Source organism: Thioflexithrix psekupsensis (genome assembly GCF_002149925.1).
Classification (GTDB): domain Bacteria; phylum Pseudomonadota; class Gammaproteobacteria; order Beggiatoales; family Beggiatoaceae; genus Thioflexithrix; species Thioflexithrix psekupsensis.
Window position 1 is genome coordinate 574551 of the sequence record NZ_MSLT01000006.1, and the last position, 57671, is coordinate 632221.

Sequence of the window (57671 nt, forward strand, 5' to 3'; positions counted from 1 at the left end):
AATCTTAGGGCGCACGGGAGACAAAGGATTTAACGTAGCGGATCCGTCTCAGTTTTTTGATGTATTAATTTTCAAAGAAAACGGCCAAACCGACAGCGCAACCATCAGCGGCGCATCCGATTACTAATTACGATTGGCTCACAGCCACTTTTTAGGTACAGAATTATGATTAAATGGTTTTTAAATCGGGGATTTCCCGTATTATTATGTGGGTTAAGCGTGAGTGTTTACGCGCTGCCTCCGACTGCTCCTGCGCTCTTGGTAGAAAGAGAAGGCTTACAAATAAAAATCGCTTGGGACGACTTGCCGACGGCTGAAGGCTATCGTTTGTATTTTGCGCCTTATGGTTCGTTGGCGGAATCGCAGAACATTGATCTGGGTAAACAAAGCGAAGCCAGTGCAGCATTACCGAATGGATCGTCTTATTCTCTGTGGATAACTGCGTACAACGCCAGTGGGGAAAGTCGTTATTCTAATATCGAACATGTGTTAATTGACAATAAAGTCGTGGCGTTTTTACCCGAAAATACCCGTACTGGCACGCAATTACAGGCAGGTTTACAAGAAGCGTTTGCGGATTTTCCCCAGTTGCGTCTGGAGACCGTTTGGGTCGATGTCAACGACAGTAAAAAATTAACTGATCTCTTTTTTGGAACAGAAACGGTGCCGGGTTACGCCGATGATCCCAATGTAGTCGCGGTCGTTACGGCTACCACAGGACAAACGCTCGCTTTAACCAAGTACGAATTAGAAAATCCACCCGTCGTCATTTCCTGTACGGGAACGAGTACGCAATTGGTTAATATCGACAATGTCGTGGTGTTAGCCCCTGACAATTTGCAACAAGGCAAGTTGGTTTTTAACACAGTTAATGCCTATGCAGAAAGCAATCAACAGCAAGTGGGTTATGCGATTTTATTGGATACGCGTACCAGTTCAGCGGCGTATGCGTTTGATGCGTATGATTATGTGTTGTTGCATGACATTGATGACAGTATTCGTTTACAAGAAAACGGCGGTTTAAATGCCGAGAATCAGCCCATTGTTCATGCGCAATTAATGGGAGCTTTTTCTTATGACAGCAGCGTTGCCGACAGCATAGATACCGCGTTAGCGGGACTTGATGCCTTGCAAGCTCCCGTTGTTTTTCATGTTGGTATGGCGGCGAATTTACAAACCGTGATGAATAAACGCCCTAATATGACTTGGGTGGGTGCGGATTCTTTCTATACTCATGAAGATTTTCAAGGTAAAAATGCGGCCGTGATTAGCATGAGTGGCGAATTAAAAGATTACGGTTATGATGCGGGTGGTTTTTTAAAAGAAGTGGTGAACGCATTAAGTGCGGATTTAATTCATCGTCAAGGTATTCTATCAACCATTCGTGATTTATCCGTGATTCATCAAGGACGCACGGGAGCAAAAGGCTATTATGTCGAAGTCCCCGGCAGTTTCGATCTCATGATCCCCACCGCAGACGGCTGGCAAAAACTGCTTAATTCTAAGGATTAAAAGCAGGTTTAAATCGGCTTTAAATTAGGTAAAAACCCTGCTCTGGATTTTTTTCGGAGCGGGGTTTTTTTGGGATCAGCGAGGTGAAAGTAATAAAAAAAGTGGGTATCATAAAACGCAGGAATAAAAATTATTTTTCCCGTTCCCGCACATTCAATTCCACCTGCCAACGCGATTGACCTTGACGGGGAACGGCTTCTAAACGCAGCGTGCCAACTTCGGTCACTGCCGCGTGTAAGCGCACGGGGACAATGTCACCGGGCTGATACTCATCAGCAGGCAACGTGGCTTCAATGGCTTCTAATTCCACCAATTCAGCATCAGCCCACGTTTCCAACAGCGTGCCGACCTGATCCTCCCGCCGCACAGATGAACCGAAAAAACGAAACCGCACCGATTCCCCGACCACTAAACCAAATTCCTGATCAGGCAAACGCGCCTCCGTGCCTTCTTCCATCCCAAAAGGCGCGACACACAAGGCTTCCAAAGGCGGCTCCATGCCCGGTACCGCAGGCATTGCGCCCTCAATCCCGACATAATAAGCACTCGCCAAACCGCCCCGAATGCGCACACCATGCCCTTGTCGCACATAACCGTAATAAGCCGCCCCACGTCCCACTGCCAATTCCAAATCAATTCCCTGCAAAATACGCACAGGCGGCGCATTATCACTGGCTAACCATTGATTAATCACCGTTTCTACCCGCTGTGCCAGTAATTCAGATTGAAATACTCCACCGTTAAACAATACCGCCGTAGGATGTAAAAAACGTGCGCCTTCGGGTAAGTTAAAACCTGATAATTCCGCTGTCGCTTGAATTTGGCGCGTGAGAAAAGCCGCTAAATGACGCGTCACCGCAGGGTCTTGGGCGTAAGGCAAACTAATTTTAGTTAAAGCCGCTCTAGGTCGTTGCTGTGGTTTATCCGTGACTTCAACTTGAGGAAAAAAGCCATTTACCAACACATTAATGACTTCCTCACGGGTTAATTCCGTGCGCAAACTGCCACCAATTAACTTAGAGGTTCGGCTGGGAACAACAATGGGAATGGTGTTTAATTCCGCATCACTTAATAACTGTTCTTTTGCCACGCGACACGCATGAGTTAAGCCTTGAATTTGCCAATTTTCTAATGATTTTCCTTCGGCCGCTAATTTGGCTTTTAACACATAAGCCAATGCCAAATCCATATTGTCACCACCTAATAAAATATGATCGCCCACCGCCACGCGATTTAACACCAAATCGCCGTCTTGTTCCGTCACGGCGATCAGCGACAAATCTGTCGTACCGCCGCCCATATCAACCACTAAAATCACTTCGCCCACGCACACTTGTTTACGCCATTGTCCTTCGCTGGCTTGAATCCAACTGTATAACGCAGCTTGGGGTTCTTCCAACAAAATCGCTTGAGACAAGCCCGCGTCTTTGGCTGCGACGACGGTTAAATCACGCGCAGCAGGATCGAAAGAAGCGGGAATAGTAATAATAACTTCTTGTTTTTCAATGGGATTGTCGGGGTTTTTATGATTCCATGCCTCGCGCAAATACGATAAATAAGCCGTTGTAGCTTCCAAAGGCGACACGGGCGACACTTCGCTAGGCGCGTCCAACGGCAAAAACGCCTGACGACAATCGACTCCACTGTGACACAACCAACTTTTCGCACTAGAAACCAAACGGATCGGCGTTTGAATTCCACGACTGCGGGCAAATTCTCCCGTTACGCGTTGATTTTTCTCATTCCACGGTAGCGTTAAATCATTTGCGGCAAATTCGCTGTCATGAGGCAAATACAAAAACGATCCCAATACCGTCACATCATCCAGCGTGCCGGGCGCGGTCAACTGGGAAATAGGAAAGACTTTTTGTAAAACTTTTTCCCGTTCAGACTGGGTTAAATCCACATAAGAAAGTACACAATGTGTCGTACCTAAATCAATACCGATACTGTAACGCGCACTCACAATTCCACCTCCGCAGGCGCAATGACACGACAATCGTGATCCGCTACCAATTTAGGTAAACGCACCTCCGCCGCATACCAACCACAATGAATAAGCGTCCCTGTAAACGGTGCTTGTCCCAATAATTTGCCCGTTAAACGTAATTTACTGGCATCGAAACCTTCAGGAACAGTAATTCGTGACATTTCATTTTCGCTGCGCACAGGCTGTAAAGACAAATGTTGTTGTATAACTTTTCGACTGCCTTCATGCACCACTCGCGCCGCGGCACCAATGTCCGCATCAGAAAAGGCTTGTATATCTTCATGAATAAAATCAAGAAAACGCGCTTCTTGCTGCAACAAAGCCAGCAGTTGCAACGCCGAACGTGGATCAGTTTCTTCAATGGGGGCAATGGTTGCTTTTTCTTCTGAATATTCCACTTGAGATTCGGGAGCAGATTCAATCTCAGATAAAGACTTTTTCTCTGGGGATAATTGCGAGTAAATTTGTGTGGCTAATTCACGGTTAAATAAAATTGAAAAAGCCAAACGCAATCGTTCTAAAAAAGAAAGGGCGGTTTGTGTCATAACAGGCTCTCTTTATAGGGATAAATAACCGCTTTTAATGACGGGAAAATAAACATTATTCGTGTAAATAACCTAAACGAAAACGCTCTCTGGCTTGACGGCGGCTTAATTCGCTGTTAATTAAACATTGCAATTGATGCAATTGTTCATCGGATAACTCAGCCGCTTGAGATTCTGACAATTCAAACAAAGGTTTTAACGTGTGGGCAGTTTGATCCAATTGTGCCAACGCCGCCGAGTGTTGTGCCAAAACTCGATTTAATTCAGCTAATTGTCTTTCTACTTCAACAAACTTACGTTCATGCTGTACGGCGCGGGTCATCAGCAATTTAACGCGCTGCTCAATAAGATCATTAGACATTTAGGATGCTCCTTAAAATAGCTCACATTTAATACTGTTTTTTCAAAAGGGATTTATCTAATTTGCCCGCACCTGTTTTTGGCAATTCATCGACAAAACGGAAAAATTTAGGCATTTTATAAGCGGCTAAACGCTCGCTACAATATTCACGCAATGCTGATTCGGTTAATAAATAATCTCGCAACACAATAAAAGCACAAACCACTTCACCCCATTTATCATCAGGCACGCCAATGACTGCGGCTTCAGCAATTTTTGGATGACCGTATAAAACACTTTCTATTTCGGCAGGATAAATATTTTCTCCCCCAGAAATAATCATTTCTTTAGAACGTCCCACAATGGTGTAATAACCTTCTTCATCCCGAATCGCCAAATCCCCCGTATGCAGCCAACCATCCGGCATGGCTTTGTGTGTCGCTTCTGGATTACACCAATACCCATTAAACACATGCTCACCCCGAATCAGTAATTCACCAATCTCATCTGTATGGCAAATTTGTCCTTCGCCATTGCGCAACTGAATCTCGATGTGAAACAACGGAAAGCCCACCGCACCGGGTTTACGTCTCACATCAGCAGGGGGAAGAAAAAAAGTGTTGGGGCCTGCCTCGGTCAAACCATAGCCTGTTTTAAAATCAATCCCTTTTTCCCAAAATTTTTCAAAAACGGGTAAAGGACAAGGCGCACCCCCACTAATCACCATTTTTAAACGACTAAAATCCGCTTTTTCCCAACGCGGATGTTGCTGCATTAAAATAAACATGGTCGGCACACCAAAAAATAAAGTCGCACCACCCGATTCAATTAAATCAAAAGTCTGTTCCACATTAAATTGCTGGCATAATAAACTGCTACCGCCCACATAAACTAAAGGAGAAGTAAACACATTTAAACCGCCCGTATGAAATAATGGCGCATTTAAAATAGCCACATCATTTTCGGTAATGTTCCAGCTAATTAATGTGTTAATGGCATTGGTTTGAATGGCGCGATAACTGAGCATTGCGCCCTTAGGTAAACCCGTCGTTCCTCCAGTATAACAAATAACCCAAGTATCATCTGGGCGACAATGCGGCGATTCTAAGGGCGTTGTGGGATAATTTTCACGAGTATGAAATAAAATATCTTGGGGTCGCGCTTTTTCTTCTAACGCTATCCACTGTTTAATATCAGGTAATTCTTTATAAAGGCGTTCAATAGTGGTTTTAAATGCTTTAGAATAAAATAAAATTTTCGGCTCTGCTTCACGAATAATGCTAGATAATTCATAAGCCGTTAATCGCCAATTTAAGGCTTGTAAAATGCTTCCCAATTTATTACAGGCAAACCAAATATCTAAATAAGCCATAGAATTACTGGCTAAAATTGCAATTCGATCTCCCGAACGCACACCCAAATGTTGAATAAAATGAGCGGTACAATTGGCTTGAGCATTCCATTGGGCATAAGTAAAATGACGTTGGGTAATCGTATCGACAATGGCGACTTTTTCTGGAGAAAATTGAGCGCGCCGAGCAAGCCAATCAGGAATATAAGGACTGGGCATGATTTTCTCCCCCACATCTCTGAGAAAACATAAAAAACTTTTTATAAAAGACGTTTATGACGAAAGAAATCCTTTAACCGTGCGCCACAGCTTTCTGCCAAAACTCCACCGAGGCAGTCGATATGATGATTGTGGCGCAAATCACGTAAAACATCGAATCGGCTGCCTGTTGCCCCAGTTTTTGGGTCATAAGCCCCAAAAACAACCCGTTTCACTCGCGCATGAACCAATGCCCCCGCACACATCACACATGGCTCTAAAGTGACGTACAAAGTGGTGTCTAATAAACGGTAATTATTCAATTGTTTAGCGGCTTGACGCACGGCCACGATTTCAGCATGCGCACTGGGATCACACTGGATGACCGTTTGATTCCAGCCCTGTGCCAATTCCTGCCCATTATGCACCAAAATAGCCCCAACAGGAATTTCCCCTTGTTGTGCTGCGTAATCTGCCCATACTAAGGCGCGTTGCATCCACCATTCATCTTGCGTCATTTTTATTGCTCAAGAAGAAATCCCAATATCACGACGCGCCGTAGAAATAGTAATGGTAAAGCCCGCAATCACATCAATCATAGCGATTAAAGTCAACATAAAAAAAGTAGAAGTTCCCGCAGGTGGCCAAATTAAAAACGTCACCAAACTGGCAATAAAAACACCTAAAGATAATATATGATCAACAATCGAAATGGCACTGGTACGAGTTGCCTTAAAAATTTCAATATAAAGCAGGAAAATAGCCAATATCACTAAGAAATCAGCCACATTTAATACCCATTGCGTTTCTGACACCAAAGTTAAAGTAAATAACTCAGTGCTGTCCATCACGCCTAAATAACCAAGACCAATTAGACAATAAAGTAAAATTGGCACGCCAATTAAAGGAAATAAATTAAGAATAAACATATCCTATGTGTCTCCTATTAATGAACGGATTAATGAAATTATTTTAACATCAATCCGCTCAATATTTAATGCACTTCATTAAAATGGAATATCATCATCAAAATCGCTGGGCGGCGGAGAAGATGCCGTTGCTGGACGTGCAGGAGCAGCGGGCGCACCCGAGGGCGGATAATTGTAGTTATTTCCGCCACTGCTGTAACCCGCAGGCGCAGCGGAAACCGCTGGGGCCGCATAACTTTGATTGCCTTGTTGAGCCGCATCAGGCGGCATATTGGGCGCGCCTTCCCCACGTCCGCCCAACATTTGCATCTCATTGGCGACGATTTCTGTCGTATAACGTTCAGTTCCTGATTGATCCTGCCACTTGCGTGTTTGTAAACGACCTTCAATATAAACTTGTGAGCCTTTACGCAAATACTGCCCCGCCACCTCGGCCAAACGCGCAAACATCACCACCCGATGCCATTCTGTGCGGGTTTGCCATTGATTGGTCTGTTTATCCAGCCAATTCTCGTTAGTTGCCACATTCAACGTTGTCATGGCATTCCCCGTCGCCGCATAACGCACTTCAGGATCAGCTCCCAAATGACCAATTAAAATGACCTTATTAACACCTTTGGACATTGTCACTAAAACTCCTTCATTCCAACTTTATTTTAAGAACGATTTACTTCAGCAATTGCTAAATCTAAAGCGTTCACATCTAATAAATTGCGATCAACTTTTAAATAGGCCACTTGTTCTTCAATAATGACCACCGCTTCCGCAACACCTGTAATTTGCAATAAACGCTGATTTAACGCATGGGCTTGACCTTGCGATAACTGACCAATATTTAATAAATAATTGGTTAAATAACGTAATGGTTGCATGGTCACTGCAAAAATAAACCACAATCCAACCAGTAAAGTACACACCATAAATAAAGTAAAATCACTATAATGATGGTGTAAAAATCCACCACCTACGCCTCCCAAAAACGCCCCAAAAAATTGAGAAGTAGAATAAACTCCCATCGCGGTGCCTTTACTGCCAGCGTGCGCCAATTTACTGACTAAAGAAGGCAGCAAAGCCTCTAGTAAATTAAACGCAAAAAAGTACAGCAATAAACCAAATATTAACCCCAATAAACTGCTCATCCATCCCAATAAAAACTGTGCCACACCTAAAATAGCAATCGCAATAATAAAAATTTCTTTTAATTGCTTCTTTTTTTCCCCAATAATAATAAACGGTAATGCCGCACTAATTGAAAGCAAAAGCACCAGCAAATAAACCCACCAATGTTGCTCAGGCACCAGCACATCTCGCAACGATAAAGGCAACACCACAAAAGTCGCTGTCAAAGTGAAATGTAAAATTAAAATGCCCATATCCAAACGCAACAATTGCCAATCCCCTAAAACACGAATAAATTGCGTAGGCACAGATTCCGCATCTCGGTGCAAACGACACACGGGCGGATCAGGAATAAAACCGTATAAAACCGCAATAGCCACCAAAGCCAGCATCGCCGTAAACCAAAAAATCCCCGCCACTCCAATCCAATGGTTCAAAATCGGCCCCACCGCCAAAGCCAATAAAAACGCCATGCCAATCGTCATTCCCAACATCGCCATGGCTTGGGTGCGGTGATCTTCGCGGGTCAAATCAGCCGTTAAAGCCAAAATTGCCGCCGCAATCGCCCCCGAACCTTGTAGCGCACGTCCAATAATCACCCCCGTGATACTATCAGAGGTTGCCGCCACCACGCTGCCTATCGCAAAAATAAATAACCCTATGGTAATCACAGGTTTACGACCAAATCGATCCGACAACATGCCAAAAGGAATTTGGAAACAGGCTTGCGTCAGCCCATAAATGCCAATCGCCATCCCGACCAATATCGGTGTTACACCATCCAAGTTTTCGGCATACAAAGCAAATACCGGCAAAATCATAAATAAGCCCAGCATTCGCAAAGACATAATCCCCGCCAAACCAAAAACAGCACGTTTTTCCAAGGCGGTCATCGCTTGAGTTGAAGACACTGCATTCATAAGTTATCAATTCAAAAATTCAGGCTGTAACAAAATTGTACAGGATCAAAAAGAAAAGGTGATAAAATTGACATTATATCAGCTTGTTTGAATCAGAATTTACAGAATTTTTTAATTTGCAGAATGAATGCTTCTCCTATTAAATTTTTTAATTTTTAGAACAAAAAAATTATCAATTCTAATTCAGATAAAAATCAATCAGTTATATTTAATACGGTAGAATTATAACCACTCAAGCCGTGCTTCCCCAATCATGGATTGATCGGGGGATAAGCGTTGGACGGGATCGGCATTTTCAGTGCGTCGCAAGTGGGCTTCTAATAAATCTGTGGTCATCAATTGTTGTGATTCGGGAACAAGTAAAATTAATGTATTTTCATCATTTTCTTTAAAACCAGCATATTGCCGTCGCAAACGCTCAATTAAATGTTTGTCTGGATGAAAAACCATTAATTTTTTATATTCATCAAGGGGTTCTGGAGGATAAATTGCTGTTGATTCTCCCGTAAATTTCGCCCGTTCCAATCGCGTCATATTTAATGTAATTCTTTTAGGTTCAGCCCGTTGTTGTAATTGTAAATAACCGCTGTCACTGCCGGGAACAATACGCAACACCTTCCCCACCAGCGTCCGCGGAGACCACGGCTTCCCCATTCGACGCAATTGACGATAAGACACGTAAACCTCTCGCTGCTCCACCTCAGCCAACAGTAAACAACGCAATGTCGCTGATAATAAACGCGGTTTCAGCGGAGAATGTAACCAGCCCTCTCCCATCAACCACCGCGTGGCATCATGAGTGGCTTTGGAATCAATACGCAAAATTTTACTGCCATTGTGGTAGCTGATGTCGTCACAAAAATCAGCGTAACGCCTTAAATCTTCATAAAGCGTACGCCGAGACGGCAAAGAAAAATGAGCCTGTTCCAACCATTTGCTGTAATCAGCTAATTTACACTCTCCATACGACTTACGTCGCAAATGCCGCTCTAAAATAATTAAACGCGCCATCCGCGGTTCTTCAAAAGGGGAATAAGGTAAGGTCTTTAATATCATGAAGAAAATGCGTAAAAGAAGTGGATGTTATCACAATAAACCCGTGGCTTATGTCTACTTTATCATTTACGGTTTGTATTTTTAAGAACAATGACGGGGGATTTAACGGTTTTTTGTTGTTGTCCTCTTTTGGGGTGGTTCTTTATAATTGTTTTCGATGACCCTATTTCTGCATTTCCTGTTCAACTTGCAAATGGAGTTTTTTTTATGAAAAACAATGTGGCTTATACCGCATTAGCGGGCGTATTGGCATTGGGCGCGGCGGCATCAACTGCCCATTCTACCCAAGTAGCGGCCGAAGAGGCTACTGTAGAGCGTTGTGCGGGAATTGTGAAGGCAGGAATGAACGACTGCGGCACCAGCAAACACGCCTGCGCCGGACAAGCTAAAGTGGATAACGATCCCGAAGAATGGATTCTTGTCCCCACGGGAACATGTGCCAAAATCACAGGCGGCAAAGTTCTCACCGGAGAAGCCAGCCATTAACAGGGTTATAAAATCGATGGGATTGGCGTGATTAATGAGGGATAATACTGCATAATGTGGTGTTATCCTTCTCTGTTTTGAGAGAAAAATACAGTAAAAATAAGGAAATAATATGTTAAATCAACGCGTTATTATTTATCACAAACAAGCCACCAGCGCACGGACTTTATTTTTATGTCAGAATAAAACCGTTTGTTTACCCTCAGGTTTACCCACCTTATCTGGTTTACTAGAAGACGAAATGACTCCGCCAGAGATAGATCACGCCTTAACCGAACAGTTACAACATCTCGCCGGTCGGTTAAATTTACAAGCCCATCAACTGGTGATTGATGAAGAGTTTTGTGCGCAGGTTGATGCGCCTGATGGGGCGATCACGGTATTTTTAGCGCGTTGTCAGGACATTGATCCGCCTCGGTCTGCGGTGGCCGCGCAGGGGGGACAATCTATTGCGTTGACAGAAGCCCGCCAACTGCCACCCACAGAATTGGCATTGTTACGGCTGGCCTATCAGGTGATTATGGAAGGATAAGCCACAGCCATCATCAGTAAGAATTCCCAAAAAAGTGAAAGAAAATCAACACAGCGAGTTTGTTTACACTGCGCCAAAGCAGCCGCGAAAAGATTTTACTTGCTTGTGCAAATAAAAATTATTATTATTTACACATAAATCGCACATTACTTTTTTCGGAGATTCACAAGATGGCCTTGCACACCTCTGTCGCGGCAAATTCTTTGACCACATCCAATTTGCCGCCGTTGACTTCTATGACTTCCTGTGAAAGTTTCCCCTTAGCGACCGCTAAAGTGGGGGAAAACCTTGTGATTGTCGAAGTCAAAGGCGGTCACAGCACCCGTAAGCGACTGATGGCTATGGGAATGGCTGACGGCACTGTTCTTAAAATCGTAAAACATAATCACACTGAATTGCTCGTCAGCGTTGACCACCGTCGTTTTTCGCTGGATATTGCGCTGGCGTGTCGGCTTATTGTAAGCCCTACTGATTTATCTTGAAATAACACTATTTTCACTGTTTTTTCTTCATAATCAATCTGTTGAACATGTACTAAATAGTCTGTTCGCGGCGGCGGCAACGCCAACACTTCTCCTCCCAGTACGGTATGGGTTTCTGTTGCGCCTGTGCTTGAGATAAAAGTAAGTTGGGCAACCTCCAAACGCCCAATCCATACCATTTCCACCCTTAGTTCCACACCCAATTCATTGAGTGGCAAACGCTGTTCGGCGGCGACAAGCCACTGCGCCAACGGTGGAGTTTGTGCGAATAAGCGTTGCAAGGCCCATTCGTTGACCCAATATTTCGCCACTAACACCCCAAGCACCAACAGCGGTAACAAAATCATCGCCCCCAACAAAGCCATTGGCCACCATGACTGCCGTGGTTCTGCGGGTTGAGTGCGTAGTTTTTCCTCCATAAGCCCATTCATCGCTTGCAAAGCCAACAAACGCGCATACAATTCTTCCCGCTCTTGTGGATCAACGGCTTGCAGCCATTGTCGTCGAGTGGCCGTTAATTGGGTTTGCAACTGTTCCCACTCGGCTAATGGATCGTGAGTCATTTTTTTAAGCCAATCATTCTACGCCAAAGCATCATTTTTCAATCTTATTTAATTTTCTGCCATTTTTTTAAATGGAAAATGGAACATGAATTGCTCAAGGCATTTTTACGATGCCGTTAAAAAGCTGAAATTCAGTAGTAACAATATGGACAGTCTAATGTATCATTCAATGTTGGCTCTAATAAAAAAATGCCTGTTGTCATTTTTTTTATCTCTGTTGATTTTTCAACCGGCTTTCGCTAAAGACACTTCGATGAATGGTATTATGCAAGTGGATTTAGCCTTTCATTTATTTATGGCATTAACGCTTTATCATGAATTATCAGAAATGCCAAAAACGGGCAAATTAGACCAAGATATAAAGCTACATCAAGAATTAATATTAGCGATTCAAGATGTGGTCAAAGAATTGCGTATTGAACAAGAAAAATATCAACAATTGCTTGAGCAAACGCAACATCACCCAAAAATAAAAACGCTACTCGCTCGCATCGCGCAATCTATTCATCATTTTGAAGCGGAATTGATGTTGCAGCAAAAAATTGTCGAGTTTTTACAATTAAAATATCAACAACAGCTTATTTTGGAGTAATTCCCATGTTATCGTGGCAAGCCATGCGTTGGATCAGTATGATTTTCATACTTTTCTTGCTGATAAATAGCACAGGATATTCGTTTTTATCCGCAAAGAAACAAAGTGCTTTGCGCGCTTTAGAAAACAATGCCGATCAGACCTTAGAGAAGATCAAAATTCGCTTAGAAGAAACACCAGAAAGTTCTTTAGAAGAAAGTCTTTCTTTACTTAATCAGATTTTAGATTATGCAGAATCGGTAAAGAAAAATCCACAACAATTTAATGAACAACAATTAGAAGCCTATCATCGTAAAATCAGCATTATCAATGCAAATATGGAACGGTTTAAAGATTTAACCTTACAAACGGATATTTCTTTTGCGCCCGGTGCTTATCGTTTAGAAGAGCTTTCTCAATCGGCTAAAGAGGTATTAATGCAATTGGTAGAAAAAGTGGCGATTACGGTACAAGAGTTACAACACAATTATCCTGATTATCCTTTACGAATCACGGTTAAAACCGTTGGCTACACCGATGCCACCCCTTTTATTTCTGGAACGGTATTAGAACGAGAAATTCAAGCCCAATTAACAAGCCTCGCTCCCACAGGAATAGCCAGACGAATGCAATATAATGAAATCTTATCCCAATTTCGCGCTGAAAGTCTAAATCGTTACTTTATCACTCTGTTAAAACAACAGATTAATCATGGAGATCGTGTTGATATTTTGCCCAAAATTATCGGACGCGGAGAACAATTACCCCATTCAAATCAGCAAGACACTTACAGCGAACAAGATGATCGGCGGCGAATCACGATTGTTTCACCGTTTATTGAGGTGATGTTATGAGTGGCTTTTTTAATGTCGATGAAGGGACTTATGAATAAAAAACTTTTCGTGGTTTTAATACTGTTGTTAAAGCTATTTTTGTTTATTTTTCTTACACCAATGACGCAAGCCAATGATGAAAATAAAACGGAGTTAGATTGGCGACAACAACAGGTTAAAATTATTTATAATTTAAGCAAATTTGTCACGTGGCCTATAGACGTTTTTACGGATGAACATAGCCCTTTTCATTTTTGTTTATTGGGTGTGGATTCGTTTCAATTTGCTTTGGAAGAATTGGTTAATTTGCCTTTGCGCGGCCGACCCATTGAATTTCACCAAATAAAAGAAAGCACATTATCCGAAAATGAGAACTGTCAGGTGTTATTTGTTAGTCAGTCTTTAAGCGAACAATGGCAGGATATTTTAAAACAACTAGAAAATAAACCCATTTTAACCGTCAGTGATATGCCAGAATTCGCCCATCAAGGCGGCATGATTGGCTTAATTCCCACCACAGGACGAGTGCGTTTTAAGATTAACGTAGATGCTGCTCGCGCTCATGGCCTCCTTATTCGCGCTCCCTTGTTAAAAATGGCGCAAGTGATTCACGCTGATGAGTGAGTTTAACTCACACACGAGTCAAAGAAGCCGCTGCCTTACGCTGTTCAACGCATTCAGCCAAACGTTGGCCATTCGGTAGGATCAAATCTGGCACACATTCATATAACGGATACAACACAAAATCTCGCTGATACAAGCCATGATGTGGCAAGGTCAAGCGCGGATCATTTTGTTGTACTTCTCCATAAAGCAGTAAGTCTAAATCTAACGTCCTCGCTGCCCAACGTAACCCCTCTTGACGTTGGCGACCTTGTTGATTTTCAATCTGTTGCAATTGCTGTAACAAGGTTTCGGGCGACAGATGTGTGGTTAAACCGGCGACGGCATTGAGGTAATCAGGTTGATCGTTTCCCGTCAACGGTGGATTTTGATAAAAAGAAGAATGGCACAGTAAACGACTCTGCGGCAATTCGCGTAAAGCCTGTAATGCTTTTTGTAATTGTTCGCGGGGATTGTCTAAGTTACTGCCCAAACCGACAAAGGCAGTCACCGATTTTTCTACTGTTTTCAAGAGATTAATCGTCACGGCCTTCTGAATCGGGTCGAGAGGGCGAAAATGGCCGACGGCGACGGCGTTTATGAAACCGCGTGGGCGGATAGCCGCGATGTTCACGAGGTTCGCGGTGAGGGGAACTGGGAGGGGAAGGGTGATTTTCTGTTGTGGATTCAACGGGTTCGACAACTTCAATAGATTCCGATTCCAACACGTCAGAACTGGACAACTCATCATACTGAGCATCCTTATCTTCGAGTGGAGAAGGCGTATGATGATGTTTATGCAGCAAATCAGTCCATATTTGCACTTCGTAGGCTAGGTCTTCGCCCGCAGCCAACCGAAGTTGGAGAAAATCATAGCCTGCGCGAAAATGAGGACTCCCCAACACACTTAAACGACTCTTGTATCCTCCACGTCGCCGTGTTAAACGAGGTTGCAACAACCAAATGTCTTGCACTTGTGTAATAATACGACGGGGAATCATGAGTTGTTGTCCTTGTTTGCTCATGACTTGTTGCATTGCGCGCAACAGCGCGTCTTGTTCGGGTAAACCTTGGGCGTGCAGGTGCGGCAAACGTTGTGCCACCGGCGGCCACAATAAGGCAGCCAATAAAAACGCCGGATTAACTGATTGATGTTTGGCAAAACGCGCATCCGTATTGGCAAGGGCTAAATGCACCAAATGCTCCGCATACGGATCATCCAAAGTTTTTTCTGTTTCGGCAAATAAAGGCGTTAAAAGTCCGTATTGTTTTAATTTAACTAAGGACTGGGTCGCGTGACCGGTGAGGAATAATTTTTGTACTTCTTCATACAAGCGCGCTTTAGGAATCCCGGCCAATAAACCTTTTAAATGAAAAATAGGCGTAGCCGCCGCCGAATCAATCTCAAAATTCAACTTGGCCGCAAAACGCACCGCACGCAACATACGCACCGGGTCTTCTTGATAACGCAATACAGGATCGCCAATTAAACGCAATACACCAGCTTTTAAATCCGCCATGCCATTGGCGTAATCTAACAGTGAAAAATCACTAATATCATAATAAAGTGCATTAATGGTAAAATCACGGCGATAAGCATCCTCATCAATCGTGCCGTAAACATTATCGGAAATAATGCGGCCGCTGGTGGTGGTTGAGCCACCCTTGCCATCATTATGATGGGCGCGGAAGGTGGCCACTTCGATGATTTCCTTACCAAAATGCACGTGTGCCAAAACAAAACGTTTGCCAATTAAACGACAATTTCTAAATAAAGCCCTGATCTGCTCTGGACGCGCATTGGTCACCACATCGAAATCTTTAGGTGTCGTATTTAATAATAAATCACGCACACACCCCCCCACCAAAAAGGCTTGATAACCCGCATGGTGCAATTGGTATAACACTTTTAACGCATATTTGCTGATATGTTCACGGGACACCGTGTGTTCTGGGCGCGGGATACGGACGGGGGGGGCATGAACTCCCTCGTGACTGGTCAGCACTGTTTCGATTGTTGCGCCATCTAATTCGTTACTTTTAAATGGGTTAACAATACTTTTTAGGCTTTCGATTAGGCGTTTGTAAGGCAACATCACTGTCCTTGTGCAGATTAATGTACTGGCTTATTCTCTTCAATCTCACAACGAATTCCGATCCGACAAGTCTAGCATAAATTGACTGTATCCAATTTGCATTCAATCAAACTCGGTAAAATTTAAGTATTTTTCCCAAGCCAAATGCCCACTAGCGCGCAGGCAATAAACCAATATCCGTATTTTCATCGCTGCCACCGGATTTGCCGTCTGCACCAAATGAATAAAGAACAAAAGGTTGCGTTGATCCACCAGTGGGGCTATATTGGTAAGGGCGATTCCAAGGGTCTAGGGGAATATTCGCTTCTTCCAGATAAGGGCCACGCCAAAAGGGTTTGATCGCTTCATCTGTCGGCGGCTGAATCAGTAAGCTCAAGCCTTCTTCTTCGGTAGGAAAACGCCCTATGTCTAAACTCAACGTTTGCAAGGCACCGCGGAGCATTTTCACTTGGACATTGGCGGTACTGATTTTGGCTTTATCGCCCGCACCGAGAATTCTCGGCCCCACTAAACCCGCCAGTAAACCAATAATCACCAAAACCACTAGCATTTCTAATAAAGTAAAACCTTGTGTTGTTTTCATGGACAATAATCTTCCGTTTCTCAACTGTTAAATCATTAGACCTGAGTATCAAGTTAATTCAGGTTTGGGATCGCGGGAGAGAAGTTCAACCGCGGCTTGTTGTGGCGTGCATTGTCCGGTCAATACCCGTTGTACATGATGCACAATGGGCATATCAATCGCATGTTGCTGTGCGAGGCGATTAATCACACAAGCCGCACTAATGCCTTCAACCACTTGTCCCAATTGTTTGACTACGGTATCAATCGAGTGACCTTGCGCAATCGCATAGCCTAAACGTCGATTTCTGGACTGATTATCCGTACAGGTCAACAGTAAATCCCCCAAACCCGCTAAACCCATAAAAGTTTCTCGCTGCCCGCCCAGATAAGTGCCTAAACGCACCATTTCTAACAAACCGCGAGTGATTAAAGCCGCTCGAGTATTCGCGCCTAAACCCATGCCATCAGCCATGCCCACCGCAATCGCAATGGCATTTTTTACCGCGCCACCCGCTTGTACACCGATAATATCGGTACTGGTATAAGGGCGAAAATGGCGATTGTGAAACCATTGGACTAATTCATTGGCATAATCGCCATCGCTCGAAGCAATCGTGACTGCGGTGGGCAATTCTCTGGCCACTTCTCCCGCAAACGATGGCCCTGATAAAACAGCCATCGGATAATGTGCGCCGATTTCTTGTGCGACGACGTGATGTAATAATTGTCCGCTGTGTTCTTCTAACCCTTTCGTCGCCCAACATAAACGCGCATCTGGCGTTAAATGCGGTGCAAGTTGTTGTAAAATCTGGCGAAACGCATGACTCGGCACAACAATCAACACATCGCGCACAGGAAACGACAAGGTCGTGAAATCGGTAATAGGCTGCAAGGTGTCAGGGAAAACGATTTCAGGCAAATAACGCCGATTACATCGTTCCCGTTGGAGTTCTTGGATATGCTGGGCATCGTGTCCCCACAGGTAAACATGATGCCCATTACGGGACAGCACCAGTGCCAGTGCCGTTCCCCATGATCCTGCTCCCAAGACAAGAAAGTTATTGGGTGTCACGTGAGGAGGAGGAAGTATGAGTTGACTAATTGGGGGCTGCACCGTTGGTTGGGGCTTCTGCGGTGCCGGCGTTTTGCTGGGCTTGCATTTGTCTTACTCGCTGTTCGTAGTAAGCATCAAAATTCACCGGAGCTAATAACAACGGTTGAAATCCACCGCGAGTCACCACGTCAGACACCGCTTCCCGCAAATAAGGGAATAATATACTGGGACAATACGCGTTTAACATATAGTCCAATTTACCCGCTTCAAAACCAACCAGCGCGAAAATTCCCGCCTGATGCACTTCAACTAAAAAGGCTGTTTTATCGTTGATAGTCACTGTGACGGTGACGGTCAAACCGACTTCGTAGTTATTTTGTCCTAACACCATGCCTTTGGTGCCGATTTCTAGGTGCGTTTTTGGCTCCCATTTTTCGGTGAACACTTGGGGAGTATTTGGGGCTTCAAAAGAAATATCTTTGACGTAAATTTTTTGCAACACAAACTGCTCACGGGGCGTTTCTGTGGCAGCGGCTTCTGGAGTGGTGACGGTGTCGTTCAAGTCGGTTTCCTCATGGTCGTGGGTTGGGTGAAGCATGACAGGAAAAATGGCATGATTTTATTCAATTTAATGCGGCATTATCGCAAATTTCAAGACGGCTGGGTATCGGTTGAAGGAGTTTCGCTGTCTTCTTTGGTTTTTTGGCGATTTTTCTTGTTGAGATTGGGTTTATCTTTGCGCCCTTTGGTGAGTGGTAAGCCATTGTTTTGCCACGCCATCAAGCCACCGCGCAGGTTATAAAGTTGTTCAAAGCCGTTTTGTTTCAAAATACCGCAGGCTTGTGCAGAACGTTGGCCGCTGGCACAAACGGCAATAATCGGTCGGCTTTGATGCGCTGTTAATTGGCTGATTTTACTGGCTAATTGTCCTAAAGGAATATGTAGTGAGTCGATAATATGACCACTGCCATATTCTCCCTCTTCGCGCACGTCGAGTACAACGGCATCGTCATGATTAATGAGCAGGGTGGCTTCGTTTGGGTTGACGGGTTTAGCTCCTTTGGCGGAATTACCTAGCAAACTCCAAGTTAAAAAACCACTGATAATCATCAGGGCTAAAAATAAAATGGGATGATTTCCAATAAATTCGATGTATTGTTCCATAAAAATATGTTGGCTCTGCAATCCAGATTCGGTTAGGAATAAAAAAAGGGTCTAGGGGAGGTTAGAAGTGGGATTGTGCCATAAAGTGAGGTGGTTTGTCAGCCGTCTCCACATGTCCAGTAAAGAATTTTCAAAATTGACTCTTGCAAGTCGTTTATTTTCCAAAGACTTTTTATTCTTTAATTCTGAAAATCCTGAAATTCTGTAAATTCTGATTCTGACGGAAAATTTTTATGAATGGTTTAATTTTACTATGGAATTGCGCTAAAATTTAAATGGAAGAATGTCAAACAGGAGTGTAGAGCTTATGAACAAGGAAAATATTTATGTATGCACATCGCATTAAAACCACAATTACGGCATCAAATCATATTGATTTGACTGGTTTACCATTTATAGCAGGTGAGCAAGTTGAAGTTATTATTTTGAAATTACAAGATGCTGATGTTTCACAGCCGTCTGCTGTTTCTTTTGCTGAGGCGACTAAAGCATTTCGTGGCAAGATGAACAACCTATTACCCCCCTCCTGCAAATAACAAAACCACCTTGCGGTGGTTTGTTGCCCAGAGTGCGAACATCTCTGGGTGAGTTCGTATTTAAAAATGTACTGAAATAATTTGTCTTAGTCAAGCGTTTTGCAGACATATTGTTACCGTATAGCATGTGGAGACGAGGAAAATTATAGTTAGGAGTCAATATACTTTAACTTACATTCAACTACTTCTCTTAAATTAAGAGACACAGTCTGTATAAGTACCATTTTCCATAAAAGAAAGGGCAGGACAACCAACGCACAAGTTTGCATACTTACATGTATGGCAACTTCCCTTGGAATAATAATTTTCTATCTCTTTTCTAGTATTTCTTAGTGAAGAAATTGCTGTATTAAATGTATCTTGGCTGTCAAACTTAAATTTAAACCCACGAAGCATCCCACACATAGACAGGCTACTATCAGGGTTTATTACTATAGAATTTAGTCCGGCTGAACAACGTAAATATGCCTCTTTTGAAAAACCTCTTTCTGCTACTCTCTCTTTCCAGTCATTAAGAGTGTGGAAGTCAGAAAATTCTTTTTCAACAACAGCACCCACCGGAGGGCGTTGATCTAAGTTCTTTTTATCTCCATCTAACATTGGGAAAATTAGTTCTGCAAACTGATAACGAACATTTAGTTCATCACATATCTGGATAAATTTGTCTACATAAGATATATTCTCAGTCATTATCGGTGCTTTAAGCAAAACACGACTTATTTTTGTAAGTCTTTCCAACTTTCTTAACAACTTATCGAACACATTTTTTTTACTGGTCAGACTAAAAAATGTTTTCTCATCAACCCCATATAAAGAAACTTCAATACCAACAGGAGGTAATCGCTCAAAAAGCTTGAATGTTTCTTCACTTAAAGCAACAGCGTTTGTAAAAACAGTTACTCTCATCCCTACATCTTTTAATGATGTATAAATTTTTGAAAACCCCGGATGAAGTAATGGTTCACCTCCGCTTAATGTTACATTAAAAACTCCTGCTGAATAGAGATACTTAACAATATTTAAGGCTTCTTCCGTGCTTGGATAAACATTGTCTGTTTTATCTACAAAACAATGCTTACACTTTAAGTTGCACTTAGAAATAATTTCCCAATGCGCAAAAAATGGTAATTCATGTTTTTTTGTGTAATCAATAATTTTGGAAAAAGTATTATCACTCGACATATTTTAGTAACTCTAGCTTACAAAGGTTATCTAGTAAATTTATAACTGTTTCTTCATTATTAAGAAGGCTATTTTCTCTTAGCCAAGCACGGTATGCAATACTAAAATCGTTTTTATTCAACTCAGCAAATAAAATTGCTAAGGTCTCTGAAATTTCAAAAGACTTATTAGTCTTTAAGTTAATTAGAATATGAAATCCATGTATATTCCTATAACGAACATCAGGGTGCCATTTAAACACGAAATTACCTCCATCAGAGATAAAAAGAGCCGAGAAGTGGCTCTTTTTTATTTTTAACAATCGCAGCCAGAATCACCAGCAGAAGTAGGTCCCCAACACCCCGCTCTGACAACCTCAGTATCTTTTGCTGACTCAGTAACAATTTCTGTAAACCAGAGCTTATTACGTAAGTTTTCTTGAGATTGAGTAGTCTGCTCTTCGGGAATATAGGTTTGTACACTTTCCATAAATCACCTCGTTAATCAATCATGAATGTAGCACTAAAAATCTAGTTCATTATTCCAATTGCAAAACTTTAATAACTGTATTGCAGTTTAAGTCTATAAGTTTCTCAAAACTCTGCACCTGTATAAACTCCATCAAATACAAGCTACTCCCGATTATAGCAAAATTTTCTACGTTTGCAACAGATCGACAGTGTAGTCACAGCAGTTTATCTCGTTTCCCTCGTTCCCACATGGCATGTGGGAATGCAGTCCAGACGCGTTGCGTCAGGAATCAAACACCATTCTGTATCAATTTGTCCTTGTTTATACTCGACGTGGCACGTCGTGACTGCGTTCCCACATGGCATGTAGGAACGAGATAACCAATCGCCTTTTTTCGCTTGGTCTCGAATGGGAAAAGTGACATAAAAAACGGAGCGGTCTTTAAAAAACTGTAATTTGGCTTTTTGCATTTCAACAATAAAATGTTGTCCTGTGGTGCTAATACAGCTAATATCAAAAATGGCTTTGCGCTCTAAAGGAATATCAGGGAGTTGTTCGGTGTTTTTAAAGTTCAATTCCGCAATTTGATGTTCTGTGGGCAAAAGTTGATTGAGAAAATCGATTAATAAATCTTTATTGGCTTCTTCACCAATCGGTGTAAGGGTTTAGGTATTTGTTCATGGTTGTGTTCACTCTTGTCTCGGCTACGCGCTTATAATTCATCAATTTGTGCAGGAGATAAGCCTGTCATTTGCGTAATAATTTGGGTCTCCATACCTGCGACTTTCATGTTTTTCGCTATGTTTAATGCTTCTTCGACTTTCCCCTCCGCTCTCCCCTCTTCTTTAGCTGTCACCATTGCGGCGCGAACACCTAGATAATCCAATAGGTTTTTTTCATACGCAGAATATTGTTCTTGACTGAGATTAGCCAGTTCTGCGGTTTTAAAGGCTTTTTGGAAAATCGGCTCATTGAGAATAGCGGGAATATGTTCAAAAGTTTCTAGGTTTTTTAAAAAGTAAATCCATTTGTCAAAATGAGTTTCTAATTCATCGGCTTGCTTGTTGAATAACGGCATTTGTAAGAATTTAAAATGGAGTTTGTCAAAAAATAATTGTCCTTCTTCATCGCGTAACGCAACATCACGACGAAATTTGGCCATTTCTTTGGTTTCATCATAGACAAAATCAAGAATAGCCACAAAATAAACAGGGTCGAGTTTAAATAACCAATCGCCTTTTTTCGCTTGGTCTCGAATGGGAAAAGTGACATAAAAAACGGAGCGGTCTTTAAAAAACTGTAATTTGGCTTTTTGCATTTCAACAATAAAATGTTGTCCTGTGGTGCTAATGCAGCTAATATCAAAGATGGCTTTGCGCTCTAAAGGAATATCAGGGAGTTGCTCCGTATTTTTAAAGTTCAATTCCGCAATTTGATGTTCTGCGGGCAAAAGTTGATTGAGAAAATCGATTAATAAATCTTTATTGGCTTCCTCACCAAATAGTTTTTTAAAACCAAAATCGGTGTAGGGGTTTAGGTATTTGTTCATGATTGTGTAGTTAAATAAAAATATTCAGGTATTAAAAGCGTTCAGAGTTTTTACATTTCTAGTGCTAGGAGGGGGGAGTTAGAATAAAAATAAAAACAAGCACTTAACAAATTTCCTCTTTCTCCCCCTCCTAGTCGCTTACGCGATCTACGAGATGATTCAGAGATTAGAGACGTTTAATAGCCTCTTTTAATCTAACATCATCTGGAAATTGCTTTACTGCGTTACCCCAAATTTGTTTAGCTTCTTCTCTTCTATCCATCGCCCACAATACCTCCCCTAAATGTAAAGCATTTTCTGCGGCAGCATACGGGTCTTGTTCAGCAAGATTGGTTTTTTCGACCAATTCCATAGCACGCTGTAGGTATTCTAAAGCCTCTGGATATTTGCCCATGCGGTAAAAAAGCCAACCCATGCTGTCAACAATATACGGACTATCAGGCTCTAATTCTAAAGCTCGTTTTAACAAACCATGAGCTTCTGTGTAATGATCTTTCATTTCTCTGTCAATTATCGTGAAACCAAGGCTGTTTAGTGTATTAGACAAATCACTTTGTGCTTGGGCATCCGTGGGGTCGGACGCGGCGAGTCGTTCACAAATCTCAAGACTCTGTTGGTAAGCGCGCAACGCGTCGTTGGCATTGCCTAAGCGTAACTGCACGTCGCCTATCTTGTTATAACTAATCGACAAATCGCGTTGTGCTTGGGCATCCGTGGGGTCGGACGCGGCGAGTCGTTCAGAAATTTCAAAATCCTGTTGGTAAGTGCGCAGCGCGTCGTTGGCATTGCCTAAGCGTAACTGCACATCGCCTATTTTGGTATAACCCCATGCTAAATCACTTTGTGCTTGGGCATCCGTGGGGTCGGACGCGGCGAGTCGTTGACGAATCTCAAGACTCTGTTGGTAAGCGCGCAGCGCGTCGTTGGCATTGCCTAAGCGTAACTGCACGTCGCCTATTCTCTCGTGACTAATAGACAAATCGCGTTGAGCTTGGGCATCCGTGGGGTCGGACGCGGCGAGTCGTTGACGAATCTCAAGACTCTGTTGGTAGGCTTGCAGCGCGTCCTGTGCCTGTCCTAAGCGTAACTGCACGTCGCCTATCTTGTTATAACTAATCGACAAATCGCGTTGTGCTTGGGCATCCGTGGGGTCGGACGCGGCGAGTCGTTTTAAAATATCATGCGTCTGTTGGTAAGCGCGCAGCGCGTCGTTGGCATTGCCTAAGCGTAACTGCACGTTGCCTATTTTCTCATAGCTGACCGACAAATCGCGTTGTGCTTGGGCATCCGTGGGGTCGGACGCGGCGAGTCGTTCAGCAATTTCCAAATACTGTTGGAAAGCGACAACTGCCTCGTCAATTTTTCCAAATCTTAGCCACATGTCTCCTGTACGACTAAGGTTAGATGCTTTCTCCCGCAAGGCTTCGGGCTTTTCCGAATCAAGGGCGTAAATGCGCTCTAATAACGCCACATTGCCCTGTAGGGTTTTTTCCACAATCGGCTGGGTGCGGGGGATGTTTTTTAGACCATCCACTAATTGATAAGTGAGCGTATGAATAGCTTCTAAAGCAATTTCCTTTTGTTGCGAAGCAATATCACGTTGCTTCACCGCCTCCTGCTCTGCCGTCCAGCCCCAAATCGCCAAACCGCCTGTTATTGTCACCACTACCGACGAAGCAGCAAAGGCCTGCCAAAACCCACGCCGCCGCGCCGCTTCCTGCCGCCGTTTCTCTGCCCCTGGCAAGTTCAACCATATCCACCGCGAATTAAAGGCCCGCGCATAAATCCGATTACGCACCTGCAACACCCCATTTTGATTCAACTTCACCAAACCCATCAAACGTAAACGCGGAATATGCGGATTAAATTCATCATGTTTTATTGTCTTACCACGCAACACTCGACCATACAAATCCAACATCCCTGATTTAATTTCCTCATCGGCTTGACTCACGCCTTCCAAAAACATAATTAAACCCGATAAATTATGATTTGTTTCCCGACAATCTGCACAGAAAAACAAACGCTGACAAATCGCATCGATCTCTTTAATCGAATATTCGCCATTTTCCACTATTTCTTTACATAATAACTGTGTTAAAAAAGGCTGACCGTTAGTCCAATAAAAAACCCGTTTTAACGCTTCATCTTTTTCTTTATCCTCACCAGAGAAAACTGTTTTAAATAACTCCATCTCTTTTAAGTTAAAATCTTCTAAAATAATTATTTTTCCTACATTAAAGGGAGAAATTTCTTTATTCTTAATTAAATCAATAGACAAAGTTGCGCCCAAAAAACAAAAGCGCAATTGTTGAAAAATCGGCTTTTCATCTCTGGCGTTATAAATACTGCGAATGCCTAAGAAAAAATCATCGGTAGAAAAAGGAAAACTTTTTACCAAATCAATTTCATCAATAAAAATAACCAATTCTCCTAAACGTGGCAACAACAGCAACTCAAATAAAGCGTGTAAGCGTGGGATAAAAAGCAAGGTTTCATCTTGATACCAAAAATCCTCCACCTCACGCTGCAAGCCCGTCTCACGCCCGATTTGCACCATCAAAAAGTCGTACCATTCCTCTGCTTTAAGCTGTCCTGCATTCGTGCCGATACGGTTCAAATCCATAAAAACCACGGTCAAACCGTCATGACGCAACAAATCAACGACCCGTTTCGCCACTGATGTCTTACCCATTTGGCGACTGGTGAGAACATGGCAATATTCCCCCGCCCGCAAATTGTCGTATAAAATCTGATCACTTTTACGCACAACGTAGCTCTTGGCATCTGCCATCACTGCGCCACCTATGGCAAAAAAAGAAGGGGTTGTCATGTCATTAACTCCTGTGGTGAAAAAAACAAAAAATTTAAGCAAAATGAGCCGTTAAATAATCCTTATATAACCGACATCGAAAACGCGGATATTCTACAGAACCCGCAATAATTCCCGCACTGCGCAAACGTGAAAATAAACGTTGTGATTCTACTTTTCCCGTCTTAATAAATTCTTTAATGGCTGCTTGCAATTCATGACCTGTTTCTTGAGAAAGAAGATACACAATACGCTTTAAATGATCCGATAATGCCGTATCATGATTCTTGATGTACAGCAAAAAATCATAATAAGATAGCTTTCTAATTACCATATCATTTAAAATGCAACGCGACAAATAAGGTTGGCCGCCTGTAAATTCTAAAAACTCCTCTAATTCTCCCCGATATAAAATTGAACCATAATGCTGATTTAACACGCTCAATTGTGCCAAATCAAAATCCTCAACAGGAATTTTTGAACCGATATTAAAAGGCGATTGCGTAATGTCTTTAATAAACAAATAAGGTTCAGTCGAATAAGCCAGCGCAATGGTTAAGCGATGACAAGGGCTATCAGGGCGTAAACTGCGGTCATTATGCCACGAACGAAACAGCGAAAACACATCATCACTAAACGAATGCGCCAAAATTCTATCGGCTTCATCAATCGCCAATAACACCCGCTGCTGTAAAGGCTGCAACACATAATCCCGAATGTACAGATCAAAATTAACACTGGCTGATCGCCCTTCTCGCCATACTTCTCTGGGGTAAATATCCAATCTTAATTGATCCGCCAGCAATTCCGCAAAAGCAATAAAAAAATCTTTTAAAGAATGCAAATCATGCTGCGAAAAACGTTGAAAATCGACCAATAACACGTGATAACCCATTCTCCGCGCCATATCAATTCCCCGCGCCAATAAAGACGTTTTCCCGACCTGTCTTGCGCCTTTAATGAGCAAAGCCGAATCACCGCGTTCAAAACAGCTTTTAAACGACTCATCACACAAGCGTTCAACATAAAAAGCAGAGTCTAATGGAATGGCACCTGTCACCATTTCCAATTCATAAGGACGGTGATATTTTTCACTAAGTTGCTGCAATAAAGAACCGAAAGCCTCTTCTAATTCTTTACGTACATTTTCAATATCAAGAACCTGAATATTAGACAATAAATTGCTCACCTCTTGCGGAACATCTTCCAATTTTTTGGCACTCACGCCCACCAATAAACTGCAATTTTTCTGTGCAATCTGATAAGCCGAATCCAACAAATCCAACAACTGCGCGCTATATACCGAATAAGGCGACAAACAAAATACAATCCAATCCGCTCGTGTTAAAGAGGGGATTTTATCCAATTGATGCAACAATTCAACTTGATAATTCGCTTGTGTTTTCAACAAATTAGCCAAAGCGGTCGCATATTGTTTATCCCGAACCTCCAATGCGCTGTACAACACCACCACCCGACATTGACGTACAGCCAATGAAGTACTGGGCGATTCCAGTATTGCATCGGGATAACCCATATCCACTAAAAATTCTCGTTTTTCCTCTCCCTGTAAGCGAAATACTCGCTCTGCCAAAACCAAAACATGTTCTTGTTTCAACGGGTTAGCCAACATCCCTTTCAACCAATCACTCACTGCTTTGCGGCTCACGCCCGTAGCGGCGGCGAGATCAACTTGTCTGATATTGCCGCGTTCCATGTGTCGTTTTAAGACCCGTGCGGTCTGTTCTCCGATGGGGCTTGTCATTAAGGTTTACCTCTTCTTTACAAAAACTTCACTGGGGGAATTCGTGCTTCACAAAAAGTATCCCACAGCCATGATTACAAGTCAAATACTTCACTCATTAACGCCGTTCATTCACAAACAATAAACCATTTCATTACAAAATTGCTTTATTTCTAATTAACAAAAAGACAATTAAAAACAATGAGTTAAAAATTAATCTTTTCCTCAACACACGGCGTTAATTCAAAGCAGTGTGTTTATCCCATTAACACTCAAGTTGAGGAATTGATCATGAGCTTAAATGAAATGGTGGTGGATGCCTTTAACGGCTTAACCCCGAATTTAACCCAAATTTATCGTGACGCATCTCCCAGAACACTAGACGGCTGGCGGCGTGAACAGATTACATTGGTGAGTGGCAGTGGTGCATTGGCGTGCATCGTTCCGGGCGCGCACTTAGCGGCTTTGGGTGCGGATGTGATGTTTTTGATGAATCGTATGTCAACATGTAGTTTTGGTATTGGTGCGATTCGTGGTTTTGACACAGGCTGCGGCAATTTTTTAGAAAGCGAAGACTTCGCCAACGTATTAGCGGTGTGGTCTAAAGACAGTCAAGTGATGGCTGCCATCACCAGCAAAGGTGCAGCAGATTTAGCGATAAAAGTGGGCGGTAAAGTCGGCAGCAAGCTGATCGCCAAACACCTTGCGGTGGGGCTTGGCTTGATGGTGGGTAAGAAATTGGGCGGTAAATTAGGGGCGAAAGTGGGCGCGAAATTAGGCTCTAAATTCGCGGCGAAAGCAGGCGCAGGCATTATTCCCTTATTAGGGCCTATCGTGGGGGGTGGCATTAATGCTTATTTTGTCAGCAGCATTGCCGATGCCGCAGACGAATATTATCGCTTTAAATGCGACGTTTCACGCCGCTTACACTAAGGAGAAATATCATGATTCATTTTGCCTTAGTTCCAGTTGGATTATTGGTCGCCATTAAAGCCTATTTAATTGCTCATGGCACGGCTATCGCCACCAAAATTATTATTGCCGCTATCATTGCATGGATGGCAGGAAATTCTCCTAAAAAAGCCGCGTTAAAAGCAGGCGCAACTGAATCCGCGGCCGATTTATTACAAGATTTTTTTAATGGTCGTTAAGCCATTTTAACAAAAAAACGTTACCTCATTTGGGGTAACGTTTTTATTTTTTCTATACGCAATGCTTTAAAAATCTTAATTCAAACCATCCTTAGTGGGTTTTAAGTCAAAAAAATCCGCGCGAGATGTTTTGAGCTTGTTTGGTAATAAATACCAGATTATTTTTATTCCCGAACAGGCGACTGTAAATCCATGTGTTCTAAACGAAAGCCCATTAAAAATAAGCTCGCGCCATAAATCGCCATGCCTAAGAAAATCCATAAAAATAATCCAGTCACACGCTCAAAAATAGACGCATTAAACCAAAATTGCGCATCCCCCGCTCCCCACCATAAAACCACCCCCATCATCACACAAGACCCACCCACTTGTAACAATAAACGCGGCCAATGAGAAAGTGGCATAAAAACATGATTTTTTCTTAAACTAAAATACAATAAAGCCGCATTTAATAAAGCCGCTAATGAAGTGGCTAATGCCAATCCTGTGTGTTGCAGAGGAATAATAAATAATAAGTTTAAAGTCATATTCGCCACCATCGCCATAATGGCAATGCGCACCGGCGTGCGAGTGTCCTGACGCGAATAAAAACCCGAAGCCAACACCTTAATCAACACAAAAGCCGGTAAACCCACCGCATAAGCCATTAAACTATAACTGGTCATCGTGACATCGTGTTGCGAAAATTGACCGTAATTAAACAAGGTCGCCAACATAGGAATAGCCAAAAGCATTAAACCTAACATGGCCGGTAAAGTCACCACAAAAACCCAGCGTAAAGCCCAATCTAATGTCGCATTAAACAAAGTCATTTCTTTTAAAGCGACTGTTTTCGATAAATTAGGTAAAATAACAGTGGCTAATGCCAAACCAAAAACGCCCACAGGAAATTCCATCAACCGATCCGAATAATAAAGCCAAGATACACTGCCCGTCACCAGAAAAGAAGCCATTAAAGTATCGACTAATAAATTAATTTGCGTCACCGAAACACCCAATAATGCAGGTAACATTAACGTATAAATTCGCTTCACTCCCGCATCCTGCCAATCGATTCGCGGCCGCGGCAACATCCCCAAACGACGCAAAAAAGGCAATTGAAACAACAACTGCACGATTCCCGCCACAAAAACCCCCCACGCCAATGCCGTAATAGGCTCATCAAAATAAGGCGCAAACACCGTGGCCGCCACAATTAAACAAATATTTAATAAAACAGGCGTAAAAGCAGGAATAGAAAAATAGCCAAAAGTATTTAAAATACTTCCTGCAAAAGCCGTTAATGCCACGAATAATAAATAAGGGAAAGTAATGCGTAATAGATCAATCGTTAATTGATATTTATCGCCGTGTTGAGTAAAGCCAGGGGCGAAAATTAACACCAGAATTGGAGCCAGTATTAAACCCGATAATGTCACTAAAAATAACACACTGGCCATTGTCCCAGCGACACGGTCAACCAAATGCTTGACTTCTTGTGGATCGCGTTGGGCTTTATACTCACTTAATACGGGAACAAAAGCCTGAGAAAATGCCCCCTCCGCAAACAATCGCCGCATAAAATTAGGAATTTTAAAAGCCACTAAAAACGCATCTGTACTCGCCCCCGCCCCAAAACTGTGAGCAATCACCACGTCGCGCATAAAACCCATAATACGCGAAATTAAGGTCACTCCACCGACAGTGGCAGCCGATTTCATTAATTTTTTACTCAGAATAAAAACCTCATCGTGGTGTCATTGAATTTAAAAAAATTTATTGCATTGTTGCATTATCGCAATAGTAAGCCATTAAGTCCGCACCGCTCACAATAACCCAGAAAAAGGCTGCACCGTCACCCAATCTCCAGCCGCTACAGTGCCTTGTGTTTCGGGGAGCAGAATAAAACAATTCCCCTCACTCATCGAACGTAAAATGCCTGATCCTTGTTGATGACTGATTTCAACACACCATTGACCCGTTTCATCTTGACTTAAAAAACCCCGCGGGAATTCTGAACGGCCGGGCTTTTTCTTAAAAGTAAATAAACTTTTCGCTTGAATAGTCGGCGTAATTAACGGATTTATTTCGCCTTGTAAATAGCGCAACAACGGCAACACAAATTGATAAAACGTCACCATCACCGCCACAGGATTACCGGGCAACCCTAAAAAAGCCATATTTTTAACCTGTCCAAACGCCAAAGGACGGCCGGGCTTCATGGCAATTTTCCAAAAAGCAATATTACCCAATTCGGACAATACCGCTTTGGTAAAATCTGCTTCTCCCACTGAAACGCCCCCCGACGTAATGAGTACATCGGCATGACTGGCCGCTTGTTGTACTGCATCGGTGAGAATGGCGCGATCATCGCGTACCACACCCATGTCGATCACTTCCACGCCGGCACGCATTAACATCCCGTATATCGTATAACGATTGCTGTCGTAAATCTGCCCTTCTTGTAAAAATTCACCTAAACTACGCAATTCATCACCGGTAGAAAAAAAAGCCACCCGCAATCTACGTATCACTTTTACTTCTACAATACCCAAAGAAGCCAATAAACCCAACTCCGGCGGTAAAATCAAGCGTCCAGCCGACAACACCGGCTCTCCGCAGGCTAAATCTTCGCCGGCATGGCGTACATTTTGGCCGGGGCGTTCTTGCGCACTGATCTGTATCCAATCGCCATCAACGCGCACATTTTCTTGCATGACTACAGTGTCTGTGCCATCGGGTAAACACGCACCCGTCATAATACGCACACACTGCCCTGCCGGGACTGTATCCGCAAACGGTCGCCCCGCCCACGCCACTCCGATTTGTCGTAAGGTAACGCTCCCCTCCGCGGGCAAATCCGCGCCACGCAAGGCGTAACCATCCATTGCTGCATTCGTATGCGATGGAACATTGATAGGACAAACAATCACTTGTGCCAAAACTCGCCCCAAAGCCTGACGTAATGGCACATATTCCGTTTCGGTCAAAGGGCGCAATGCCGCATACATTTGCGCCAAAGCCTGTTCAACACGCAACACGCCAATATCCTGATCATCGGCACAACTGGGTTGTTTTGTGAAATTCATAGCGATACCAAAATAAAATCATTCATAAAAATTTTTGCCTAAAGCCGATTTAACGCGGATTAATATCGCGCAAATGTCGCCCCACGGCCAACCACGCGCCCGCTAAACCTAAAAAAATCCCAGCCGCTAATAATAATAAACTGCTACGCCAATCAAAACGCATTAACGTAAATTCACTATAATAAAGCGCAGTTAATTGCTGCACCGGATGTTCTAATAAAGCAAAAGCCAAATAAACCAATAACCACGCGATAATCGCCCCCAATAAACCATACCAAAAACCGCTGTATAAAAATGGGCGACGAATAAAGCCATCGGTTGCGCCAAAGAGTTTATTAATTTCAATTTCTTCGCGGCGATTTTCAATGGACAAACGAATGGTATTGCCCACCACTAATAATACTGTTAATGCCAATAATCCCGCTAACACCAATACGCCCCGTTTGGCAATTTCTAACATAGCCGATAAACGCTGCAACCAACGCATATCGTGTTGAGCAATATCGACGGCAGGCAATTGGGCTAAATCGTCTAACAAACTTTGGGGAGGCGCATGGCCTTCAGTCGTTTGTTTTGGTTGAATGACTAATACCGCAGGCAGGGGGTTTTGATTTAAAGCGGTTAATGCGTCGGAAAATCCCGATAAATTTCGGTATTCTTGCAAGGCTTGTTCTGGCAAAATCACTTGTACACTTTGAATATCAGCACGTTGTGACAACTGATCAGACAGAGTTTGGATGGCTTCAGGCGTGGCATCGGCTTGTAAAAACAAGGAAATTTGCAGCGTTCCGCCCCAATTTCGACTGATATTCTGCACATTTTCCAACAACAAATAAAATCCCGCCGGCAACGCTAAGGCCACCCCAATCACGGCCGCAGCCATGATATTTTGCAAGGGCGCACGGGCAAATTGTCCCAAACTGGAAAAAAAAACGTAAAAGTGATGGGTCAGCCACGCATGACTGCCGGTGCTGTTGTTATTCGCGGCAGTACGCGGCTTGGCGGCGGGAGCTTTGGGAGGCGCGGGCGGCCGATACGGTGTAGTGCTACGCGAAGCAGAGGGACGTGCAACTTTCATTTATGGTTGTGGTACTGTATCACCAATCAGGTTGCCTTCTTGTAAAATTAATGTGCGACAACCCATCGTCTTAATAAGATTGAGTGCGTGCGACGCAATCAGTACCGTCACACCCACTCGATTAAATTCACGGAATAACTCCATGATTTCTAAAGCCATTGCAGGGTCTAAATTGCCTGTCGGTTCATCCGCCAATAACACAGGGGGTTTATGCACCACCGCTCGCGCAATGCCTACGCGCTGTTGTTGACCGCTGGAAAGGGTAATGGGGTAACTTTTTTCTTTATTCAACAAGCCCACTTTGTCCAACGCCGCTCGCACCCGTCGCCGAATTTCTGGCAAACGAAAACCCGCAATCACCAAAGGTAAGGCCACATTGTCAAACACGGTGTAATCCGCAAGCAGACGATGTTCTTGAAAAGTCATCCCAATACTACGGCGTAAATCAGGAATTCGACTCCGCGGCAAGCGGGTTAAATATTGTCCATTGACCAAAACTTGCCCAATTGTACAACGCTCAATCAGAGGAATTAAACGCAATAAGGTACTTTTCCCCGCACCCGAATGTCCCGTTAAAAATACCATTTCGCCTCGATCCACGTGAAAATTCACCTGTTTTAAGGCATCGTAACCATTGGGATAACGTTTGGTCACATCGGTAAAAGTGATCATAATGCTCGTTTAAGCCGCAGATTCTCGATTAAATAACGCATCAACAAATTCTTCTGCAACAAAAGGCCGTAAATCGTCGATGCCCTCGCCCACGCCAATAAAACGAATGGGCAATTTTAATTGTTGTGCCACCGCAAAGACAATGCCACCTTTTGCCGTGCCATCTAATTTGGTCAACGCAATCCCCGAAACCGCAACCGCTTGGTGAAATAAACGCGCTTGGCTTAACGCATTTTGTCCCGTCCCCGCGTCTAACACCAGTAACACTTCATGGGGAGCTTGGGGATCGATTTTGTTGAGTACTCGTTTTACTTTTTTCAATTCTTCCATTAAATTATCTTTGGTCTGCAAACGGCCAGCGGTGTCTGCAATGAGTACATCGACACCGCGAGAGGTGGCCGCTTGTAATCCATCAAAAATCACCGAAGCCGAATCAGCGCGGCCACTTTGGGCAATGACGGGGACTTGATTACGTTCTCCCCAGACTTGCAATTGTTCTACAGCAGCGGCTCTGAAGGTATCTCCAGCCGCTAAGAGGACAGATAAACCTTGATGTTGATAATAATGAGCGAGTTTACCAATCGTTGTGGTTTTGCCCGCGCCATTGACTCCCACCATAAGTATCACATAAGGTTTACCTGATTCGGCGCGCGGCGGAATCACTAACGGTTGTGTCACTGGTGCGATGATCGCGGTCATGTCCGCTTTTAATGTGTTAAATAAGGATTGCGGATCAGTGAGTTCTTTACGGGATAAACGTTGTGTTAATCCATTGATCAAGGTTTGTGTTGCGTCAACGCCCACATCCGCGCTTAACAATAGCGTTTCAATTTCGTCTAACAAATCATCATCAATGGTTTTACGTCCTAAAATCAAGTTTTGTAGTCCTTGACTCAAGGAATGGCGCGTGCGACTCAAGCCTTGTTTTAAACGTTGTAACCAACTGCGACGCGGTGTTTCTTCGGTCGAAACGTTGGGTGTGCTGACGACTTCAGTTTCTGCTACCGTTTCAGGGGTTTTATTTTTGCCAAATCCAAACATAATGATCCAAGGGGCTATGTATTTTTTGTTGGGTAGAACGAGAGAATAACACGTTGATTAAACAAACAATTCCGCTAACACCCGCTCCGGCGATAAATCCCGCAAACAACGCAAATGTTGCAACGGACATTGTCTTTTAAAACAAGGACTACACGGCAAGGATAAACTGATCACCGTCGCCTGCGGATGCAAAGGGGGAGTCATTTTTGGATCAGAAGAACCAAATAAGGCAATTAATCGCCGATCCAATGCGGCTGCGAGGTGCATTAACCCCGAATCATTACTGATCACCACCTGTGCTAAGGCTAATAAATCCACAGCCTCGGTTAAATGGGTGCGACCGCATAAATTAATCACGTGGGGATGGTTAGCTTGTTTTACAATTATTTGCGCGCTGGCCGCATCTTTTTGTGAACCGAATAACCACACTTGCCCATTTTTTTGTTGTGCGTAGGTTTTAGCCACAATGGCGAAATACTCAGCAGGCCAGCGTTTTGCTTCTCCGTACTCCGCTCCCGCTGCCAACGCCAATAAGGGACGCGTGGGATCATACGCTAATTGTAAGCGCGACAAAGCCGCATCCGCCGCGTGAGGGTGTAAGCGAGGATACGGTAAAGTGGCCGTTTCCACTCCCGCCAAAGCAACAAACTGCTCAACGGTACGCGGAGTGCGGGTTTTGTCTAAATGGTAAACGTCATTGAGCAGCCCATAACGCCATTCCCCTAAGTAACCTGTGCGCTGTGGAATTTTCGCCCAAAAGGGAATTAAGGCCGATTTCCACGAATTCGGTAAAACAATCGCCTGTTGATAAACGACTGATTGTAATTTTTTTCCCCACATTCGCCGCTCCGACCAGCCGAAACGACCGTGTGCCAGATCATGTGTCCACGTTTGGCGTACTTCTGGCATTCGTTGCAACAAGCCTTCGCTCCACTGCGGAGCCAATACGTCAATCTGGCACATCGGCTGTTGTTGGCGCAAGACCATCAACAGGCTTTGCGCCATCACCATATCGCCTACCCATGAGGGGCCAACCAGTAAGATTTGTCTCACGTGAGAATATTTACGCGGCTTGGGAAGCGTGATCGGTTAAAACATATTCCGTACCACAATAAGGGCAGCGAATTCGTCCGTTTTTAGTTTCATTGATGGGTAAAAAAACCCGCGGGTGCGAATTCCACAAACTGGTTCCGGGCAGCGGACAATGCAAGGGTAAATCGGCTTGTTTGACTTCACACAGTTTTTTATCATTGGGCGTGAGATTAGTTTTGGGATGGCTCATTTTATGTTCCTTTTAGACAAATTAAACAACGGTCAACCAATCCGCATGATCAGGATGGCGGCCTTGAACAGCATCAAAATAAAGGGTTTGCAATTGTTCCGTGATCGGCCCCCGCGTACCTGAACCAATGGCACGGCGATCTAATTCTCGAATCGGAGTCACTTCAGCCGCTGTTCCAGTAAAAAAGGCTTCGTCAGCGATATACACTTCATCGCGTGTGATGCGTTTTTCAATCACCGTTAAATCTAAAGATTTTGCCAACGTTAAAATAGTCGCACGGGTAATGCCATTTAATGCTGAGGTTAAATCGGGCGTATAAAGCACGCCATCTCGAATAATAAAAATATTTTCTCCGCTGCCCTCTGCCACGTAGCCTTCCGCATCTAACAATAAGGCTTCGTCGTAACCACAGGCTAAGGCTTCTTGTAAGGCTAACATAGAATTCATGTAATTGCCGTTGGCTTTGGCTTTGCACATGGTAATATTGACATGATGGCGCGTGTAAGAAGACGTGCGCACACGAATACCTTGTTCTAAAGCCTGATTGCCTAAATACGTTCCCCATGTCCACGCGGCCACCATGACGTGTACTTTTAAATTATCGGCACGTAATCCCATGCCTTCTGATCCGTAAAAACACATGGGACGGATATAAGCGGTGTCTAAACCATTTTCCCGTACCACTTGCACAATGGCTTGATTTAACGTGTCTTTATCGCAAGGCATAGGCATATTTAAAATATGTGCCGAATCGAATAAACGGCGCGTGTGTTCGGGCAGGCGAAAAATCGCCGTACCGCGGGGCGTTTGGTAAGCGCGCACGCCTTCAAAAACGCCCATACCGTAATGCAATGTATGGGTTAAAACATGGACTTTTGCCTCGCGCCACGGCACCATTTCCCCATCCAACCAGATGACCCCGTCTCGATCTGCCATTGTCATGGCCATTGTGACTCTCCTTTCATCAAAACTAAATTCCTAACTTACGCAATAATAACAGAGATAACCCCCCTGTTTTTAATCACGTGATGTTATCCCTTGTTTCTCTTTAAAGCAACGATGTCAGTGAAAAGAAAAAGTACTCACCGACACACAGCCACTATACGGGCTATTTCGTAGTTCAAGCGCACACCCCGATTTCATAGCCAAAAGGAGTTTAGGCGACTGCTAAAAATCCTCCTGCAAATTCACCCGCATCCAAGCCCACATCAATAGCATCAATAGGGCAAAACCAAGCGGAATCGCATAAAGCGGCGTTTGTTGAAGATAAATTCGGCTATCGGCCTCTGTTTTTAACAAATTATCGCTAATATGTTGATAAACGCCGGCTAATGCTTGTAAATCGGTGGCGGGAAAATATTGTCCGCCAGTTAATTCGGCGATTTCTCGCAACGCATTTTCATTTAATCCTTGCGCTAATAAATCCACACTGCCCACGCCAATCGCATAAATGCGAATCTCATATTGTTTGGCTAATTCTGCGGCTTTACGCGGATGCAAACGCCCTGCATTATTATCCCCATCCGTCAAGAGAATTAAAGCCCGTGATTCACTTGGCCGCTCGCGCAATTTTTTCACCGCTAAACCAATCGCATCACCAATCGCTGTTTCTCGCCCAACCATTCCTAAAGTGGCTCGGCTTAATAACGTGCGAATGGCTTGAATATCTAACGTTAAAGGAGCTTGCAAATGCGCGTGATCCGCAAATAAAACCAATCCCACCCGATCCCCTTGGCGATATTGAATAAAACGATCCAGCACGATTTTAGCCGCTTGCAAACGGTCTAATTGCGTGCCATCAGGCGCAACAAAATCACGATAACGCATAGACCCCGATAAATCTAAAGCCAACATTAAATCATAACCGTCTTTTTTCACTTCCACCGTTTTATCCAACCATTGCGGATACATTAAGGCCAAAGTTAAACCCAACCACGCAAAAGCCAATAACCAAAAAGATCGCTTTATTCCTGTTTTTTTCTCAACAGGCTTGGTGTGTTGAAACGCCAAAGCAATCGCCTGAATATAAGGCAAACGAATTTCAGGAATCACTTGTCTATGATGTAAAGACATCGGCCAAAATCGGTAAATTAACCACGGTAAAGGCAATAAAATAATTAACCAAGGCCATTGAAAACTAAACATAAGCAAATCCAATATTATTTTTTAATACATAGCCGCAGATTTTAAACGATTCGCTTTTAAGCGTTCCACATGTTGTCGCAAGATTTCCCACGCAAACAAGCATAAAAATAAACACCCCCAAAATTTCGCCAAATCTTCCATTGATAAACGCAACAGCATTTGCGCAGGAAAAAAACCATCAACAATAATCATCACGCCAAACATCAATGCGCCCAAAAATAAAAAAGTCAATGCCGAAGGCGTGCGCTGCTTTAACGCCCCTAAACGAAACAACAACAATAATTCCACCAAACCCACCGCTAATAATAAATAAGCATCTTCCATATTGAGCCAACGCCCTACCCGTTCATGTACCATAAATCGCTCGTCAAAACCTAAGCTAAAAAACATTACAATTTGTGACCAAAAAAACCAATATTCTCGTCGCTCTCGCTGTTGATCAATACACAATAAAGAAATCGCAAATAATAACGCCGAAGCCCATAATAAAAAAGTAGTAAATACCGTGTTAATTCCAAAAAATAAAACTTGTCCTTGTTGAATATCTCCCAAAAAATTCCGCACAAAATCCTGCGAAGTCTTCCATTCAATCACCATTAAAGTGACCGTGTAAATTGTGGTCAAAGAAAAAATAACATAGTGCAAAGGACGCATTCCATTACCTCGTCTTGAATAAAGTTAAAACCCTTCTGATCGCCCACTCATCTGACAAAAATTTTGGCGCAATGTTCAACAATAAATATCACAGAACTCTTTGTTATTCCTAATTTTTTATCCTTGTTAATGCAAAGGTCATGCGTTTTCATCAGATAAAGGGCTTTATTTTTTCAACAAATTAAGCCAATATTATCAACACGCAAGATAGCTTTATTTAAGCATTAACACAAGTTTTAAGCGTAATTTATTGTAAAATAACATATTTTAAGAGCTGGATGAATATAAATATGACCAATCGCAGCCGCAGTAGAAAACCTGTTTATTCTTCACGTCGCCCATTGCGTGGTACGGGGCGCACCCGTCCATCGCCTTCACGGTGGTTTATTTTCCGCTTACGTTGGGTGATTTTGGTATTGCTGATGGTGCCTGTGTTCAGCTATGTTAGCGTATTAGATGCCGAAGTGCGCGAAGTTTTTGAAGGCAAACGCTGGGCTTTACCCGCACGAGTCTACGCACGCCCCTTAGAGATATACGCGGGCATGAAGTTACCTCCCGCCTTGTTGGCCGAAGAATTAGAAGCCATCGGCTATAAAAAAAATCAAGCCCTCTCCGAACCCGGCCATTATATACGAAAAGGAAATACATTGGTGGTTCGCACCCGCGAATTTCAATTTTGGGATGGCGTGGAGCAGTCAACAGAATTACAAATTTGTTTTAATGACGATACGGTCAGCGAATTGGTGAATTTGCGAGAAAAACGACGGCTGTCTTTAGCCAGAATTGAACCTAAATTAATCGGTAAAATTTATCCTACTCATAATGAAGATCGCGTATTGGTAAAATTGGACGAAGTGCCACCTTTATTAATCCAATCTTTAATTGCCAGTGAAGACCGACAATTTTTTGAACATAACGGCATTAGTATGCGTGGCATTGCGCGTGCCTTTTTGCAAAATATTAAACAAGGTGCTGTCGTGCAAGGCGGCAGTACCATTACTCAGCAGTTGGTAAAAAACTTTTATCTTTCTCCCGAAAGAACCTTGAATCGAAAAATGAATGAAGCCATGATGTCATTATTATTAGAATGGCATTATTCTAAAGAACAAATTTTAGAAGCCTATTTAAATGAAGTGTTCTTAGGCCAAGACGGCAGCCGTGCCATTCATGGCGTTGGTTTGGCTTCATGGTTTTATTTTAATAAACCCGTCGGCCAATTAAAACTGCATGAAGTGGCTTTAATCACCAGTTTAATTCGCGGAGCTTCTCAATACAATCCGCGTCGTAACCCCGACCGCGCTATTCAACGTCGTAATCTTATTTTAGATTTAATGGCACAACTCAACATGATCGGTTCACCCGACGCAGAGCTGGCCAAAGCAGAACCGTTGGGCGTAATAGAAAAACCCATTGATCGCAATCAATCCCCTTATCCTGCTTTTCTGCAATTGGTCAGACAACAAGTACAACAAGATTATCGAGACGAAGATTTGCGTTCTGAAGGTTTACAAATTTTCACCACCTTAGACCCTGTTGTACAAGGGATGGCGGAAAAAGCCATGTCGCAAGGAATTGCCCGTTTGGAGCGGGAAAATCGTGGCTCGCGCAATCTACAAGGGGCAATGCTGGTCACAGGAAGCGAAAGTGGAGAAATTTTGGCCATGGTCAATGGCAAAGATTCGCAGTTTGCTGGTTTTAACCGACCTATGGAAGCCCAACGACAAATTGGTTCTCTCATCAAAGTGGCTGTTTACTTGGCGGCATTGGAAGATTTTCGCACCTATTCTTTGGTTTCAACCCTCAAAGATATGGCTTATGAATGGCACAATAAAAACAGTCGTGAAGTCTGGCGACCCAAAAACTACGATAACCGCGAACACGGCCGAGTGCCTTTGCATTACGCTTTAGCCAATTCTTTCAACTTAGCGACTGTGCATTTAGGCATGGAATTGGGTTTGGACAGTATTAAGAAAACGCTGCAACGCATGGGTGTAGAACGAGACTTTCAAATGTATCCTTCAACGTTGTTAGGAAGTTTGGAATTATCTCCGTTGGAAGTGACCCAAATGTACCAAACTTTGGCCAGTGGTGGCTTTCGCGTGCCATTGCGGGCGATTCGTAATGTGTTGACTCACGATGGTAAACCATTACAACGTTATGCGTTATCGGTGGAACAACGGTTTGATTCTACAGTAGTTTTCTTGTTAAATCATGCTTTACAATTGGCCGTGCGCGAAGGGACAGGCCGTCAAGTCGCAAGAAACTTACCAGAAGATATGGTGGTGTCAGGTAAAACAGGGACTAGTAACAGTCTGCGTGACAGTTGGTTTGCGGGATTTGACAGCCAAATGTTGGCCGTGACATGGATTGGGCGTGACGACAACAAACCTACAGGACTCAGTGGTTCTAGTGGTGCGATGCGCGTTTGGCGTGAGTTTATCGATAACTTGGCTCCACGTCCTTATCCCCCCGTAGAACCAAGTCCTTTGCAATGGCGTTGGGTCGATTATAAAACAGGTCGTTGGAGTACGCGAGGAGCGCGGGGCGCAGTAAAACTGCCGTTTATCACGGATCGCCTTGCAGGCGCAGATAATCTCATGCAAAACTCAGCGCAATCCGCTTTTATGGAATAAATCACGTCTTTTCCATAGACTAAATTTTGCCTCAATCAGAATCGTCAGAATTTTAGAAATTCTGACGATTCTGAAGGTTGGCAAAAAATTTTTATGAATGGCTTGATTTTGATATAGTAGGCGACAGGGGTGGAATGGAAGTCTTGTGTGGTGTTTCTCGACAATGCCCTCACTCATACCCGCTCTGCTTTTTCAAAGCAACTTGACAAATGGGGTTCATGCGGCATTCTTTCTGTTTTAGATAAAAATACTTTCTATTTTCATGATCCAATTTTTGAATATACCAAAAAGATAGGGTTCGTAGAATCCTTATTTTGTCAGAATCAGAATTTACAGACACAAGAATTTTCAAAATTTATTCTTGCCAGTCGTTTATTTTAAATAGATTTTTTATTCTTCAATTCTGATGTTTGTGGGAAGTTATTGTTTTTTTTATTATTTTTTCTGGGATAAGGAAATTTTTTTTAATGATGAGTGTCGAAGAAAAATATCAAATTGTTTTAGATAAAAATACCTTCTATTTTCATGATCCAATTTTTGAAGAAAAATATGAAAGCTATATCAACGCTTTAAATGAAACTTTGTTGGTTTTAAAAAATAAGATTGAAACGTATGGATTAAAAAGAGAATTTTTTGAAGATTTATTGATTGAAAAAGAAAATGGTTTGAAAGTTTTACTGGCTTTAACGGGTTTTTCTAATGAAAGTTTGAAAAGACTTATTACAGTTGTTAGGGTGTCTCAAAATCAAGAATTAGCCAGATTATTATTTACAGCTAAATGGGGTAAAAATGAAAATTCAGAAGATATAAAAGAATGGACTGACGCATTAATAGAAAAAATGATAAAAGACAATGAATTTTTTAGAAAAGGCTTAATTAATCTTTTTTTTGAAGGCTCTACAGTTCCGTATTTAGCGCAAACCTTACCCTTGTTTGAGCTAAAAAAATTGTCTATTTCTAAACTTAAATTTGAAGCTTCAGCTATGATTGATACGTTGATACGCTATAAAGAAAAAGGCAGTTATTCAGCACAACCTGCAAATAATCCAGAATTTCTAATAAAAGCTATTTTACAAGATTTAAAAATACCCTTTGAAAAAGGGGATTTAGAGAAATTTTCTGACAAAGAATCTAATAAAAAGCGTGAGATGGATTTTGTTTTACCGAATAGAAAAAATCCACAAATTATCATAGAAAGCTCCTTTCTAGTAACGACTTCATCAGGACAAGGTGATAAATCTAAAACCGAACAACAAATCAGTACATTGATCAAAAAATACTACCCAAAAGCAAAATTTATAGGATTTGTTGACGGTATTGGCTGGTATGTTAGACAAGAAGATTTAAAACGCATGGTTTCGTCTTTTGATGAGGTTTTTACTTTTCATAAGGATGAATTAAACCGATTCAAAGAATTTTTAAAGCGCAATCTAATATGGTAGAATCATTTATAAATAAAATACATCAAGGAGATTGTTTAGATTTATTTAAACAACTTCCTGATAATTCAGTGGATATGACCTTTGCTGATCCGCCTTTTAATCTTAAAAAAGGTTATAAATCTTATAAAGACAGTTTGGATTTAAAAAAATATTTAGATTGGTGTGAACGTTGGATTTTAGAAATGGTGCGCGTCACCAAACCCACCGGCTCAATTTATTTGCATAATATTCCTAAATGGTTGACTTATTATGCAGGTTTTTTAAATGAAATTGCTGATTTTAAACATTGGATTTCTTGGGATGCGCCCACAATGCCAATGGGCAAAACGTTACAGCCTAATCATTACGGAATTTTGTTTTATGCTAAAAATGCGAAAACATTAAAGTTTTATGAAGTTCGTTATCCCCACAAAAGAGATAGAAAAACAAGTTATTTGTCTAAAGATTATGGTGGAAAAAAAGCAGGATTGCATCCTTTTGGTTCTCTGCTTTCTGATGTGTGGACGGATATTCACCGCATAAAACACAATAAATATCGGGATGAACATCCTTGTCAATTACCTGTTCATTTATTAGAACGTCTTATTTTAATGAGTACAGATGCCAATGATATTGTTCTTGACCCTTTTAATGGCACAGGAACCACCGCATTGGCCGCAAAACGTTTAGGCAGACAATTTATTGGTTTTGAATTAGATCAGGAATATGTAGAAATAACTAAGAATAAATTAACACAAGAACAGGCTAATTCAAAATTAGGAAATTGTTGGGTTAGTTTCTATTTAGGTAAAGTGATTACTTTGCGGGATTGTGATTGGGATGAATTGAAAGAATATTTTATTATTCCAAGCCATCCTGAAGAGATAGATTATACCCCGATTGTCTTAAAAACAGAAACCAATATCATTTCTCCTCCAAAAATTCAAAAAGAAAATCAATCGCTCCAGTTATTCGATGTTCAGAGCTGACAAACAAATTAATTTATTGATAATAACCACTTGGTTTTTTCATTAGTCGTACACTTGTCTTTAAAAAACATCCTAGCCCACATCTCCTCAAAAAGGATAAATGTGTTACCATTTCACCGACGAGTCGGTATTTTTCAAAAATTTCAGTCGTCAGATCAAAAAAATAACACGCTTTGTGCTAAAAATTATAAAATAGTCGCTTTAGTCCCTGATGAGATGGGAAAAATGGACTTGATTAAGGCACAATACAATTGCAGATTGCCAAAAGAGACAGTTTTTTAACGATAAATAAAAACAATAAATCTGTCCTTAAAAATACCGTTAATGATTATTTTAGCAGGCTTATCATTGACGATTATTGAAACAATAGAACCACGGTTTTTCTTATGAAAATAACAGCAATAGGCGTAAATGCCGCTTTTTCAACAGGAACTTATGAAGATGCCATCACAGTCGATGATGCACGTTCAATGATTCGTGAATTATTGGCTGCGGGAACAGAATTGAATGAGGAGCAGTTAGAGCGGCTTTTAGCACAGCATAAACGCCGACTTTATGCCCCCCGTTGGCAGTCTAATTTTTTAATTGAATTTGATATGCCCAGTAAACGAGGTCGCGGTCCTTATCGTTTATTGGTGGATATTGGTGGCGATGCGCGTCATGCCTTAAAGGCCTTGGGTTTATCTTCTAGCGATATTGATGGTATTTATATTTCGCATCCGCATAATGATCATATTGGTGGAATGGAATATATGGGATTAACGACTTTATTTAATCCTTATTATACCACTGAAAAGAAGTTATGGTTAGGCGATCAATTCATTGCAGATAAGTTATTTTTAGAGCAATCATTATGGCCAGACCCGCCTTCTAATACTAAACCTGATTTGTTTATTCATAAGAAAGTATTAGAGCCATTACGCCGAGCGGTGGGTCCAGGTTTAGACACGGTGCAAGGTGTGCCTGATGTGCGTTTAGAAACTTATTTCGACATTCATTTAGTGGGAAAACAAGAAGATGGCACAACCATTACGCATATTTTCCAAGATGGCGAAGAAAGTTGGACAATGAAACCCGTGTTTGCGATGCACGTGTTTTCTAGCTCCGAAGAAATGCCGAGTTATGGCATTAGTTTGCAATATTCTCGCGGCTATAATGTGTTAATGCCGACGGATATTCAATTTATGATTCCGCCACAATTAGAAATGCACTATCGCAAAGCGGATCGCATTTATATGGATTGTGAAACCTCACCTTTTCCCTCTGGCGTTCATCCCCACATTTCCGATTTAATTAATAATCTCGATCCAGAAATTCAAAAGAAATGTTTGCTTTATCATTATGATGGTGTGCCGAATTTGCCTGAGAATTCTCAATTTTTTGGCATTTTACGTTCAGCCGATCATCATGTTTATCCGCCGCTCGATTGGGAGCCGCCCGTCGGTAATAAAGAATAGGCTTTACATTCGGTTATTGTTGTGAAATCAAACCTGTCAGATGTGCTGTCAGGTTTATTTTTATTGGATTGATAAAAAATATGTTTTCATGGTTTACGATATTGGCAGATTGGCTGACTTATCGCGTGTTAGGATTATCTGCTGAAACGAATTTAAGTAAAGCGATTCATTTTTTTATTGAAGATACCACTAAAATTTTAGTGTTATTGGTGGTGATGATTTACATTATCGCTTTAATACGCGCTTCATTAGATGTCACAAGGGTGCGTTATTATTTGGCGGGGAAATCGAAAATTTTAGGCACTATTTTAGGTTCAATATTTGGTGCTATTACGCCTTTTTGTTCATGCTCTAGCATTCCTGTTTTTTTAGGTTTTACTTCAGCGGGAATTCCTGTTGGCGTAACGATGTCTTTTCTTTTGACTTCGCCGCTAATTAACGAAGTGGCTGTGTTATTATTACTGAGTTTATTAGGCTGGCAATTCACACTGACTTATGTGATTGTGGGCATGTTGGTGGGGATTTTAGGGGGCTTACTGCTTGAATTTATTCATGCTGAACGGTGGTTGCAGCCTTTTGTGCGCAAAGCCTACGACAATGCCCAATTCACCGCTAATTATACCGCGCCTCATTTATCTTTTGCCCAACGCCATGACTTTGCTAAAACGGAATTAATTGATATTTTCTCACGGGTTTGGAAATGGGTGATTATTGGTGTGGGATTAGGGGCGGCATTGCATGGTTTTGTCCCAGAGAATTGGTTAGAACAGCATTTAGGTGAGGAACAATGGTGGTCTGTGCCATTAGCGGTTTTATTAGGCATTCCATTATATGCCAATGCAACGGGAATTATTCCGATTATGGAAGGTTTAATTACCAAAGGATTACCCGTAGGCACAACGTTGGCTTTTTGCATGAGTACTGTCGCAGCTAGTTTTCCTGAATTTATTATGTTAAAACAAGTGATGCAATGGCGATTATTATTGACTTTATTTATCATATTATTGGTTGCTTTTACGCTCATTGGTTGGTTGTTTAATTTTCTTCATTTTATTCCATTAGGAGTTCGATCATAATGAAAACGATTAAAGTCTTAGGCAGTGGTTGCACCAAATGCACTAAAACGGCTGAATTTATCGCCAAAGTGGCCGCTGATAAAGGCGTGGCAATTGAAGTGATTAAAGAAACCAATCCCGAAGCGATTATGGGCTATGGCGTGATGGTGACTCCTGCGGTGGTGATTAATGAGCAAGTGGTGCATTCAGGCTCTATTCCCAATCAAGCGACAGTGGAAAATTGGTTGTCTTAATTTTTAGATAAACTCAGATGCCATTGCGACGTTTATTATTGCAATGGCATTTTTTTATTATTTTTTGAGAAACTGTTTTATGTCCAATCCTATTGTGATTTCTGTTTTTTTATTAATATGTAGCAATGTGTTTATGACATTTGCATGGTATGCGCATTTAAAAGAATTAAATCATAAACCGTGGATTATTGCCGCATTGGTGAGTTGGGGAATTGCGTTATTTGAGTATTTATTGCAAGTGCCTGCCAATCGAATTGGTTACACGGTGTTAAATGTAGGGCAGCTTAAAATTTTGCAAGAAATAATCACCTTAACCGTATTTGTACCTTTTTCATTATGGTATTTAAAAGAGCCGTTAAAATTAGATTATTTATGGGCTGCATTTTGTTTAGTGGGAGCGGTATTTTTTGTTTTTCGTAGCAAATTTAGTTAGTTTTAATTTTACAATAATGGATTGCTTTTTAGAATGGTCATGAGCTATTTAAATGATTTGGAAAAAACACAGCAATTTGTGGCTTGGTTTCGGGAGGCTTCGCCGTATATTCACGCGCATCGTGGCCGCACATTTGTGATTTCTATTGCGGGAGAAGCCTTAGAAACGCCGCAATTTCCTTATTTAATTCATGATATTGCCTTATTAAGCAGTTTAGGCATTCGGGTGGTCTTGATTTGTGGCATTCGAGTGCAAATTGAACATGAATTAGAACGGCGTGGAATTGAATCGCGTTATGTCGATGGTATTCGCATCACTGATGAAACCGCATTAAGTTGTGTTAAAGCGGCCTGTGGTGAGGTGATTTCTACGGTAGAAAGTTTATTGTCAATGGGATTAACAAATTCACCCACCATTGAGATGTTTATTAATACCGCAACAGGCAATTTTATTGTGGCGCGGCCGATGGGAATTAGAGATGGAATTGATTATTGTTATAGTGGCGAAGTGAGACGGGTTAATGTCGCGGCAATGACGAAGCGATTAGATGAGGGATGTATTGTGTTAATTGCGCCTGTGGGTTATTCGCCGACAGGAGAGGTTTTTAATTTATTAGCCGAAGATGTGGCCGCCGAAGTGGCGATTGCTTTAAAAGCGCATAAATGGGTGTGTGTTAGCGAGACAAAAGGATTATATGATCAGCAAAATCGTTTTATTCAACAATTGACCTTATTAGAAGCGCAACAAGTCATGAATCGGGAAGCTGATGTTTCTTTAAGGCAGCAATTAACAAATGCCATTCGGGCTTGTCAAAGAGGCGTGCAGCGAGTGCATTTAATTCCGCGTCAAGTGGAAGGCTCACTTTTATTAGAATTATTTAGTCGAGATGGTATTGGAACGTTAATTAGTACAGACCCATTTGAACATATTCGACGGGCTAAAATTGAAGATATTGGCGGTTTATTGGCCTTGTTAGAACCCTTAGAAGAATCAGGGATTTTGGTGCGCCGTTCACGAGAAAAATTAGAAATGGAAATTGATCAATTTCTGGTGCAAGAACGGGATGGAATGATTGTGGCATGTGCCGCATTATATCCTTTTGTCAATGAGGATATGGCAGAATTAGCTTGTTTGGCCGTACATGAGGAATATCGCGGCAATAATCGCGGTGATATTATGCTAAATTATATTGAACGAGAAGCCCGCCGTTTGCAAATTGGGCGCGTTTTTGTTTTAACCACTTATACGGCAGATTGGTTTCGAGAACGCGGCTTTCAACCCGCTAATTTAGACGTTTTACCGATGCAACGTCGCGCCTTATATAATTATAAGAGAAATTCTAAGGTTTTTATTAAATCACTGTAGCAAATAAAGTGATTAAAAAAATATTTATTGGTCTAAATAGGATGTGATTGTAATGAATAAGCCACTGAGTTTAATTCCCGATGTACAAAGTAGTATTGATACTCGTCGTTTGACGATTAATAAAGTGGGAATTAAAGCCCTTAAACATCCCCTTCAAGTATTAAATCGAGAAGGAAAAGCACAATCCACGGTGGCTATTTGCAATATGTCGGTGGAATTGGCGCATCATCAAAAAGGCACGCACATGTCGCGCTTTATTGAGTTGCTTAATGCCGATGAGCAAATGTTGAGCATGGAGGCTTTTAAACAGTTATTAAGCGCAATGGTGCAGCGTTTAGAAGCCCAACGCGGTTATATTGAATTTACTTTTCCTTATTTTATTCGCAAACAAGCTCCTGTTTCGGGTGTGGCGAGTTATTTGGATTATGAAATTACTTTATTGGGCGAGATTAATGAAGGCATTCCTGCGGTGGTTTTAAAAACGGTTATTCCTGTGACCAGTTTGTGTCCTTGTTCTAAGAAAATTTCGGCTTATGGCGCGCATAATCAGCGTTCACATGTCACCGTATCGGTGCGGCCATCTGGCCCGATTTGGATTGAGGATTTAATTGAATTGGTGGAACAACAGGCTTCTAGTGAATTATTTGGTTTGTTAAAGCGGTCGGATGAGAAACTGGTCACAGAACGGGCTTATGAAAATCCTAAATTTGTTGAAGATATGGTGAGAGATGTCGCCGCACAATTAAATCATCATCCTCATATTGCCGCTTATTGTGTGGAAGCTGAAAATTTTGAATCGATTCATAATCATTCGGCTTATGCGATTATTGAAAAAGATAAATTATCTCCATGTGGTTCTGTGATAAGTAGCTAGTAATTATTGTTACATTATTTTATTAATGAGGCGTGTAAAATTTTGTTATGGTGCAGTCTAATAAAACGGATTTGGCATATATAAAATCTTGGTATGCAGACAGTGTAGGAGAATTACCTGAACGGGCAAAATGTACCGAATCAATGACGGTCGATGTGGCGGTGATTGGCGGGGGAATGACGGGCTGTAGTGCCGCGTATCATTTGGCACAAGCAGGGCATTCAATCGCCTTGTTAGAAGCGGAGAAAATAGGCTGGGGCGCGTCGGGACGTAATGGCGGACAATTTATTTTTGGTTATGCCTGCGATCCATTTCATTTAATGGAATTAATGGGCGCGGAAATGACACGGCAATTGTGGGATTTATCGTTGGCCGCGGTGCAATTAACCCGCAATTTAATTACCCAGCATCACATTGATTGCGATTTGACGAATGGCATGGCACATGTCGCCATTAAACCTAGACATGAATTAACGTTGAAAAAATGGCATGATTTGTTTGTTAAAAATTATGCTTATTCCAGTATGCAATGGTTGGATCAATCTAACTTGCGCGATTTATTAGCCAGCACGCGTTATTTAAGTGCTTTATACGACGCGAATAGTGGGCATTTGCATCCATTAAAATATACTTTGGGTTTAGCTCGCGCCGCAGAGCAAAAAGGCGTGTTAATTTTTGAGCATTCTCCCGTCGCAAATATTAAACGCGGGCAGTTAATAACCTTACAATTAGCCAACGGCGCACAAGTGCATTGTCGCCAATTGGTTTTAGCGGGAAATGCTTATTTATCGCAGGTATTAATGCCTGAAATAAATGCGAAAATAATGCCTGTTGGAACTTATATTATTGCCACTAAACCCTTACCGAATGCCACTGCATTAATTCGCAATAATATGGCCATTGCGGATATGAATTTTGTGTTAGATTATTTTCGTTTAACGCCAGATCATCGTTTATTATTCGGTGGATTGGCGAGTTATTCGACTGCGCCGCCGTCTAATGTGGCTACTGTATTATTGAAACAAATGAAAGCGGTTTTTCCCAGTTTACACAATTTGTCACTCAATGATATTACGCATTGTTGGGGCGGCAATGTCGCCGTGACCTTAAACCGTATGCCGCACGTAGGACGAATTGACGACAATATTTATTTTGCGCAAGGTTTTTCGGGGCATGGCGTGGCCTTGACGGGATTAACAGGGCAAGTGATGGCTGAGGCGATTTCGGGGACGCTGGGGCGATTTGATTTGTTTTCGCAGGTGCCACATCAACCGTTTCCCGGCGGGAGACGTTTACGTTTACCTGCGATTATGTTGGGCAATTTGTTTTACCGTTTACGCGATTACTTTTAACCCCACCAATCGCGTGGACAATTTCCACCCGATCCCCCGCGTGTAATTCTCGTAATTCGTATTCGCTGCGGGGGACGATGTTGAGGTTGATTTCTACGGCAAGTCGCTTATTTTGCAGCGAAAGTTGTTGTAAAAGTAAGGATAGCGTACAAGAGCTTGGGATTTATTTGTGTTTTTCATTAGCAAACGAATCGTTAGATTTGGGATAATTTTATTCATATCACTACTTGGCTAGGACTAGCAAGTTTTAATCGTAAAAACAGTCTTTTATTTCCCCTATTCCCGCAAAAAACCCAATTCAAAAACCAAGGGTTGCAATTTCAGCGTTAATTCTTTATAAACCCGTTCAAATTCGCTGAAATCAATAGGGAAATAATCACCGCTTTCATTGCGTTTTTTTAAGGCGTTACGAATTTGATACCAGCCGACATCAGGGCGATTTAATTTTAATTCTTCGCGCACGCGATAATTGTCTCTAGCAGAAAAATAAGCCTGCCATAATAATCGACCTGCATTTAAAACGGCTTTGGCTTCTTTAGACAGTTTCTTTTTCTTGAGATACTGCACCATAAAATCAGATTCAAAACGATCTGGCGCGCCGATTTCTTCTTCAGAATAAGGAATAAAATGATTAACAATACTCCATTTTTTCCCGTTCCATTCTAAATCATTGGCACTGGCGGTTAAATTGCTGCCATTAAATAGCATCCAAATTAAACAATCATGCTTAAATTCGTCGGTTAATTCGCCAGTGGGTTGTAAGAATTGATCGCGGTCATTTATCCAAGTGGGTTTAATTAAACGACGCACGGAGAAAATGATCGCGGCTTGCCAAAGGTTTTCGGGAGTGATGTAAAAACCATCACCTTGACCATAGGGAGATGAAAACAAAACTGTTTGTTGATTAGCGTGTTGCAAATCATTTTTGCCGCAGTACATGTAGGCAATAGCATTATCAGACCATGAATCTACACGCGGTGCAGAGGTTGCGGGTGTGATAGCATTTTTTAATGGTAAAACAGATTGATTATTTCTTTTTGGACGCTTTAACCAAACATTTAAATAGCTTTCATTGGGTAAATTATAAAATTTTTTCTCACCAATTGGCTGCGTTTTTTTATCAAAAATCTCCACTGTAATTTCTGTGATGGGTGTTTTTTCTTGGCATTTTGATTAGTTTTCCAAACTAAAAACCCAATGGGAAAATCTCCTTTTAAACCATCAAAAACTTTACTATGAACAATAAAGCCACCTAAATATTCTGCATTCCAGATTTGTCTAAATTTCTCAAAATTTGGCGCATTAATATATTTTAACTTGCTAAATATATACCAAAATTAAGTCATTCATAAAATTTTTCTGTCAGAATCAGAATTTACAGAATTTTAGGATTTTCAGAATTAAAGAATAAAAAATCTATTGAAAATAAACGACTTGCAAGAGTCAATTTTGAAAATTCTTGTGTCTGTAAATTCTGATTCTGACAAAATAAGGATTCTACGAACCCTATCTTTTTGGTATAGCAATTGTTGCTGTGGGCATTTCCTGAGCAATACGCACTATGAATTGCATAAATAATTCACTACTAGCTTTACCATAACTATCCATTGCAGTTGTCGAAAATTTATTTTTTGTAACGCCTGCTTTATTGCCGCTGTCTGATCCCGTACCAACTTCTGCATAAGGCGGATTCATTAACACTAAAATCTTTTTCCCTTCTCGAATCGCTTGGCGCAAACTTTCGGGGATTTTATTGGTCAGAGAATAATCAATTTTACCGTCATCAGTAATGTCATCATTCAAATAATCATATTGAAAACGATAAGCCGCCGCACAGGTTTTTGTGGCGCGCATCACATCTATATCCGCTTGATCTAAAGTACTCATGTATAAATTACGCGGATTAGAATGTTTCACTTCCAAATTTCCCACGCCACAACACATATCCCAGACAATATAATTCTTTTGCCAATTTTTACCCAACACTTCCGTTAATTTATTATAAGCCGCATCAACCACTGCTAATGGCGTATAAAACGCACCTTTAAAGCTGCGTTCATCCAAAGGAATTAAACTATCACGGCGTTCTAATAAATAATTGCGATATTCGCTGTGAGGGGGTTTGTGATAAATCGCCCAGAATCGACGATAACCTTCTTTATTCGCCAATTCATAAAGTTTTCCATTTAAAGAAAACACAGGCGCATTATTTTTATGCAATAATTCAGCGGGCAAATGTTCATGTGTAGATAGTGTGCCATCGTGCATAATATCGGCAAAAAATAACAAGGCATAATCTTCTTCATTAACCCCAATAATTTCCCGCCCAATCATTGCCACCCATTTATCAAAAACCTGTTTTAAATTATCGGGCGTAATTTGAGCGCGAATAATTTCGCCCGTTTGAATCGCTTGCTTAACGGCTTGAATAAATTCTTGTTCATGACTAGAAATTTTAAACGAGACAAAATAAGCCCCAATATAAGCCGATACTTCGTCTAAAGCTTCTTTAGGGTATTGACTGGCCGATTTTCCCCATTTAATGCTTTTATTTTTTAACAAAGGCAAGACATCAGCGGTTTTCATTAAGGCCGCTTTTTCCGTATCAATTACCGCTAAAAAAGGCGGAATAATTTCCCCTTTATTTAACGCATCTTGTACATAATGCAATAATTGCGTGAACATCGCATAACTGGAAATTTTCCCGCCTTCTTTGGCTTCAAACCAAATCTCATCCGTGCGAATATCAATTAAACCTTTGGTATAGCTTTTTAAGCCCAGAGCTTTAATGTAAATATCTTTGACATCTTCTTCACTGCGGGCGTGTTGTAATTTTTCGTAGAGGGTTGACATAGTAGTGATTTAGGTAGAAGGTATGATTTCAACTTAATGATAACGCAATATTCCGCAGAAAACCTCTTCAGCATTTGCTAAATTGTTTCGGAGGTGGGATTTTAAAGATATATTTTTGTTAGATGAATATTATGATCCAACGAATTTAATTTAGAAATATCAGAAGCTCTACGACAATTACGGATTAATCTTGAAAACATTGAATGTTTGTTACAAAACCAGTGCATTATTCATTTCCACCCCAATTGGTTGCGCGCCCATTACCATTTCTCATCCCAAAATAAGAAATCGGGATGTCTCTCTTTTGGTTCATGGTCACGCCGAATATAAGAAAGCACTGGCGAGTCTGTTGTAGTCATTTTCAATCACGGATAGGGATGCTTACGCGATTACTTTTAACCCCCACCAATTGCGTGGACAATTTCCACCCGATCCCCCGCGTGTAATTCTCGTAATTCGTATTCACTGCGGGGGACGATGTTGAGGTTGATTTCTACGGCAAGTCGTTTATTTTGCAGCGAAAGTTGTTGCAAAAGTAAGGACAGCGTACAAGGGCTTGGGATTTGATGTGGTTGGCCGTTTAAAAGTATTTCCATAAGTATTCCTAGTTGACAAAAGAGGTTAGTATTAGTATAATTCTGGGTCTTATTGTTCAGTTCTCCTCCTTATGCGGGTGTAGTTCAATGGTAGAACTTCAGCTTCCCAAGCTGATAGCGTGGGTTCGATTCCCATCACCCGCTCCAAGACTTAGCTTACCCTCATTATATCTTGTTGCAAATTTGTTGCAATTTCTCAGTTTTCCCTCAGTTTTCCTTTTTTCTTGATAAAGAAATCTATTTAAGTAAATGCGTCGCCAAAAAAACGCAATGAGTATCAAATAACACATTAACGGCATCGCCTTGTTTTAAATTAAATTGTTTAATGGTATCGTGTGATATAGGTAAACTAATTTTACCCCAATTATTCTGATCCACACTTACCATAACCTGCGCAGATGCCTGACAATAAGAAATTTCAATTATCTCACCACTAAAACAATTATGTGGGTAAATGCCAAAAGAAACATTTTTAGGCAATAAAACCAGTGACGTTATTGGAATAAGAGCAACAATAGGTTTTTCTTTTTCCAAAATTAACGGATTCAAAGCCGTTTTATTAAGTGTCACTGTTAATAAATTTTGCGCACTGACATCAAGATAAATCACCCACTCAGATTCATTTTCTGACCAATTCTGAATAATTCCTTCAAATCGACAATATTCGTTTCTATTCTCAACAGAGAATGTTGCCAAAAATCGATTTTCCAATGCCATCAAACGCGATTCTAATGTGGTTAAATAATGTCGATGTTCTTGTTCTAATTGCGCCCATTCTTCTAGTAATGCCATAGCAAATGGCGTAAGTTCTGTGCCACCTTTTTCTTTACCGCCGCGAGCGCGACAGACTAAAGGAGTAGGAGATAATTGATTCATTTTCTCTATCATATCCCAAGCAGATTTATAGGGAAATCCTAAGGCTTGGGCAGCTTTGGATAATGAACCATATTCATGTATCTTTTTTAGCAATTCAAATCGTTTTGGGCCTAAAAAATTTTTTCCCTCACGATGTAACCACATCATACTCAATATTTTCATGACTCAATGCTCCACTCATTCCAGAATAATAAACCATTTTAGCTCAATTTAGCGATTGAAATTTTATCATTATCCTTACAGAATAACCTATCATTTTTACAAGCGATTAATAACGGTATTCATCATGCGATTGAAACGAAATTATTTAATTTTTTTGACTTTATTTGGTATTTTAGCTTTGGCTTCAAGTGCCTGTGGCAAACGAGACAGTTTACATCCCACCCAGATTCGCGTGGCAAAATCGGTGGATGAGAACGTCTGCGCACAAGTAGGACATGTCAGTGGGGCAGCTCCCGCAGATGTCAAACAACGCGAAGGAATGCGACGAGCATTGGACGAAGCCTTGTATCAAGCCGAAATTTTAAACGCCTCCCATATTGTAGTCGAAACACACCGCTATTCGAGTACAGAAGGCACTTATGTCACGGCTTGGGCGTATCGCTGTTGACACATAAGGAAAATACAAATATTGGTCGGAATGAATCAGTGTTTCATGCAAATAATACAGGGCGCAATCCTCTCCCTGCGCCCCTTTTTACCCTCCTCACCCCAACATCCGCAACCCCGGCGGCAAACTTTCCCCAATGACTTGTTGTTGATCTGAATCGGCTAGATGGGTCATTTCTTGTACCATATTGCGCCAGGATTCGGGCGCATTTACCTGATCTAAATGGGTGATGATTTGCGTGCGTAAAGACTCGTGAATATCTCGTGCGCGATCTCCTGTTAAACGGGATAATAAAACGGCTGTAAAAGCAATATTGGGCTGTTTTTTCCAATTCAATTTTAATAAACGTATTAACCAATTTTCCACCACTTCCACCGCAATAATACTATGCGCACTGCCATGCACAGGAGATCGGCTGCCTAATCGACCTAAACACCAAAATAAATAATCCTGCGATAATCCCGTTTCAATCATAGACAATAATAACTCTCCAATAACTTTTTTATCTTCCGTATTAATCGATTCTAATACCGCAAATAAACGCATCATCGATTCATAACCACGGCGTTTTAATAAATCGACTTGCTTTTTACTGGCCGATTTAGGCAAGGGCAACAACCACGGTAATAATTCATGGGCAATTTGCTGTTGTGCTTCAGCAGGGAGTCCGCCGGCCACCCGTCGCCACAGCGTCCACCATTCCATCCACACCGCGGCTTGCGTGGCATATTGCACCCCTTGCGCATACAACGGCCACAACTGCTCCATACGCCAATCGTCTAAAGGATAACCCAACCCCGGCCGCAAACAATAACCCACTAAATTAAACCAAATTCGCTCATGTTCTTCCGAGCGGCGACGACGATTCATTACCGACAACAATACCCCAGCTAATTCCCGTAATAAAGGCACTTCCCAATCAGTTCTTTTACCCAAACATTTTTCTAATTCAATGCGTAAATTTTTAATATTAAATTTAGCCGCATTCACATTGGCAGAACCGTAAAATAATTCAATATGATGAATCGCCTCATTCAAACGCGGATGACTGGCACGGTTAAAATCACGACTTGTCCATTCATTCATGCCTGATCGCAATTGAAATTCTAATTGCCATTGTTGCGCATTTAAACCTTGAGAAACACAAGACAATGACAGCGTTCCCACTTCAGTCAATACTGCTTGCAATTGCACAGGAATTTCTACGGTTTTTATACCGCGTTTATCTTGCGCCGAAAAAACCGACACCAACGGCGGCAAAGTGTGAAAATCCACCGCATCCACCGACACCACTTCACCCGCTTGATACGCCTGATCATCGTTAGCAGATACCAGATGAAAACGCACCGGCCGCCCTACAGATAAAGCAAATTGCCGATCTGCCAAATGTAATATTTTACCTGCTTCCGTGCCTTTGGGTAAGACACAAACTGCTTGCGGCGTTAAAGCCGTATCCACGGCATTGGCGACTAACAGAAAATAACTCCGTGCCGAACCACCTTGAATAGATGTATTCAACCCTTCTCGTGCCAGCGCATACGCCACCGCACCCCGTGCCACAGCAAGATCAGGCAAGGCATTGTCTAACACCCGCACCGTCGCACCGCGCCAATTTTGTAAAACATCAACAAGCCGTTGCCGCGTCAACTCACTACGAAACACGCCACCATTTAACAATATCGCATCGGGTAAACTCGGATTATCCGCTTCTTGTTCTACACCTAATGCCTCACTCGCCGCTCGCTGATGCGCCCGCAAAAATGCCGACACATGCCGACTGATCGCCGCATCCGCCGCATAAGGCAAACCAAATTCGACTAAACCCGTGCGCCGTCGCAACGGCAATTCATCCCAAGCGGCCAAAGGAAAAAACCCATTTAATACCGCATCTTGCACTTCAGAACGAGTAAATGTCACCCGCTGCGCATTCGCCACCAAACGACTGCCCCCACCCAAAATCGTCACTGTGGCCGAATCGGGCGCATTTTCGGCTAATAATCGTTCTTTAGCGATTCTACATTGTTGAATTAACTGCGATAATTGCGCGGGGGACAAGGCACGCGCTTGATCGGGACGCAATCGCTGTTCAGCCCAATGTGCCAGCAGCAAATCCATATTGTCCCCACCTAACATTAAATGCTCACCCACGGCAATTCGCGTTAAAATAGGCGTATTTTCCTGCCAATCGATGCGAATTAACGTTAAATCCGTCGTTCCCCCCCCCACATCGCATACTAAAAGCAGGCGACAACCTTGTAATTGCGTGGCCAATTGCGTTTGATAGCGTGCCAACCAGTCATAACAGGCCGCTTGTGGCTCTTCTAACAAGAAAATCGACGGTAAACCCGCCAATTTTGCCGCCATCACCGTCAATTCGCGGGCGATTTCGTCAAAAGACGCAGGCACAGTTAAAACCACCGTCTGCTGTTCCAACGGCGCATCAGGAAAACGTCGCGCCCACGCCGCACGTATATACGCTAGATAACTGGCACTGGCGTGTAAGGGAGAAATACCAGAAATTTCAGTGACATGCCCCCACGGTAAAATGGCGGCGGTACGATCCACGCCCGCGTGTGACAGCCAACTTTTGGCACTGCTCACCAATCGCCCCGACACCTGCGATCCCAAATA

The 57671-nt window shown here is 42.1% G+C and carries 60 protein-coding genes and 1 tRNA gene (2 of these 61 cut by a window edge); 23 read left to right on the forward strand and 38 right to left on the reverse strand.

Annotation, left to right across the window (positions count from 1 at the left end; translation table 11 throughout):
* Together TPSD3_RS03685 and TPSD3_RS03690 are read left to right on the forward strand one after the other, a co-directional pair.
* Positions 1-127, forward strand: partial view of an ABC transporter substrate-binding protein gene (locus TPSD3_RS03685; RefSeq protein WP_086487231.1) — the end only. The gene continues 1007 nt to the left of window position 1, outside the view; the window shows 127 of its 1134 coding nt (coding positions 1008-1134); the start codon falls outside the window, past its left edge; its stop codon occupies positions 125-127.
* 38 nt (positions 128-165) lie between these two features.
* Entirely contained in the window at positions 166-1512 is a 1347-nt protein-coding gene (locus TPSD3_RS03690; RefSeq protein WP_086487232.1) for a fibronectin type III domain-containing protein, read from the forward strand.
* Between the two features lie 130 nt (positions 1513-1642).
* Here the strand turns inward: TPSD3_RS03690 and TPSD3_RS03695 are convergent, their stop codons facing one another.
* The 9 genes from TPSD3_RS03695 to TPSD3_RS03735 all read right to left on the reverse strand — a co-directional run bounded on the left by TPSD3_RS03695 (position 1643) and on the right by TPSD3_RS03735 (position 9960).
* Positions 1643-3478: an Hsp70 family protein gene (locus tag TPSD3_RS03695; protein ID WP_217884359.1), complete on the reverse strand. Its 1836-nt coding sequence runs from the start codon at positions 3476-3478 to the stop codon at positions 1643-1645.
* Positions 3475-4047, reverse strand: a complete 573-nt coding sequence (locus tag TPSD3_RS03700; protein ID WP_086487233.1) for a DUF2760 domain-containing protein — start codon at positions 4045-4047, stop codon at positions 3475-3477. Before TPSD3_RS03700 ends, TPSD3_RS03695 begins: the two co-directional genes overlap by 4 nt.
* 55 nt (positions 4048-4102) lie before the next feature.
* Positions 4103-4408, reverse strand: a complete 306-nt coding sequence (locus TPSD3_RS03705) for a hypothetical protein (protein ID WP_086487234.1) — start codon at positions 4406-4408, stop codon at positions 4103-4105.
* A gap of 28 nt (positions 4409-4436) precedes the next feature.
* Positions 4437-5957, reverse strand: a complete 1521-nt coding sequence (locus tag TPSD3_RS03710) for an acyl-CoA synthetase (protein WP_086487235.1) — start codon at positions 5955-5957, stop codon at positions 4437-4439.
* A gap of 41 nt (positions 5958-5998) precedes the next feature.
* Positions 5999-6454, reverse strand: coding sequence for a tRNA adenosine(34) deaminase TadA (gene tadA, locus TPSD3_RS03715; RefSeq protein WP_086487236.1), 456 nt, complete (start codon positions 6452-6454; stop codon positions 5999-6001).
* A 9-nt stretch (positions 6455-6463) separates the two neighbouring features.
* Positions 6464-6865 (reverse strand): hypothetical protein, encoded by a 402-nt coding sequence (locus TPSD3_RS03720; protein WP_086487237.1) that lies wholly within the window; start codon positions 6863-6865, stop codon positions 6464-6466.
* A 78-nt stretch (positions 6866-6943) separates the two neighbouring features.
* Positions 6944-7489: a single-stranded DNA-binding protein gene (gene ssb / locus TPSD3_RS03725; protein ID WP_086487238.1), complete on the reverse strand. Its 546-nt coding sequence runs from the start codon at positions 7487-7489 to the stop codon at positions 6944-6946.
* Between the two features lie 32 nt (positions 7490-7521).
* A complete protein-coding gene (locus TPSD3_RS03730; RefSeq protein WP_245391513.1) occupies positions 7522-8904 on the reverse strand; it encodes an MFS transporter in 1383 nt (460 codons plus the stop codon).
* Positions 8905-9126: 222 nt separating this feature from the next.
* A complete protein-coding gene (locus TPSD3_RS03735) occupies positions 9127-9960 on the reverse strand; it encodes a hypothetical protein (RefSeq protein WP_086487239.1) in 834 nt (277 codons plus the stop codon).
* 207 nt (positions 9961-10167) lie between these two features.
* Between TPSD3_RS03735 and TPSD3_RS03740 the strand changes: the two genes are divergently transcribed.
* The 3 genes from TPSD3_RS03740 to TPSD3_RS18290 all read left to right on the forward strand — a co-directional run bounded on the left by TPSD3_RS03740 (position 10168) and on the right by TPSD3_RS18290 (position 11460).
* Positions 10168-10446 (forward strand): BufA1 family periplasmic bufferin-type metallophore, encoded by a 279-nt coding sequence (locus TPSD3_RS03740; protein ID WP_086487240.1) that lies wholly within the window; start codon positions 10168-10170, stop codon positions 10444-10446.
* A gap of 112 nt (positions 10447-10558) precedes the next feature.
* Positions 10559-10978, forward strand: a complete 420-nt coding sequence (locus tag TPSD3_RS03745) for a hypothetical protein (RefSeq protein ID WP_086487241.1) — start codon at positions 10559-10561, stop codon at positions 10976-10978.
* Between the two features lie 236 nt (positions 10979-11214).
* Positions 11215-11460: a FeoA family protein gene (locus TPSD3_RS18290; RefSeq protein ID WP_425353084.1), complete on the forward strand. Its 246-nt coding sequence runs from the start codon at positions 11215-11217 to the stop codon at positions 11458-11460.
* On the opposite strand, the gene TPSD3_RS17220 is transcribed toward TPSD3_RS18290, so the two are convergent.
* The gene (locus TPSD3_RS17220) at positions 11364-12023 is read right to left on the reverse strand and encodes a hypothetical protein (RefSeq protein WP_140048470.1); all 660 of its coding nucleotides are present in this window, start codon (positions 12021-12023) and stop codon (positions 11364-11366) included. The genes TPSD3_RS18290 and TPSD3_RS17220 overlap by 97 nt on opposite strands.
* A gap of 253 nt (positions 12024-12276) precedes the next feature.
* Here TPSD3_RS17220 and TPSD3_RS03755 point away from each other — a divergent pair, with 253 nt between their 5' ends.
* The 3 genes from TPSD3_RS03755 to TPSD3_RS03765 are packed head-to-tail and all read left to right on the forward strand — an operon-like array spanning position 12277 to position 14051.
* Positions 12277-12615 carry a hypothetical protein gene (locus TPSD3_RS03755; RefSeq protein ID WP_140048471.1) on the forward strand — a complete coding sequence of 113 codons (339 nt, stop codon included), beginning with the start codon at positions 12277-12279 and terminating at the stop codon, positions 12613-12615.
* A gap of 5 nt (positions 12616-12620) precedes the next feature.
* Positions 12621-13448 (forward strand): hypothetical protein, encoded by an 828-nt coding sequence (locus tag TPSD3_RS03760; protein WP_086487244.1) that lies wholly within the window; start codon positions 12621-12623, stop codon positions 13446-13448.
* Positions 13449-13478: 30 nt separating this feature from the next.
* On the forward strand, positions 13479-14051 hold the full coding sequence (locus TPSD3_RS03765; protein ID WP_176329711.1) for a YfiR family protein: 573 nt from the start codon (positions 13479-13481) through the stop codon (positions 14049-14051).
* Positions 14052-14058: 7 nt separating this feature from the next.
* On the opposite strand, the gene folK is transcribed toward TPSD3_RS03765, so the two are convergent.
* The 6 genes from folK to TPSD3_RS03795 all read right to left on the reverse strand — a co-directional run bounded on the left by folK (position 14059) and on the right by TPSD3_RS03795 (position 18908).
* Positions 14059-14562: a 2-amino-4-hydroxy-6-hydroxymethyldihydropteridine diphosphokinase gene (gene folK, locus TPSD3_RS03770; protein WP_176329680.1), complete on the reverse strand. Its 504-nt coding sequence runs from the start codon at positions 14560-14562 to the stop codon at positions 14059-14061.
* A gap of 4 nt (positions 14563-14566) precedes the next feature.
* Complete coding sequence (gene pcnB / locus TPSD3_RS03775; protein WP_086487247.1) at positions 14567-16126, reverse strand: polynucleotide adenylyltransferase PcnB; 1560 nt, start codon at positions 16124-16126, stop codon at positions 14567-14569.
* Positions 16127-16277: 151 nt separating this feature from the next.
* Positions 16278-16709, reverse strand: a complete 432-nt coding sequence (gene gspG / locus TPSD3_RS03780; RefSeq protein WP_086487248.1) for a type II secretion system major pseudopilin GspG — start codon at positions 16707-16709, stop codon at positions 16278-16280.
* 48 nt (positions 16710-16757) lie between these two features.
* Positions 16758-17762: an NAD(P)H-dependent glycerol-3-phosphate dehydrogenase gene (locus tag TPSD3_RS03785; RefSeq protein ID WP_086487249.1), complete on the reverse strand. Its 1005-nt coding sequence runs from the start codon at positions 17760-17762 to the stop codon at positions 16758-16760.
* A 25-nt stretch (positions 17763-17787) separates the two neighbouring features.
* Positions 17788-18342, reverse strand: a complete 555-nt coding sequence (gene secB, locus TPSD3_RS03790) for a protein-export chaperone SecB (RefSeq protein WP_086487250.1) — start codon at positions 18340-18342, stop codon at positions 17788-17790.
* Positions 18343-18395: 53 nt separating this feature from the next.
* Complete coding sequence (locus tag TPSD3_RS03795; RefSeq protein WP_086487251.1) at positions 18396-18908, reverse strand: rhodanese-like domain-containing protein; 513 nt, start codon at positions 18906-18908, stop codon at positions 18396-18398.
* A gap of 326 nt (positions 18909-19234) precedes the next feature.
* Here TPSD3_RS03795 and TPSD3_RS03800 point away from each other — a divergent pair, with 326 nt between their 5' ends.
* Entirely contained in the window at positions 19235-19444 is a 210-nt protein-coding gene (locus TPSD3_RS03800) for a hypothetical protein (protein WP_086487252.1), read from the forward strand.
* Between the two features lie 195 nt (positions 19445-19639).
* On the opposite strand, the gene TPSD3_RS03805 is transcribed toward TPSD3_RS03800, so the two are convergent.
* The 6 genes from TPSD3_RS03805 to TPSD3_RS03830 form a co-directional block, all read right to left on the reverse strand.
* Positions 19640-20626 carry a radical SAM/SPASM domain-containing protein gene (locus tag TPSD3_RS03805; RefSeq protein WP_086487253.1) on the reverse strand — a complete coding sequence of 329 codons (987 nt, stop codon included), beginning with the start codon at positions 20624-20626 and terminating at the stop codon, positions 19640-19642.
* A gap of 294 nt (positions 20627-20920) precedes the next feature.
* Complete coding sequence (locus tag TPSD3_RS17430; RefSeq protein WP_176329712.1) at positions 20921-21094, reverse strand: hypothetical protein; 174 nt, start codon at positions 21092-21094, stop codon at positions 20921-20923.
* Positions 21095-21300: 206 nt separating this feature from the next.
* Positions 21301-21729, reverse strand: a complete 429-nt coding sequence (locus TPSD3_RS03815; protein ID WP_086487255.1) for a PD-(D/E)XK nuclease family transposase — start codon at positions 21727-21729, stop codon at positions 21301-21303.
* A 59-nt stretch (positions 21730-21788) separates the two neighbouring features.
* The gene (locus TPSD3_RS03820; RefSeq protein WP_217884360.1) at positions 21789-22625 is read right to left on the reverse strand and encodes an Rpn family recombination-promoting nuclease/putative transposase; all 837 of its coding nucleotides are present in this window, start codon (positions 22623-22625) and stop codon (positions 21789-21791) included.
* Positions 22626-22791: 166 nt separating this feature from the next.
* Complete coding sequence (locus TPSD3_RS03825; RefSeq protein WP_086487257.1) at positions 22792-25458, reverse strand: AAA-like domain-containing protein; 2667 nt, start codon at positions 25456-25458, stop codon at positions 22792-22794.
* Positions 25459-25492: 34 nt separating this feature from the next.
* Positions 25493-27202, reverse strand: coding sequence for an AAA-like domain-containing protein (locus tag TPSD3_RS03830; protein ID WP_086487258.1), 1710 nt, complete (start codon positions 27200-27202; stop codon positions 25493-25495).
* Between the two features lie 270 nt (positions 27203-27472).
* Here TPSD3_RS03830 and TPSD3_RS03835 point away from each other — a divergent pair, with 270 nt between their 5' ends.
* Entirely contained in the window at positions 27473-28114 is a 642-nt protein-coding gene (locus TPSD3_RS03835) for a hypothetical protein (protein ID WP_086487259.1), read from the forward strand.
* A gap of 11 nt (positions 28115-28125) precedes the next feature.
* Positions 28126-28332 carry a hypothetical protein gene (locus TPSD3_RS03840; protein WP_086487260.1) on the forward strand — a complete coding sequence of 69 codons (207 nt, stop codon included), beginning with the start codon at positions 28126-28128 and terminating at the stop codon, positions 28330-28332.
* A 164-nt stretch (positions 28333-28496) separates the two neighbouring features.
* Here the strand turns inward: TPSD3_RS03840 and murJ are convergent, their stop codons facing one another.
* The 10 genes from murJ to TPSD3_RS03890 form a co-directional block, all read right to left on the reverse strand.
* Positions 28497-30032: a murein biosynthesis integral membrane protein MurJ gene (murJ, locus tag TPSD3_RS03845; protein ID WP_176329713.1), complete on the reverse strand. Its 1536-nt coding sequence runs from the start codon at positions 30030-30032 to the stop codon at positions 28497-28499.
* Between the two features lie 105 nt (positions 30033-30137).
* Positions 30138-31400, reverse strand: coding sequence for a molybdopterin molybdotransferase MoeA (gene moeA, locus TPSD3_RS03850; protein ID WP_086487262.1), 1263 nt, complete (start codon positions 31398-31400; stop codon positions 30138-30140).
* 49 nt (positions 31401-31449) lie between these two features.
* Positions 31450-32478, reverse strand: coding sequence for a permease-like cell division protein FtsX (gene ftsX / locus TPSD3_RS03855; RefSeq protein ID WP_086487263.1), 1029 nt, complete (start codon positions 32476-32478; stop codon positions 31450-31452).
* Positions 32479-33150 carry a cell division ATP-binding protein FtsE gene (ftsE, locus tag TPSD3_RS03860; RefSeq protein ID WP_086487264.1) on the reverse strand — a complete coding sequence of 224 codons (672 nt, stop codon included), beginning with the start codon at positions 33148-33150 and terminating at the stop codon, positions 32479-32481.
* Between the two features lie 9 nt (positions 33151-33159).
* On the reverse strand, positions 33160-34191 hold the full coding sequence (gene ftsY, locus TPSD3_RS03865; RefSeq protein ID WP_086487265.1) for a signal recognition particle-docking protein FtsY: 1032 nt from the start codon (positions 34189-34191) through the stop codon (positions 33160-33162).
* 57 nt (positions 34192-34248) lie between these two features.
* Positions 34249-35244: a lipopolysaccharide heptosyltransferase II gene (gene waaF / locus TPSD3_RS03870; RefSeq protein ID WP_217884363.1), complete on the reverse strand. Its 996-nt coding sequence runs from the start codon at positions 35242-35244 to the stop codon at positions 34249-34251.
* A 10-nt stretch (positions 35245-35254) separates the two neighbouring features.
* A complete protein-coding gene (locus TPSD3_RS03875) occupies positions 35255-35473 on the reverse strand; it encodes a zinc-finger domain-containing protein (RefSeq protein ID WP_086487267.1) in 219 nt (72 codons plus the stop codon).
* Positions 35474-35494: 21 nt separating this feature from the next.
* Positions 35495-36415, reverse strand: coding sequence for a branched-chain amino acid transaminase (locus TPSD3_RS03880; RefSeq protein WP_086487372.1), 921 nt, complete (start codon positions 36413-36415; stop codon positions 35495-35497).
* A gap of 225 nt (positions 36416-36640) precedes the next feature.
* Positions 36641-37618 (reverse strand): VWA domain-containing protein, encoded by a 978-nt coding sequence (locus TPSD3_RS03885; RefSeq protein ID WP_086487268.1) that lies wholly within the window; start codon positions 37616-37618, stop codon positions 36641-36643.
* Positions 37619-37639: 21 nt separating this feature from the next.
* A complete protein-coding gene (locus tag TPSD3_RS03890; protein WP_086487269.1) occupies positions 37640-38272 on the reverse strand; it encodes a hypothetical protein in 633 nt (210 codons plus the stop codon).
* 290 nt (positions 38273-38562) lie between these two features.
* Between TPSD3_RS03890 and mrcB the strand changes: the two genes are divergently transcribed.
* The 10 genes from mrcB to TPSD3_RS03945 all read left to right on the forward strand — a co-directional run bounded on the left by mrcB (position 38563) and on the right by TPSD3_RS03945 (position 50105).
* A complete protein-coding gene (gene mrcB, locus TPSD3_RS03895) occupies positions 38563-40905 on the forward strand; it encodes a penicillin-binding protein 1B (protein ID WP_086487270.1) in 2343 nt (780 codons plus the stop codon).
* A gap of 467 nt (positions 40906-41372) precedes the next feature.
* Positions 41373-42347 (forward strand): DpnII family type II restriction endonuclease, encoded by a 975-nt coding sequence (locus tag TPSD3_RS17225; RefSeq protein ID WP_140048472.1) that lies wholly within the window; start codon positions 41373-41375, stop codon positions 42345-42347.
* A complete protein-coding gene (locus TPSD3_RS03910; protein WP_086487272.1) occupies positions 42341-43315 on the forward strand; it encodes a DNA-methyltransferase in 975 nt (324 codons plus the stop codon). Before TPSD3_RS17225 ends, TPSD3_RS03910 begins: the two co-directional genes overlap by 7 nt.
* 386 nt (positions 43316-43701) lie before the next feature.
* Positions 43702-44772 carry an MBL fold metallo-hydrolase gene (locus TPSD3_RS03915; RefSeq protein ID WP_086487273.1) on the forward strand — a complete coding sequence of 357 codons (1071 nt, stop codon included), beginning with the start codon at positions 43702-43704 and terminating at the stop codon, positions 44770-44772.
* Between the two features lie 80 nt (positions 44773-44852).
* Positions 44853-45848: a permease gene (locus TPSD3_RS03920; protein ID WP_086487274.1), complete on the forward strand. Its 996-nt coding sequence runs from the start codon at positions 44853-44855 to the stop codon at positions 45846-45848.
* Entirely contained in the window at positions 45848-46081 is a 234-nt protein-coding gene (locus TPSD3_RS03925) for a thioredoxin family protein (RefSeq protein ID WP_086487275.1), read from the forward strand. The genes TPSD3_RS03920 and TPSD3_RS03925 overlap by 1 nt, the downstream gene beginning before the upstream one ends.
* 79 nt (positions 46082-46160) lie before the next feature.
* Positions 46161-46514, forward strand: coding sequence for a DMT family protein (locus TPSD3_RS03930; protein WP_086487276.1), 354 nt, complete (start codon positions 46161-46163; stop codon positions 46512-46514).
* A 33-nt stretch (positions 46515-46547) separates the two neighbouring features.
* The gene (gene argA / locus TPSD3_RS03935) at positions 46548-47879 is read left to right on the forward strand and encodes an amino-acid N-acetyltransferase (RefSeq protein ID WP_245391515.1); all 1332 of its coding nucleotides are present in this window, start codon (positions 46548-46550) and stop codon (positions 47877-47879) included.
* 52 nt (positions 47880-47931) lie between these two features.
* The gene (gene folE2, locus TPSD3_RS03940; RefSeq protein WP_086487277.1) at positions 47932-48753 is read left to right on the forward strand and encodes a GTP cyclohydrolase FolE2; all 822 of its coding nucleotides are present in this window, start codon (positions 47932-47934) and stop codon (positions 48751-48753) included.
* 71 nt (positions 48754-48824) lie between these two features.
* On the forward strand, positions 48825-50105 hold the full coding sequence (locus tag TPSD3_RS03945; RefSeq protein ID WP_217884364.1) for an NAD(P)/FAD-dependent oxidoreductase: 1281 nt from the start codon (positions 48825-48827) through the stop codon (positions 50103-50105).
* On the opposite strand, the gene thiS (TPSD3_RS03950) is transcribed toward TPSD3_RS03945, so the two are convergent.
* The 4 genes from thiS (TPSD3_RS03950) to thiS (TPSD3_RS03965) form a co-directional block, all read right to left on the reverse strand.
* Positions 50062-50268, reverse strand: coding sequence for a sulfur carrier protein ThiS (thiS, locus tag TPSD3_RS03950; protein ID WP_086487375.1), 207 nt, complete (start codon positions 50266-50268; stop codon positions 50062-50064). The two genes, TPSD3_RS03945 and thiS (TPSD3_RS03950), sit on opposite strands and share 44 nt — an antisense overlap.
* 113 nt (positions 50269-50381) lie before the next feature.
* Complete coding sequence (locus tag TPSD3_RS03955) at positions 50382-51239, reverse strand: hypothetical protein (RefSeq protein ID WP_217884366.1); 858 nt, start codon at positions 51237-51239, stop codon at positions 50382-50384.
* Between the two features lie 372 nt (positions 51240-51611).
* Positions 51612-52958, reverse strand: a complete 1347-nt coding sequence (locus TPSD3_RS03960; RefSeq protein ID WP_217884367.1) for a hypothetical protein — start codon at positions 52956-52958, stop codon at positions 51612-51614.
* 395 nt (positions 52959-53353) lie between these two features.
* Complete coding sequence (gene thiS / locus TPSD3_RS03965) at positions 53354-53554, reverse strand: sulfur carrier protein ThiS (RefSeq protein ID WP_086487279.1); 201 nt, start codon at positions 53552-53554, stop codon at positions 53354-53356.
* A gap of 73 nt (positions 53555-53627) precedes the next feature.
* Between thiS (TPSD3_RS03965) and TPSD3_RS03970 the strand changes: the two genes are divergently transcribed.
* Positions 53628-53701, forward strand: a tRNA-Gly gene (locus TPSD3_RS03970).
* A 90-nt stretch (positions 53702-53791) separates the two neighbouring features.
* On the opposite strand, the gene TPSD3_RS03975 is transcribed toward TPSD3_RS03970, so the two are convergent.
* Positions 53792-54592: a LysR family transcriptional regulator gene (locus TPSD3_RS03975; RefSeq protein ID WP_086487280.1), complete on the reverse strand. Its 801-nt coding sequence runs from the start codon at positions 54590-54592 to the stop codon at positions 53792-53794.
* Positions 54593-54716: 124 nt separating this feature from the next.
* On the opposite strand from TPSD3_RS03975, the gene TPSD3_RS03980 reads away from it, so the two are divergent.
* Entirely contained in the window at positions 54717-55040 is a 324-nt protein-coding gene (locus tag TPSD3_RS03980) for a hypothetical protein (protein ID WP_086487281.1), read from the forward strand.
* Positions 55041-55136: 96 nt separating this feature from the next.
* On the opposite strand, the gene TPSD3_RS03985 is transcribed toward TPSD3_RS03980, so the two are convergent.
* Positions 55137-57671, reverse strand: partial view of an Hsp70 family protein gene (locus TPSD3_RS03985; RefSeq protein WP_086487282.1) — the 3' portion only. 261 nt of this gene lie beyond the right edge of the window; the window shows 2535 of its 2796 coding nt (coding positions 262-2796); the start codon falls outside the window, past its right edge — the gene reads right to left on this strand; it ends in the stop codon at positions 55137-55139.

Bases quoted from the DNA above. Each gene is read 5' to 3' on its own strand.
- TPSD3_RS03720 (WP_086487237.1), bottom strand. From the start codon at position 6,865: ATGTTTATTCTTAATTTATTTCCTTTAATTGGCGTGCCAATTTTACTT.
- mrcB (WP_086487270.1), top strand. From the start codon at position 38,563: ATGACCAATCGCAGCCGCAGTAGAAAACCTGTTTATTCTTCACGTCGC.
- secB (WP_086487250.1), bottom strand. From the start codon at position 18,342: ATGCTTCACCCAACCCACGACCATGAGGAAACCGACTTGAACGACACC.
- TPSD3_RS03690 (WP_086487232.1), top strand. From the start codon at position 166: ATGATTAAATGGTTTTTAAATCGGGGATTTCCCGTATTATTATGTGGG.
- TPSD3_RS03805 (WP_086487253.1), bottom strand. From the start codon at position 20,626: ATGTCGAGTGATAATACTTTTTCCAAAATTATTGATTACACAAAAAAA.
- TPSD3_RS03960 (WP_217884367.1), bottom strand. From the start codon at position 52,958: ATGTCAACCCTCTACGAAAAATTACAACACGCCCGCAGTGAAGAAGAT.
- TPSD3_RS03735 (WP_086487239.1), bottom strand. From the start codon at position 9,960: ATGATATTAAAGACCTTACCTTATTCCCCTTTTGAAGAACCGCGGATG.
- TPSD3_RS03875 (WP_086487267.1), bottom strand. From the start codon at position 35,473: ATGAGCCATCCCAAAACTAATCTCACGCCCAATGATAAAAAACTGTGT.
- TPSD3_RS03740 (WP_086487240.1), top strand. From the start codon at position 10,168: ATGAAAAACAATGTGGCTTATACCGCATTAGCGGGCGTATTGGCATTG.
- TPSD3_RS03730 (WP_245391513.1), bottom strand. From the start codon at position 8,904: ATGAATGCAGTGTCTTCAACTCAAGCGATGACCGCCTTGGAAAAACGT.
- TPSD3_RS03890 (WP_086487269.1), bottom strand. From the start codon at position 38,272: ATGCGTCCTTTGCACTATGTTATTTTTTCTTTGACCACAATTTACACG.
- TPSD3_RS03880 (WP_086487372.1), bottom strand. From the start codon at position 36,415: ATGACAATGGCAGATCGAGACGGGGTCATCTGGTTGGATGGGGAAATG.
- TPSD3_RS17430 (WP_176329712.1), bottom strand. From the start codon at position 21,094: ATGGAAAGTGTACAAACCTATATTCCCGAAGAGCAGACTACTCAATCT.
- TPSD3_RS03835 (WP_086487259.1), top strand. From the start codon at position 27,473: ATGAGCTTAAATGAAATGGTGGTGGATGCCTTTAACGGCTTAACCCCG.
- TPSD3_RS03975 (WP_086487280.1), bottom strand. From the start codon at position 54,592: ATGAAAATATTGAGTATGATGTGGTTACATCGTGAGGGAAAAAATTTT.
- TPSD3_RS03820 (WP_217884360.1), bottom strand. From the start codon at position 22,625: ATGAACAAATACCTAAACCCCTACACCGATTTTGGTTTTAAAAAACTA.
- thiS (WP_086487279.1), bottom strand. From the start codon at position 53,554: ATGGAAATACTTTTAAACGGCCAACCACATCAAATCCCAAGCCCTTGT.
- TPSD3_RS03710 (WP_086487235.1), bottom strand. From the start codon at position 5,957: ATGCCCAGTCCTTATATTCCTGATTGGCTTGCTCGGCGCGCTCAATTT.
- TPSD3_RS17220 (WP_140048470.1), bottom strand. From the start codon at position 12,023: ATGACTCACGATCCATTAGCCGAGTGGGAACAGTTGCAAACCCAATTA.
- TPSD3_RS17225 (WP_140048472.1), top strand. From the start codon at position 41,373: ATGATGAGTGTCGAAGAAAAATATCAAATTGTTTTAGATAAAAATACC.
- moeA (WP_086487262.1), bottom strand. From the start codon at position 31,400: ATGAATTTCACAAAACAACCCAGTTGTGCCGATGATCAGGATATTGGC.
- TPSD3_RS03760 (WP_086487244.1), top strand. From the start codon at position 12,621: ATGTTATCGTGGCAAGCCATGCGTTGGATCAGTATGATTTTCATACTT.
- folE2 (WP_086487277.1), top strand. From the start codon at position 47,932: ATGAATAAGCCACTGAGTTTAATTCCCGATGTACAAAGTAGTATTGAT.
- TPSD3_RS18290 (WP_425353084.1), top strand. From the start codon at position 11,215: ATGACTTCCTGTGAAAGTTTCCCCTTAGCGACCGCTAAAGTGGGGGAA.
- TPSD3_RS03910 (WP_086487272.1), top strand. From the start codon at position 42,341: ATGGTAGAATCATTTATAAATAAAATACATCAAGGAGATTGTTTAGAT.
- TPSD3_RS03925 (WP_086487275.1), top strand. From the start codon at position 45,848: ATGAAAACGATTAAAGTCTTAGGCAGTGGTTGCACCAAATGCACTAAA.
- TPSD3_RS03915 (WP_086487273.1), top strand. From the start codon at position 43,702: ATGAAAATAACAGCAATAGGCGTAAATGCCGCTTTTTCAACAGGAACT.
- TPSD3_RS03825 (WP_086487257.1), bottom strand. From the start codon at position 25,458: ATGACAACCCCTTCTTTTTTTGCCATAGGTGGCGCAGTGATGGCAGAT.
- TPSD3_RS03840 (WP_086487260.1), top strand. From the start codon at position 28,126: ATGATTCATTTTGCCTTAGTTCCAGTTGGATTATTGGTCGCCATTAAA.
- ftsE (WP_086487264.1), bottom strand. From the start codon at position 33,150: ATGATCACTTTTACCGATGTGACCAAACGTTATCCCAATGGTTACGAT.
- TPSD3_RS03765 (WP_176329711.1), top strand. From the start codon at position 13,479: ATGAATAAAAAACTTTTCGTGGTTTTAATACTGTTGTTAAAGCTATTT.
- murJ (WP_176329713.1), bottom strand. From the start codon at position 30,032: ATGAAATCGGCTGCCACTGTCGGTGGAGTGACCTTAATTTCGCGTATT.
- argA (WP_245391515.1), top strand. From the start codon at position 46,548: ATGGTCATGAGCTATTTAAATGATTTGGAAAAAACACAGCAATTTGTG.
- ftsY (WP_086487265.1), bottom strand. From the start codon at position 34,191: ATGTTTGGATTTGGCAAAAATAAAACCCCTGAAACGGTAGCAGAAACT.
- TPSD3_RS03885 (WP_086487268.1), bottom strand. From the start codon at position 37,618: ATGTTTAGTTTTCAATGGCCTTGGTTAATTATTTTATTGCCTTTACCG.
- TPSD3_RS03930 (WP_086487276.1), top strand. From the start codon at position 46,161: ATGTCCAATCCTATTGTGATTTCTGTTTTTTTATTAATATGTAGCAAT.
- TPSD3_RS03795 (WP_086487251.1), bottom strand. From the start codon at position 18,908: ATGGAACAATACATCGAATTTATTGGAAATCATCCCATTTTATTTTTA.
- TPSD3_RS03830 (WP_086487258.1), bottom strand. From the start codon at position 27,202: ATGACAAGCCCCATCGGAGAACAGACCGCACGGGTCTTAAAACGACAC.
- tadA (WP_086487236.1), bottom strand. From the start codon at position 6,454: ATGACGCAAGATGAATGGTGGATGCAACGCGCCTTAGTATGGGCAGAT.
- pcnB (WP_086487247.1), bottom strand. From the start codon at position 16,126: ATGTTGCCTTACAAACGCCTAATCGAAAGCCTAAAAAGTATTGTTAAC.
- ftsX (WP_086487263.1), bottom strand. From the start codon at position 32,478: ATGAAAGTTGCACGTCCCTCTGCTTCGCGTAGCACTACACCGTATCGG.
- gspG (WP_086487248.1), bottom strand. From the start codon at position 16,709: ATGAAAACAACACAAGGTTTTACTTTATTAGAAATGCTAGTGGTTTTG.
- TPSD3_RS03700 (WP_086487233.1), bottom strand. From the start codon at position 4,047: ATGACACAAACCGCCCTTTCTTTTTTAGAACGATTGCGTTTGGCTTTT.
- ssb (WP_086487238.1), bottom strand. From the start codon at position 7,489: ATGTCCAAAGGTGTTAATAAGGTCATTTTAATTGGTCATTTGGGAGCT.
- TPSD3_RS03920 (WP_086487274.1), top strand. From the start codon at position 44,853: ATGTTTTCATGGTTTACGATATTGGCAGATTGGCTGACTTATCGCGTG.
- TPSD3_RS03800 (WP_086487252.1), top strand. From the start codon at position 19,235: ATGTATGCACATCGCATTAAAACCACAATTACGGCATCAAATCATATT.
- TPSD3_RS03980 (WP_086487281.1), top strand. From the start codon at position 54,717: ATGCGATTGAAACGAAATTATTTAATTTTTTTGACTTTATTTGGTATT.
- TPSD3_RS03745 (WP_086487241.1), top strand. From the start codon at position 10,559: ATGTTAAATCAACGCGTTATTATTTATCACAAACAAGCCACCAGCGCA.
- TPSD3_RS03705 (WP_086487234.1), bottom strand. From the start codon at position 4,408: ATGTCTAATGATCTTATTGAGCAGCGCGTTAAATTGCTGATGACCCGC.
- TPSD3_RS03755 (WP_140048471.1), top strand. From the start codon at position 12,277: ATGAATGGTATTATGCAAGTGGATTTAGCCTTTCATTTATTTATGGCA.